44 protein-coding genes and 6 pseudogenes (1 of these 50 only partly in view) are annotated in these 49498 nt (G+C 70.5%); 33 read left to right on the top strand and 17 right to left on the bottom strand.

Going from position 1 to position 49498, the window contains the following annotated elements:
* Positions 1 to 169 precede the first annotated feature (169 nt).
* The 3 genes and pseudogenes from ACWD04_RS25520 to ACWD04_RS25510 all read right to left on the bottom strand — a co-directional run bounded on the left by ACWD04_RS25520 (position 170) and on the right by ACWD04_RS25510 (position 2102).
* Complete coding sequence (locus tag ACWD04_RS25520; RefSeq protein WP_451135645.1) at positions 170 to 1147, bottom strand: acyl-ACP desaturase; 978 nt, start codon at positions 1145 to 1147, stop codon at positions 170 to 172.
* Between the two features lie 139 nt (positions 1148 to 1286).
* A pseudogene (locus ACWD04_RS25515) lies at positions 1287 to 1585 on the bottom strand (ABC transporter ATP-binding protein); the annotation flags it as partial.
* 100 nt (positions 1586 to 1685) lie between these two features.
* A complete protein-coding gene (locus tag ACWD04_RS25510; protein ID WP_451135643.1) occupies positions 1686 to 2102 on the bottom strand; it encodes an SsgA family sporulation/cell division regulator in 417 nt (138 codons plus the stop codon).
* A gap of 190 nt (positions 2103 to 2292) precedes the next feature.
* Between ACWD04_RS25510 and ACWD04_RS25505 the strand changes: the two genes are divergently transcribed.
* Positions 2293 to 2442 carry a hypothetical protein gene (locus ACWD04_RS25505; RefSeq protein WP_451135641.1) on the top strand — a complete coding sequence of 50 codons (150 nt, stop codon included), beginning with the start codon at positions 2293 to 2295 and terminating at the stop codon, positions 2440 to 2442.
* A gap of 97 nt (positions 2443 to 2539) precedes the next feature.
* Here ACWD04_RS25505 and ACWD04_RS25500 read toward each other — a convergent pair.
* A pseudogene (locus tag ACWD04_RS25500) lies at positions 2540 to 2914 on the bottom strand (LysR family transcriptional regulator); the annotation flags it as partial.
* A 1-nt stretch (position 2915) separates the two neighbouring features.
* Between ACWD04_RS25500 and ACWD04_RS25495 the strand changes: the two are divergent.
* The 4 genes and pseudogenes from ACWD04_RS25495 to mmpA all read left to right on the top strand — a co-directional run.
* A pseudogene (locus ACWD04_RS25495) lies at positions 2916 to 3374 on the top strand (SDR family NAD(P)-dependent oxidoreductase); the annotation flags it as partial.
* A gap of 14 nt (positions 3375 to 3388) precedes the next feature.
* A pseudogene (locus ACWD04_RS25490) lies at positions 3389 to 3520 on the top strand (NAD-dependent epimerase/dehydratase family protein); the annotation flags it as partial.
* A 99-nt stretch (positions 3521 to 3619) separates the two neighbouring features.
* Positions 3620 to 4297: an endonuclease V gene (locus ACWD04_RS25485; RefSeq protein ID WP_451135639.1), complete on the top strand. Its 678-nt coding sequence runs from the start codon at positions 3620 to 3622 to the stop codon at positions 4295 to 4297.
* Positions 4298 to 4391: 94 nt separating this feature from the next.
* Positions 4392 to 4538, top strand: coding sequence for a morphogenic membrane protein MmpA (gene mmpA, locus ACWD04_RS25480; RefSeq protein WP_451135637.1), 147 nt, complete (start codon positions 4392 to 4394; stop codon positions 4536 to 4538).
* Between the two features lie 27 nt (positions 4539 to 4565).
* On the opposite strand, the gene ACWD04_RS25475 is transcribed toward mmpA, so the two are convergent.
* Positions 4566 to 5756, bottom strand: coding sequence for a saccharopine dehydrogenase family protein (locus ACWD04_RS25475; RefSeq protein WP_451135635.1), 1191 nt, complete (start codon positions 5754 to 5756; stop codon positions 4566 to 4568).
* Positions 5757 to 5959: 203 nt separating this feature from the next.
* Here ACWD04_RS25475 and ACWD04_RS25470 point away from each other — a divergent pair, with 203 nt between their 5' ends.
* From ACWD04_RS25470 to ACWD04_RS25450, 5 genes are read left to right on the top strand one after another with little or no spacing between them, the layout of a single operon-like run.
* A complete protein-coding gene (locus ACWD04_RS25470; RefSeq protein ID WP_451135633.1) occupies positions 5960 to 7111 on the top strand; it encodes a CaiB/BaiF CoA transferase family protein in 1152 nt (383 codons plus the stop codon).
* Positions 7111 to 7359 carry a hypothetical protein gene (locus ACWD04_RS25465; protein ID WP_451135631.1) on the top strand — a complete coding sequence of 83 codons (249 nt, stop codon included), beginning with the start codon at positions 7111 to 7113 and terminating at the stop codon, positions 7357 to 7359. The genes ACWD04_RS25470 and ACWD04_RS25465 overlap by 1 nt, the downstream gene beginning before the upstream one ends.
* Positions 7360 to 7363: 4 nt before the next feature.
* Entirely contained in the window at positions 7364 to 8506 is a 1143-nt protein-coding gene (locus ACWD04_RS25460; protein WP_451135655.1) for an acyl-CoA dehydrogenase family protein, read from the top strand.
* Positions 8507 to 8543: 37 nt separating this feature from the next.
* Positions 8544 to 9758, top strand: a complete 1215-nt coding sequence (locus ACWD04_RS25455) for an acetyl-CoA C-acetyltransferase (protein ID WP_451135629.1) — start codon at positions 8544 to 8546, stop codon at positions 9756 to 9758.
* 39 nt (positions 9759 to 9797) lie between these two features.
* Positions 9798 to 11969 (top strand): 3-hydroxyacyl-CoA dehydrogenase NAD-binding domain-containing protein, encoded by a 2172-nt coding sequence (locus ACWD04_RS25450; RefSeq protein ID WP_451135627.1) that lies wholly within the window; start codon positions 9798 to 9800, stop codon positions 11967 to 11969.
* Between the two features lie 25 nt (positions 11970 to 11994).
* On the opposite strand, the gene ACWD04_RS25445 is transcribed toward ACWD04_RS25450, so the two are convergent.
* Entirely contained in the window at positions 11995 to 12735 is a 741-nt protein-coding gene (locus ACWD04_RS25445) for a MerR family transcriptional regulator (protein WP_451135625.1), read from the bottom strand.
* A 297-nt stretch (positions 12736 to 13032) separates the two neighbouring features.
* On the opposite strand from ACWD04_RS25445, the gene ACWD04_RS25440 reads away from it, so the two are divergent.
* Entirely contained in the window at positions 13033 to 13509 is a 477-nt protein-coding gene (locus ACWD04_RS25440) for a macro domain-containing protein (protein WP_451135623.1), read from the top strand.
* 389 nt (positions 13510 to 13898) lie between these two features.
* Complete coding sequence (locus tag ACWD04_RS25435; RefSeq protein ID WP_451135621.1) at positions 13899 to 14531, top strand: TetR/AcrR family transcriptional regulator; 633 nt, start codon at positions 13899 to 13901, stop codon at positions 14529 to 14531.
* A 351-nt stretch (positions 14532 to 14882) separates the two neighbouring features.
* On the opposite strand, the gene ACWD04_RS25430 is transcribed toward ACWD04_RS25435, so the two are convergent.
* Entirely contained in the window at positions 14883 to 15755 is an 873-nt protein-coding gene (locus ACWD04_RS25430) for an oxygenase MpaB family protein (protein ID WP_451135619.1), read from the bottom strand.
* Between the two features lie 628 nt (positions 15756 to 16383).
* Here ACWD04_RS25430 and ACWD04_RS25425 point away from each other — a divergent pair.
* Positions 16384 to 17250: an oxygenase MpaB family protein gene (locus tag ACWD04_RS25425; protein WP_451135617.1), complete on the top strand. Its 867-nt coding sequence runs from the start codon at positions 16384 to 16386 to the stop codon at positions 17248 to 17250.
* Between the two features lie 59 nt (positions 17251 to 17309).
* Here ACWD04_RS25425 and ACWD04_RS25420 read toward each other — a convergent pair whose 3' ends face one another.
* Positions 17310 to 18359 (bottom strand): LacI family DNA-binding transcriptional regulator, encoded by a 1050-nt coding sequence (locus tag ACWD04_RS25420; protein WP_451135615.1) that lies wholly within the window; start codon positions 18357 to 18359, stop codon positions 17310 to 17312.
* 240 nt (positions 18360 to 18599) lie between these two features.
* On the opposite strand from ACWD04_RS25420, the gene ACWD04_RS25415 reads away from it, so the two are divergent.
* Positions 18600 to 20339, top strand: coding sequence for a BCCT family transporter (locus ACWD04_RS25415; RefSeq protein ID WP_451135613.1), 1740 nt, complete (start codon positions 18600 to 18602; stop codon positions 20337 to 20339).
* Between the two features lie 68 nt (positions 20340 to 20407).
* On the opposite strand, the pseudogene ACWD04_RS25410 reads toward ACWD04_RS25415, so the two are convergent.
* Positions 20408 to 20708, bottom strand: a pseudogene (locus ACWD04_RS25410) (amino acid oxidase); the annotation flags it as partial.
* Positions 20709 to 20927: 219 nt separating this feature from the next.
* Here ACWD04_RS25410 and ACWD04_RS25405 point away from each other — a divergent pair.
* A complete protein-coding gene (locus ACWD04_RS25405; RefSeq protein ID WP_451135611.1) occupies positions 20928 to 22568 on the top strand; it encodes an ABC-F family ATP-binding cassette domain-containing protein in 1641 nt (546 codons plus the stop codon).
* A gap of 153 nt (positions 22569 to 22721) precedes the next feature.
* Here the strand turns inward: ACWD04_RS25405 and ACWD04_RS25400 are convergent, their stop codons facing one another.
* From ACWD04_RS25400 to ACWD04_RS25390, 3 genes are all read right to left on the bottom strand, one after another.
* The gene (locus ACWD04_RS25400; RefSeq protein ID WP_451135609.1) at positions 22722 to 25184 is read right to left on the bottom strand and encodes a Tex family protein; all 2463 of its coding nucleotides are present in this window, start codon (positions 25182 to 25184) and stop codon (positions 22722 to 22724) included.
* Positions 25185 to 25343: 159 nt separating this feature from the next.
* Positions 25344 to 25475, bottom strand: coding sequence for an LPFR motif small protein (locus tag ACWD04_RS25395; RefSeq protein WP_274383015.1), 132 nt, complete (start codon positions 25473 to 25475; stop codon positions 25344 to 25346).
* A gap of 67 nt (positions 25476 to 25542) precedes the next feature.
* Positions 25543 to 26406 carry an SCO6745 family protein gene (locus ACWD04_RS25390; RefSeq protein ID WP_451135606.1) on the bottom strand — a complete coding sequence of 288 codons (864 nt, stop codon included), beginning with the start codon at positions 26404 to 26406 and terminating at the stop codon, positions 25543 to 25545.
* 133 nt (positions 26407 to 26539) lie between these two features.
* Between ACWD04_RS25390 and ACWD04_RS25385 the strand changes: the two genes are divergently transcribed.
* A complete protein-coding gene (locus ACWD04_RS25385) occupies positions 26540 to 27502 on the top strand; it encodes a GlxA family transcriptional regulator (protein ID WP_451135604.1) in 963 nt (320 codons plus the stop codon).
* Positions 27503 to 27525: 23 nt separating this feature from the next.
* Positions 27526 to 28161 carry a DJ-1/PfpI family protein gene (locus ACWD04_RS25380; protein ID WP_451135602.1) on the top strand — a complete coding sequence of 212 codons (636 nt, stop codon included), beginning with the start codon at positions 27526 to 27528 and terminating at the stop codon, positions 28159 to 28161.
* On the opposite strand, the gene ACWD04_RS25375 is transcribed toward ACWD04_RS25380, so the two are convergent.
* Entirely contained in the window at positions 28151 to 28948 is a 798-nt protein-coding gene (locus tag ACWD04_RS25375) for an enoyl-CoA hydratase/isomerase family protein (RefSeq protein WP_451135600.1), read from the bottom strand. The genes ACWD04_RS25380 and ACWD04_RS25375 overlap by 11 nt on opposite strands.
* A gap of 106 nt (positions 28949 to 29054) precedes the next feature.
* Here ACWD04_RS25375 and ACWD04_RS25370 point away from each other — a divergent pair.
* Together ACWD04_RS25370 and ACWD04_RS25365 are read left to right on the top strand one after the other, a co-directional pair.
* Positions 29055 to 29543, top strand: a pseudogene (locus ACWD04_RS25370) (HdeD family acid-resistance protein).
* 148 nt (positions 29544 to 29691) lie between these two features.
* Positions 29692 to 30147, top strand: a complete 456-nt coding sequence (locus ACWD04_RS25365) for an ATP-binding protein (protein WP_451135598.1) — start codon at positions 29692 to 29694, stop codon at positions 30145 to 30147.
* Positions 30148 to 30168: 21 nt separating this feature from the next.
* On the opposite strand, the gene idi is transcribed toward ACWD04_RS25365, so the two are convergent.
* The 4 genes from idi to galE all read right to left on the bottom strand — a co-directional run bounded on the left by idi (position 30169) and on the right by galE (position 34483).
* Entirely contained in the window at positions 30169 to 30762 is a 594-nt protein-coding gene (gene idi, locus ACWD04_RS25360; protein ID WP_451135596.1) for an isopentenyl-diphosphate Delta-isomerase, read from the bottom strand.
* 148 nt (positions 30763 to 30910) lie between these two features.
* Complete coding sequence (locus ACWD04_RS25355) at positions 30911 to 32164, bottom strand: GNAT family N-acetyltransferase (protein WP_451135594.1); 1254 nt, start codon at positions 32162 to 32164, stop codon at positions 30911 to 30913.
* A gap of 216 nt (positions 32165 to 32380) precedes the next feature.
* Positions 32381 to 33322, bottom strand: coding sequence for a cation diffusion facilitator family transporter (locus tag ACWD04_RS25350; RefSeq protein ID WP_451135592.1), 942 nt, complete (start codon positions 33320 to 33322; stop codon positions 32381 to 32383).
* 174 nt (positions 33323 to 33496) lie between these two features.
* Entirely contained in the window at positions 33497 to 34483 is a 987-nt protein-coding gene (gene galE, locus ACWD04_RS25345; RefSeq protein ID WP_451135590.1) for a UDP-glucose 4-epimerase GalE, read from the bottom strand.
* 305 nt (positions 34484 to 34788) lie between these two features.
* On the opposite strand from galE, the gene ACWD04_RS25340 reads away from it, so the two are divergent.
* The 14 genes from ACWD04_RS25340 to hpnH form a co-directional block, all read left to right on the top strand.
* Complete coding sequence (locus ACWD04_RS25340) at positions 34789 to 36543, top strand: DUF5941 domain-containing protein (protein WP_451135588.1); 1755 nt, start codon at positions 34789 to 34791, stop codon at positions 36541 to 36543.
* Positions 36540 to 37277, top strand: coding sequence for a phosphocholine cytidylyltransferase family protein (locus ACWD04_RS25335; RefSeq protein ID WP_451135586.1), 738 nt, complete (start codon positions 36540 to 36542; stop codon positions 37275 to 37277). Before ACWD04_RS25340 ends, ACWD04_RS25335 begins: the two co-directional genes overlap by 4 nt.
* Positions 37265 to 38326, top strand: coding sequence for an iron-containing alcohol dehydrogenase family protein (locus ACWD04_RS25330; protein ID WP_451135584.1), 1062 nt, complete (start codon positions 37265 to 37267; stop codon positions 38324 to 38326). Before ACWD04_RS25335 ends, ACWD04_RS25330 begins: the two co-directional genes overlap by 13 nt.
* On the top strand, positions 38304 to 39083 hold the full coding sequence (locus ACWD04_RS25325) for a CDP-alcohol phosphatidyltransferase family protein (RefSeq protein ID WP_451135582.1): 780 nt from the start codon (positions 38304 to 38306) through the stop codon (positions 39081 to 39083). The genes ACWD04_RS25330 and ACWD04_RS25325 overlap by 23 nt, the downstream gene beginning before the upstream one ends.
* 8 nt (positions 39084 to 39091) lie before the next feature.
* Entirely contained in the window at positions 39092 to 39964 is an 873-nt protein-coding gene (locus ACWD04_RS25320; RefSeq protein ID WP_451135580.1) for a glycosyltransferase family 2 protein, read from the top strand.
* Positions 39965 to 40074: 110 nt separating this feature from the next.
* Positions 40075 to 41004, top strand: coding sequence for an ABC transporter permease (locus ACWD04_RS25315; RefSeq protein ID WP_451135578.1), 930 nt, complete (start codon positions 40075 to 40077; stop codon positions 41002 to 41004).
* Positions 40997 to 41782, top strand: coding sequence for an ABC transporter ATP-binding protein (locus ACWD04_RS25310; protein ID WP_403999472.1), 786 nt, complete (start codon positions 40997 to 40999; stop codon positions 41780 to 41782). The genes ACWD04_RS25315 and ACWD04_RS25310 overlap by 8 nt, the downstream gene beginning before the upstream one ends.
* Before the next feature lie 427 nt (positions 41783 to 42209).
* Entirely contained in the window at positions 42210 to 43130 is a 921-nt protein-coding gene (gene hpnC, locus ACWD04_RS25305; RefSeq protein WP_451135575.1) for a squalene synthase HpnC, read from the top strand.
* Between the two features lie 29 nt (positions 43131 to 43159).
* Positions 43160 to 44080, top strand: coding sequence for a presqualene diphosphate synthase HpnD (gene hpnD, locus ACWD04_RS25300; protein WP_451135653.1), 921 nt, complete (start codon positions 43160 to 43162; stop codon positions 44078 to 44080).
* 115 nt (positions 44081 to 44195) lie between these two features.
* Positions 44196 to 45584, top strand: a complete 1389-nt coding sequence (gene hpnE, locus ACWD04_RS25295) for a hydroxysqualene dehydroxylase HpnE (protein ID WP_451135573.1) — start codon at positions 44196 to 44198, stop codon at positions 45582 to 45584.
* The gene (locus tag ACWD04_RS25290; RefSeq protein WP_451135571.1) at positions 45581 to 46684 is read left to right on the top strand and encodes a polyprenyl synthetase family protein; all 1104 of its coding nucleotides are present in this window, start codon (positions 45581 to 45583) and stop codon (positions 46682 to 46684) included. Before hpnE ends, ACWD04_RS25290 begins: the two co-directional genes overlap by 4 nt.
* Before the next feature lie 104 nt (positions 46685 to 46788).
* On the top strand, positions 46789 to 48789 hold the full coding sequence (gene shc, locus ACWD04_RS25285; protein ID WP_451135569.1) for a squalene--hopene cyclase: 2001 nt from the start codon (positions 46789 to 46791) through the stop codon (positions 48787 to 48789).
* Between the two features lie 4 nt (positions 48790 to 48793).
* Positions 48794 to 49456 carry a phosphorylase family protein gene (locus ACWD04_RS25280; protein WP_451135567.1) on the top strand — a complete coding sequence of 221 codons (663 nt, stop codon included), beginning with the start codon at positions 48794 to 48796 and terminating at the stop codon, positions 49454 to 49456.
* A gap of 6 nt (positions 49457 to 49462) precedes the next feature.
* On the top strand, positions 49463 to 49498 hold the start of the coding sequence (hpnH, locus tag ACWD04_RS25275) for an adenosyl-hopene transferase HpnH (protein ID WP_451135565.1). Its footprint extends 984 nt past the window's final position; the window shows 36 of its 1020 coding nt (coding positions 1-36); the start codon lies at positions 49463 to 49465; the stop codon falls past the right edge of the window.

The raw sequence follows: 49498 nt of genomic DNA, 5'->3' as shown, positions 1-49498 counted from the left end.
AAAACACCCGAGAATTTTTTACCGGCAATCATTTCTGTTTTTTTGTGGGGGGGGGGGCCCCGGTTGGGGGGTCCCCCGGGGGGGGGCGCCCCGGGGGCCCGCCCCCCCCGCCACTGACCGGAGTGCGGGGAGCGGATCCCGATCCGGGCCGAGCGGGATGACGGGCGGATCAGCCCTGGGCCGCGCGGGCGGCCATGCGCGCCTTGCGGGCCGCCAGCTTCTCGTCGAACTTCGAGGCCTCGCTGTCCAGGCCGTTCATGTACAGCCCGAGCTCGTCCTGTGCCTTGAGGCCCTCCGGACCGAGGCCGTCGATGTCGAGGACCTTCAGGTACCGCAGGACGGGCTGGATCACGTCGTCGTGATGGATGCGCATGTTGTAGATCTCGCCGATCGCCATCTGCGCGGCGGCCCGCTCGAATCCGGGCATGCCGTGTCCGGGCATCCGGAAGTCGACGACGACGTCGCGCACGGACTGCATCGTGAGGTCCGGGGCCAGGTCGAAGGCCGCGCCCAGCAGGTTGCGGTAGAACACCATGTGCAGGTTCTCGTCGGTCGCGATCCGGGACAGCATCCGGTCGCAGACGGGGTCGCCCGACTGATGGCCGGTGTTGCGGTGCGAGACGCGGGTCGCGAGCTCCTGGAACGCGACGTACGCCACGGAGTGCAGCATGGAGTGGCGGTTGTCGGACTCGAAGCCCTCCGCCATGTGCGCCATGCGGAACTGCTCCAGCTTGTCCGGGTCCACGGCGCGCGAGGTGAGCAGGTAGTCGCGCATCACGATGCCGTGCCGGCCCTCCTCCGCGGTCCAGCGGTGCACCCAGGTGCCCCAGGCGCCGTCGCGCCCGAAGAGCGAGGCGATCTCGTGGTGGTAGCTCGGGAGGTTGTCCTCGGTCAGCAGGTTCACGACGAGGGCGATGCGGCCGATGTCGGTGACCTTGGACTGGCTGGTCTCCCACGCCTCGCCGTCCTCGAAGAGGCCGGGGAAGTTGCGGCCGTCGGAGAACGGCACGTACTCGTGGGGCATCCAGTCCTTGGCGACCTTGAGATGGCGGTTGAGTTCCTTCTCCACCACCTCTTCCAGTGCGTACAGCAGTTGGGCGTCTGTCCACGCCTTCGAACTGCCGATGTGGGGAGAGGCGATCGTCACGGGGGCTCCTGGGGACGGGAGGTTTACCTACGGCTTCGTAGGTTACGTGACCGTAGGTTAAGGCGGCGGTAAGGCCACAGCCAAGCCCGAACCTCGCAGTGTGTGCTCACTCACTGTTATCCATGCAGGTCAAAAGCGTTTACGTGCGGACAAGTCGGGCATTGTCGTTCCCGGTTCCCGGCAGCTGACCGGGAGCGATGTCCCGGAGTCCGTCCGCGTCCAGCAGCAGCCACCGGGTGATGCCCAGGGACTTCAGGAACGGTACGTCGTGGCTCGCCACGATCAGCGCGCGCCCTCGTACGCCTACAGCGCCGATGTCAGGCGGCGTACGCCGGACAGGAAGTGCGCCAGTCTCGCCCGGATGTTGTCGGCCGTGGCGCCCGGCTCGACGCGTGCCACGTTGTCCACCCGGGACGGCGCGTCGTCGAGGACGTCGACGACGACACCATGGGACACCGGAGACGCTACGAGCGGGTACCTCCGACACGCGACCGAATGCGGCTCGTCCCGGGTTCAGGGCTTCACGCGCACGCGGCTCTCAGGACGGCCCGCCCAGCAGATCCGTCAGATCGCCGTCCAGATCCATGAAGCGGTACTCGTCACCCACCGGGACCAGTTCCTGCGCCCGCTGCAGGAAGCGGCGCAGCTCGGACGTCCGGACATGCACCATGGCGATGCCCTCGGCGGCGTGGAACTCCAGCACCGTACGGTCGTACCCGAACGGCCGGACCCGCACGTCGCCGACGCCGGCCGGTCCGTCCATGCCGGTGGCGAGCAACTCCCGGGAGAACTCCCAGAACACCTCGGTGCCTTTGAGTGTCGCCGGGCCCGGGAACGCCATGCGGACGGCGAAAGGGTCCTGGCGGTCGTAGTGCAGAGTGGCGGGCAGGGTCTCCATACGCGGCGCGGACGCGACCATACGGGCCTGCACGGACTGCTCGATAACGCTGGACAAGACCAGCTCCCTCTCGCCTCGGACGACGGTTCCCGGCATTGGAGTAGACGACGGAACGCACCCGTCCGTGCACCGGCGGACGGCGTGAGCTGCGTCACCGCCCCCGCCCCCTCTGATCAACTGCCCCGTTTCGCGCGGGGCACCCTGGACGCGCCCCCACCGGTGGGTTGGCCCCAGCGCCATGAGGGCCATGGGGAAGACGAGACGGCTTCTGGCACCGGTGCTGTGCGGCGCGGCGTCGACCGCCGCGCCGGCCGCACCGTCGGCGCAGGCCACGATGGACGGGCCCGAGGACCGGGAGCCGCGATGGTCGCTCACCACGACGGGAACGGACGCGTAGCGGCAACAGCCTCCCGCCGCACCTCTCAGAGACGCGCCGCGGTGCGGACGAGGCCCGCGACGGCCAGGGACCGGCTCTGCGGCGGCCAGGCGACGACGGTCGTGATCGACGGTGTGTCGAACCCGGCCGTCGCGTCGAACGGCCGATGCAGCAGGGCCACATCGGCCCGGCCGTCCCGCAGCAGCTGTACCTGCTCCCCGATCCCGCACAGCAGCAGATCCACGGTCACCGCATCGGGCTCCGCCGCGTAGGCATCCAGCAGCTTCGCCAGGAACTCGCTCGACGCGCCCGCCTTCGTCGCGAGCACCACACCCGCTCCGCCAGGCGTGGGCGCGGCACGCCGCGTACGGCGCTCCGCGGCTGCCACCGCGTCCAAGGCCGCCCGTGCCTCTCGCAGCAGCACCGTCCCGGCGCCCGTCAGTGTGACCGCGCGGCTGCTCCGATCCAGCAGTGCCGCCCCGAGACGACGCTCCGGGATCACGGGCGGCGGACCGCAGGAGCCGAGCACGGTCGACCTCGCGAGGGTGCGGGCGGCCGTGGACACCAACGTCTTCGGTGTCATCCGCGTGACCAACGCGATGCTGCCGATGCTGCGCCGCTCGGCGTCGCCGCGGATCGTGAACGTGTCCAGCAGCGTCGGCTCGCTCACCCTCCAGACCACGCCCGGCGCGGAGACGGGGCCGGTCGCCGTCGCCTACGCGCCGTCGAAGTCGTTCCTCAACGCCGTCATGATCCAGTACGCCCGGGAACTGAGCGACACGAACATCCTGATCAACGCCGCCTGCCCCGGCTTCGTGGCGACCGACCTCAACGGGTTCCGCGGCGTCGGCACCCCGAAGCAGGGCGCGGCGACCCCGATCCGGCTCGCGACCCTGCCCGACGACGGTCCGGATGGCAGGTTCTTCGACGACGCCGGAGAGGTGCCGTGGTGATGGGCCCGCGCCCGCTGCGCATCCTCGTGACCGGCGCGTCCGGCTGGGTCGGCTCCGCGGTGGTCCCCGAACTGTTGGCGGCGGGCCACGAGGTGGTCGGGCTCGCACGCTCCGATGCCTCGGCCGACGCGTTGAGGGCGGCCGGGGTTCCGTCATGAGGGTGTCGACGTGCTCGACCGGTGCGATGCAGGTCAACTCGAGGACGAACATGATCGCCAGGCTGAGGCCTGCCTAAACTGGGCGCCATGACAACGTTCCGGATGCCCGCCGACGAGGCCGAAGCCCGTGCCGTCCAGGACGCGTTGCGCTCGCGGGTCGTCCTGGACGAGCCGGGGCCGGCGCCGGGGACCGGCCGGGTCACCGGGGTCGATGTCGCCTACGACGACGCGCGGGATCTGGTCGTCGCGGCGGCCGTCGTCCTGGACTCGGCGACCCTTGAGGTGGTCGCGGAGTCCACCGCCGAGGGCCGTGTGACGTTTCCGTACGTCCCCGGGCTCCTCGCCTTCCGGGAGATCCCGGCCGTCCTGGCCGCGCTGGAGGGCCTGTCGGTGGATCCGGGGCTCGTCGTCTGTGACGGCTACGGGCGGGCCCACCCGCGCAGGTTCGGGCTCGCCAGCCATCTCGGTGTCCTCACCGGCCTGCCGGTCATCGGCGTCGCGAAGAACCCCTTCACCTTCCGCTACGAACACCCCGGGCCGCGACGCGGTGACTTCACCCCGCTCCTGGACGGGGACGAGGAAGTGGGCCGGGCCCTGCGCACACAGGAGGCCACGAAGCCCGTCTTCGTCTCCGTCGGGCACCGCACCGGCCTCGACAACGCCTGCGCCCATACGCTCGCGCTGGCCCGCGACTTCCGTCAGCCCGAGACGACACGCAGGGCCGACGCCCTGTGCCGGTCCGCTCTCCGGGCGGCGACCGGCTGACCGGGGCCACGGTTCGGGATCTGCTCGGGATCTGTTGCCGACTGAGTACATGTACGGATGTTCTTCGTCGAACATCAGGGGCAGGCTGGTACACATGATCGACCACCATGCACCCCAGATGAGCACCGGAACCGTACGTCTCTCCCAGCGCGGCGTGGCCGTGGGCATGACCCTGGGTGTTCTCGCAGGAGCCGCCTGGACCGTGTCCATGGTGGTCACGCTGGCGTCCTGGATGCTCTGACCGGGGCGGGGCCGGCCCGTTCCGGGGTCAGCGCACCGTCGCGACCCGGAAGCGCAGTCCGGCCGCCTGAAGCCGCTCCAGCAGCGCATCGCCCATCGCCGTGGCCGTCGTGACCTGACCCGACGTCGCCGGCAGGTCGTCGAGGGCGAGCGCGAGAGCCGCTTCGGCCAGCATCTTCGCCGTCTCGTCGTAGCCGGGGTCGCCGCCCGACACCTCCGTGTACACCCTCCGGCCGCCGCCCTCCCCGATGAAGCGCACCGTGAACCAGCTGCGCTTCCTGCGGTGTTCGCCGGGACCCGTACCCGCTTCGACCCGGGCCGACAGCCAGTGCCGCGCGGCCGGTATCCGGGCGGCCCCCGTCAGCAGGGCCACCGCCGCCGTACCGACGAGCGCCACCGGCAGATGCTTCACCGACGCGAAGTGCCGGTAGCGGAAGTCCGGGCCGTAGCGCTCCAGCCCGCGTGCGGACCTTTCCACGACGCGGGGGTCCAGGGTCGGCAGCGGCAGGGCCCAGGTGCCTGTCTCCGGGCTGAAGTGCGGCGCACCCTGCGGGGCGCGGGCCCGGCGGCCGACCAGGCGCGGCTCGTGCAGACGCCGTTCCCGCGCTGCCCGCACCGTCTGCGGTCCACGGCCCATCGCCGTGAGTGCCGAGGCGAACGTACCTCCCGAGAACGCCGCGTTGGTGCGGACGTAGCCGTCGATGGTCAGCGGAACGCCCTCGGGGAGCTGCTGGACGGTGAAGTAGGCGCCGAGGTCGTGTGGCACGGAGTCGAAGCCGCAGGCGTGCACGATGCGGGCACCGGTCTCACGGGCCCGGCCGTCGTGCTCCAGGTACATCCGGTCGACGAACTCCGCCTCCCCGGTCAGGTCGGTGTAGTCGGTCCCGGCCTCCGCGCAGGCGGCCACCAGCTTCTCGCCGTACCAGACGTACGGTCCGACGGCCGACGCCACCACGTGCGAGGACTCGGCGAGCTCGCGCAGGGCGTCGGCGTCGTCCGCGTCGGCCGTCAGCAGGGGAAGGTCCGTGCAGCGCGGGTGTCGGGCGGCGAGGTGCTCGCGGAGCTGCTCCAGCTTGCCTCGGCTGCGGCCGGCCAGGGCCCAGCGGCAGCCTTCCGGTGCGTGAGCGGCTAGATATGCGGCCGTGAGCGCCCCCACGAAGCCGGTGGCTCCGAAAAGGACGACGTCATAGGGGCGTTCTGCCCCGTTCTGCCTGTTCATGAGTGCCTCCGCAGGGCCGGCGCCGATGTAGCAGGCAGAGGCTAGCGGAGCGCTTCGTGGCGCTGCGCGGCTGGGAGGGTCCTGGTGCGAGAGGATCCAGGCAAGGAGCTAAGCGCTTGCTCGGCCAAAAGGGTTGTGCGAAGCGCGGTCCATTCTTAGCATCATCGATGTTACATCAGTTGTGTCATACCGCTGGGGGCTTGATGGCAAGGACAGGACACGGGCCCCAGGGCCCGCTGACCGGAGTGCGCGTCGTCGAACTGGCGGGCATCGGCCCCGGTCCGTTCGCCGCGATGCTCCTCGCCGACCTCGGCGCCGACGTGGTGCGCGTCGACCGGCCCGGAGGTTCGGTGATCGGCATCGAACCCGCCTTCGACCTCACCAACCGCAACAAGCGCTCGGTCCTTGTCGACCTGAAGACCGAGGACGGTCCTGGGCGGGTCCTCGACCTCGTCGAGCGCGCCGACATCCTGATCGAGGGCTACCGGCCGGGCGTCGCCGAACGCCTCGGCGTGGGCCCCGACGTCTGCCTGGAACGCAATCCGCAACTCGTCTACGGGCGGATGACCGGCTGGGGTCAGGACGGGCCGCTGGCCGATCGGGCGGGACATGACATCGGCTACATCGCGGTCACCGGCACCCTGTCCATGATCGGCAGATCCGGCGAACCGCCCACGGTTCCCGTCAATCTGGTCGGTGACTACGCGGGCGGCTCGCTCTACCTCGCCGTCGGTGTGCTCGCCGCCCTCCAGCACGCCCGGACGCCCGGCGGGAGCGGACAGGTCGTCGACGCTGCCATCGTGGACGGTGCGGCCCATCTCGCCACGATGATCCACGGCATGCTGGCGGCCGGCAGCTGGCAGGACCGGCGTGGCTCCAACCTCCTTGACGGCGGCTGCCCCTTCTACGGCTCCTACGAGACCTCCGACGGCCATTACATGGCGGTCGGGGCCCTGGAGCCGCGCTTCTACCAGGAGTTCACCGGGCTGCTCGGAATCGGGGTCGAGGCCCCCGACCGCGACGACTTCGGCCGCTGGGAGGAGCTGCGCGCTCTCGTCACCGACCGGTTCAGCACCCGTACGCGTGCCGAGTGGACCGAGGTCTTCGAGGGGACGGACGCCTGCGTGGCACCCGTCCTCTCGCTCCGTGAGGCGCCCCGACACCCCCACCTCGTCGCCCGCTCCACCTATGTGGAGCACAGCGGCCTCACTCAGCCCGCGCCCGCTCCCCGCTTCTCCGCGACGCCCGTCTCGGTACGCACCGGACCCGCGCTGCCTGGTGCGGACACCGAGGCCGTCGCTGCGGACTGGGGCCTGCCGGGCCTGTTGACCACCAGGAAGGGAACGACCGGCTGATGGAACTCTCCCTGCGGCTGGACTACACGGGCGACCCGCGCGCCGCCTGCGACGAGGTCGCGGAACTCGAGTCCGCCGCACTCGACGCCGTCCGGGTCGCCGAGGCGCACGGCTTCCGACTCGCCCACCCTCGCGACCGCGTGGAGGCCTTCCGCGAGGCCGGCGTCACCCTGCTCGATGTCACGCCCGTCGTCCCCGAGCCGGCGCGGCTGACCTCCACCGTCAAACACTGGCTCCAGGGGGCTTGAAGTGCTGCAGCGGCAGATCTTCACCGAAGAGCACGACGCGTTCCGCGAGACCGTCCGCACCTTCCTGGCCAAGGAGGTCCTCCCGCACTACGAGCAGTGGGAGAAGGACGGCATCGTCTCCCGCGAGGCCTGGCTCGCGGCAGGCCGGCAGGGGCTGCTCGGTCTCGCCGTCCCGGAGGAGTACGGGGGCGGAGGCAACGCCGACTTCCGCTACAGCGCCGTTCTCGCCGAGGAGTTCACCCGGGCCGGGGTCTCCGGGCTGGCGCTCGGCCTGCACAACGACATCATCGGCCCCTACCTCACCGGCCTCGGCACCGAGGAGCAGAAGAGGCGCTGGCTGCCCGGCTTCTGCAGCGGCGAGACCGTCACCGCCATCGCCATGACCGAACCCGGCGCGGGCTCCGACCTCCAGGGCATCCGCACCGGTGCGGAGGACAAGGGCGACCACTGGCTCCTCAACGGCTCGAAGACCTTCATCTCCAACGGAATCCTCGCCGACCTGGTGATCGTCGTGGCCAAGACCTCACCCGAGGGCGGTGCGAAAGGTCTCTCGCTGCTCGTCGTCGAGCGCGGGGCCGAAGGCTTCGAGCGGGGCCGCAACCTCGACAAGATCGGGCAGAGGGCCCAGGACACCGCCGAGCTGTTCTTCAGCGACGTACGCGTCCCCAAGGAGAACCTCCTCGGTGAGCTCGACGGCGCGTTCATCCACCTCATGAGCCATCTGGCTCAGGAGCGCATGGGCATAGCGGTCGCCGGAATCTCCGCCGCCGAATACCTCCTGGAGATCACCACCCAGTACGTCAAGGAGCGCGAGGCCTTCGGGCGACCGCTCTCCAAGCTCCAGCACATCCGCTTCGAGATCGCCGAGATGGCCACCGAGTGCGCCGTCACCCGGGCCTTCCTCGACCGCTGCATCGTCGACCACTCCGAGGGGACGCTCGACGCCGTCCACGCCTCGATGGCCAAGTGGTGGGCCACCGAGCTGCAGAAGCGGGTCGCCGACCGCTGCCTGCAACTCCACGGCGGATACGGCTACATGACGGAGTACCGCGTGGCCAAGGCCTTCACCGACGGCCGTATCCAGACCATCTACGGTGGCACGACCGAGATCATGAAGGAGATCATCGGCCGCTCGCTGCTCGCCTGACCTCCCCGCCCAGCACCGACCCCGAAAGGCAGCTGCCTTGAGTACCGAAGCATTCGTCTACGACGCGATCCGCACCCCCCGCGGCCGCGGCAAGGCCAACGGCGCCCTGCACGGCACCAAGCCGATCGACCTCGTCGTCGGCCTCATCCACGAGGTCCGCGACCGGTTCCCCGGCCTCGACCCGGCGGCCATCGACGACATCGTCCTCGGCGTCGTCAGCCCGCTCGGTGACCAGGGCTCCGACATCGCCCGGATCGCCGCGATCGCGGCCGGGCTCCCGGACTCCGTCGCCGGCGTACAGGAGAACCGCTTCTGCGCCTCTGGCCTGGAGGCGGTCAACCTGGCCGCGGCCAAGGTGCGTTCGGGCTGGGAGGACCTCGTCCTGGCCGGTGGCGTCGAGTCGATGTCCCGGGTGCCCATGGGCTCCGACGGCGGCGCCTGGGCCATGGACCCGATGACCAGCTTCGAGACCGGCTTCGCCCCGCAGGGCATCGGAGCCGACCTCATCGCCACCATCGAGGGCTTTTCGCGGCGCGACGTCGACGAGTACGCCGCCCTGTCCCAGGAGCGCGCCGCCATCGCCTGGAAGGAGGAGCGCTTCGCCCGCTCCGTCGTTCCGGTCAGGGACCGCAACGGGCTGCTCGTCCTCGACCACGACGAGCACATGCGCCCCGGCACCACCGCCGACTCGCTCGCCTCCCTGAAGCCCTCGTTCGCAGCGATCGGCGAGATGGGCGGCTTCGACGCCGTGGCCCTCCAGAAGTACCACTGGGTCGAGAAGATCGACCACGTCCACCACGCGGGCAACTCCTCCGGGATCGTCGACGGCGCCGCCCTCGTCGCGATCGGCTCCAAGGAGACCGGCGAGCGCTACGGACTCACGCCGCGTGCCCGGATCGTCTCCGCCGCGGTGTCCGGCTCCGAGCCGACCATCATGCTCACCGGGCCCGCCCCCGCCACCCGCAAGGCGCTGGCCAAGGCCGGGCTCACCATCGACGACATCGACCTCGTCGAGATCAACGAGGCCTTCGCCGGAGTCGTCCTGCGCTTCGCCCGGGACATGGGCCTCTCGCTCGAAAAGGTCAACGTCAACGGTGGCGCCATCGCACTCGGCCATCCGCTCGGCGCCACCGGCGCGATGATCCTCGGCACGCTCATCGACGAACTGGAGCGGCAGGACAAGCGCTACGGCCTCGCCACCCTCTGCGTCGGCGGCGGTATGGGAGTCGCCACCGTCGTCGAGCGTCTCTGACCGTCCCCCGGCCACCCCTGCCTACGGAGAAGACAAGCAATGACCGAGAGCACGACCATTCGCTGGGAACAGGACGAGACGGGCGTCGTCACCCTCGTACTCGACGACCCCAACCAGTCCGCCAACACCATGAACCAGGGCTTCAAGGAGTCGATCGCGGCCGTCGCCGAGCGTGCGGAGGCCGAGAAGGACTCCATCCGGGGCATCATCTACACCTCCGCCAAGAAGACCTTCTTCGCGGGCGGCGACCTCAAGGACATGATCAAGATCGGTCCGTCGAACGCCCAGGCCGCGTTCGACGCCGGAACCGCCATCAAGAACGCGCTGCGCCGCATCGAGACCCTCGGTAAGCCGGTCGTCGCCGCCATCAACGGCGCGGCACTCGGCGGCGGTTACGAGATCGCGCTCGCCGCCCACCACCGCGTCGCCCTGGACGCTCCCGGCTCCCGGATCGGCCTGCCCGAGGTCACCCTCGGCCTGCTGCCCGCCGGTGGCGGAGTCACCCGCACCGTACGGCTGATGGGCATCGCCGACGCCCTGCTGAAGGTGCTCCTCCAGGGCACCCAGTACACCCCGCAGCGGGCGTGGGAGAACGGCCTCGTCCACGAGGTCGCCGGCAGCCGTGAGGAGATGCTCGACAAGGCCCGGGCCTTCATCGACGCCCACCCCGACTCGCAGCAGCCCTGGGACGTCAAGGGCTACCGGATCCCCGGCGGTACCCCGTCGAACCCGAAGTTCGCGGCCAACCTGCCCGCCTTCCCGGCCAACCTGAAGAAACAGCTCGCGGGCGCGCCCATGCCCGCGCCCCGCAACATCATGGCCGCGGCGGTAGAAGGGGCACAGGTCGACTTCGAGACCGCGCAGACCATCGAAGCCCGCTACTTCACCGAGCTGGTCACCGGCCAGGTCGCGAAGAACATGATCCAGGCGTTCTTCTTCGACCTCCAAGCCGTCAACTCCGGCGCCAGCCGCCCGGACGGCGTCGAGGAGCGGCAGGTCCGCAAGGTGGCCGTCCTCGGCGCCGGGATGATGGGAGCCGGCATCGCCTACTCCTGCGCCCGCGCCGGCATCGATGTCGTCCTCAAGGACGTCTCCACCGAGGCGGCCGCCAAAGGCAAGGCGTACAGCGAGAAACTCCTTGCCAAGGCGCTTTCCCGGGGCCGTACGACCGAGGCGAAGCGGGACGAGCTGCTGGACCGCATCACCCCGACCGGAGACCCGGCCGACCTCGCGGGCTGCGACGTTGTGATCGAGGCGGTCTTCGAGGACACCACGCTCAAGCACAAGGTGTTCCAGGAGATCCAGGACATCGTCGACCCCGACGCGCTGCTCTGCTCCAACACCTCGACTTTGCCCATCACCGTGCTCGCCGGAGGCGTCAGCAGGCCCGTGGACTTCATCGGGCTGCACTTCTTCTCGCCGGTCGACAAGATGCCGCTCGTCGAGATCATCAAGGGCGAGAAGACCGGCGGCGAGGCCCTGGCGCGTGCCTTCGACCTGGTGCGCCGGATCAAGAAGACCCCGATCGTCGTGAACGACTCGCGCGGCTTCTTCACCTCGCGCGTCATCGGCCACTTCATCAACGAGGGCGTCGCGATGGTCGGTGAGGGTGTCGAGCCCGCGTCGGTCGAGCAGGCGGCGGCACAGGCCGGCTACCCGGCCAAGGTGCTCTCCCTCATGGACGAACTGACGCTCACCCTGCCCCGCAAGATCCGCGACGAGACCCGGCGCGCCGTCGAGGCGGCGGGCGGCACCTGGGCCACGCACCCCGCGGACGAGGTCATTGACCGGATGGTCGACGAGTTCGGCAGGCCCGGGCGGAGCGGGGGAGCGGGCTTCTACGAGTACGGCGAGGACGGCGGGCGGGGTGCGCTCTGGCCGGGCCTGCGCGAGCACTTCACGAAGCCCGGCACCGACGTGCCGTTCGAGGACATGAAGGAGCGGATGCTCTTCTCCGAGGCCCTGGACAGCGTCCGCTGCCTGGAGGAGAACGTCCTCATGACCGTCGCCGACGCCAACATCGGCTCCATCATGGGCATCGGTTTCCCTGCCTGGACGGGCGGCGTACTCCAGTACATCAACGGGTACGCGGGCGGCCTGCCCGGCTTCGTGGCGCGTGCCCGGCAGCTCGCGGAGCGCTACGGCGACCGCTTCCTGCCGTCGCCGCTGCTGGTGGAGAAGGCCGAGAAGGGCGAGACCTTCCACGACTGAGGGCGGCGCCCCTGGCGGGCCGTGTTCACGCTTCCTCGCTCGCGGTGAACGCGGCCCGCAGTTCCTCCTTCAACGACCGCTGGAAGGCGGTCAGCAGCGCCTGGAGCACCATCGGCTGCATATGGGCCGACAGCGACTTCATCGCCTCCACGTGTTCCGGGTCCGACTCCCGCTCCCGGTAGGGGTTCCACACCTCGTCCCGGAACAGCCGGGTCAGCTCGTGGGCGGCCGCGCGGGTGTGCTCCAACAGCACCGTGCGCGCGGCCAGGATGGTCTCGTGGGCGATGGGCACGTCCAGGAGCTCCACCCCGAGCCTCAGCAGACCCGGGTCCACCAGGAAGGGCCCCTCGGCCTCCCCGGGACGCTCCAGGACACCCATGGCCGCCAGCCGGTCCATGTCCTGCTCGCTGAGGGCCCTGCCCGCCCGTCGCTCCAGCTCGGTGCGCTGCACGTCCTCGGCCGAGTCCGGCGCCCAGGACGCCACCAGGGCGCGGTGGATCGCCAGATCCTGCGCGCTCAGGTCCGGCGGCAACTGCTGGAGGTAACGCTCGATCGCTGCCAGGGTCATGCCCTGGTGCTGGAGTTCCTCGATGAGGGCCAGGCGGGAGAGGTGGTCCGGCCCGTAATGCCCGACGCGACGGGGCCCGATCATCGGAGGCGGCAGCAGGCCTCTGGTGCTGTAGAAGCGCACGGTGCGCACGGTGACTCCGGCTCGCGCCGCCAGTTCGTCGACGGTCAGCGTCGGCTCGTATGTCCCGGTCGCCATGGCTGCTCCTTGTCACGGACGGGCCCGTCCTGACGGGCCTGGGTCGATCAGGTGCAACAGTATTGCTGTCGCACCACTGTTGTGAAAGTGCCGAGGTGGGACGACTCCGGCGCCGAGGGTTGTCGGGAGGAGTTTGCGCACGTGGGCACCCGTTCATGCCGCCGGTCTGCGGACAGTCTGACGGCCGACACCGGTACCGCGGGAAGGGGGCCACCTGTTGACGCTGCCCGGATTCGGCCGGACCGCCTGGACCGGCAGCACCGGCTACGTGTCAGTGGGCGCACGTACCGTGAGGGCATGCCGGGGATCACCTACGTACAAGGCGACGCCACCAGCCCCCAGGGCAAGGGCGTCAAGCTGATCGCGCACTGCTGCAACGACCTGGGTGGCTGGGGCAAGGGCTTCGTCCTGGCCCTGTCACGCCGCTGGCCCGGGCCGGAGACCGCGTACCGCCGCTGGTACCGCGAGCGCGCGGGCAACGACTTCGGGCTGGGAGCCGCGCAGTTCGTCCAGGTCGAACGGTACATGTGGGTGGCGAACGTGGTGGGCCAGCGGGGGATACGCACCGGCAGCAAGGGAGTGCCGGTGCGTTACGAGGCGATCGGCGCCGGTCTGGAGAAGGTGGCCGCCGAGGCCGCCGAGCTGGAGGCCTCCGTCCACATGCCGCGGATCGGCTGTGGGCTGGCGGGCGGCACCTGGTCCAGGGTCGAACCTCTCATCACCGACCGCTTGGTGAGCCGCGGCATCGAGGTGACGGTGTACGACTTCGGTTGAGTGCCGCCCCCGCGGGGGTGCTCCGCCGGCCGTAGCACGCACCGTCGCCACCGCAGCCTTCCGCCGCCTTCCGCCGCCTTCCGGCGTCTCCGGTTCGGCGTCGCAGGCTGCCGTCACGTCGAAGACCAGCAGCCGTGCGCACTCGAACGTGGCATGCATCCGTCATCCCGTCGCCCGAGCCCCCGTAAGACTCCGCCGGGCACGCACAGGGCCGGCCGAAGTCCGCCGGGAGGTGGTGAATGCCCGCTGCTCGGAGGGAGCGACCGCTTGGAGGGCGCGGGCGGCGGACATGGCTGGCCTCCGGACGGGGGAGTTACAAAGGGATGAATTAAGTCTCACTGTTGCGTTGTCGATATGGTTGAGTGATTGCGAAACGACGGGGAGGGTCCATGGCGGCACCGGGTGACAAAGAGACACTGTTGGCCAGGGCGCTCGTCGAGACGCCGCCGTCCGACGCGCTGACCGAACAGATCCTGGACGCGGCACGCGAGCAGTTCATGACTTTCGGGCTGCGCCGCTCGACGGTGGACGACGTGGCCAAGCGTGCCAAGGTCTCGCGGGTCACCGTGTACCGGCGGATCGGCAACAAGGACAGCTTGGTCTCCGCCTGCCTGCTGCGGGAATACCGCAGATTCGTGGTGGACGTGGACGAGGCTGTGGCCGCACTGCCCACCATGGAGGACCGGCTCGTCGCCGGCTTCGTCGCCGTCCTCAAGCACATCCGGGAACACCCGCTGGTGGGCGGACTGCTGCGGCTGGAGCCGGAGATCATGCTCCCCTTCCTCACGCTGGAGAGCGGCCCCGCCTTTCTCGCGATGCGCGAATATCTGGCCGGCCGGCTCCGCCACGCCCAGCGCGCCGAAGGGCGGCCGGAGACGGACCCGACACCGGTCGCCGAACTGATGGTGCGGATCACCGTCTCCTTCCTCCTCAACCCGTTGAGCTGCTTCGAGCTGGACGACGACGAGCAGGTGCGCGCCTTCGCCCGCCGCTATCTGGTGCCACTGCTCAACGCCGCGTGACCGCCCTCAGCACCGGGCGTGCGCTTCCTGCCCGGCTGGACCGTTCGGACGGCCATCTCCCGGGGCGTCGCGAACGACGTCAGGTCCGCCCCCGGTGCGAACCGCCGTACGGTGACCGAGCGCGGCGCCGCAGAGGCCCGCAGTCCTGCGACAGCAGGCCGGAGGACACTCGACGCCTGCCCGGCACCCGGCGGGCGCGAAGGGCAAGGTGGTGCTTTCGCCCCAGCCGTGCGGCGCGCCGTCCGCGCGCCCCGAGCGCGGCCCGGACCCGGCCGGCGCTTCCGGCCCGTGGCACCGCGGCGCGGATGTCCTCGATGCCGTGCGCCGTACGATCCGTTCCGGTCGTCATGGCTACTCCAGGGGCAGAGGTTCCAGCGGACGGTTCTGCGCCCAGTGCGGACCGAGGTCATCGAGCTGGTATCCGAAGGGGTAGCTGCGCGGCCGGGGGCGGGAGGGCAGCCACCGGGGCCGGGCGGGCAGCAGCCGTACGCCGCGCGACCGGGCGCGCACCAGGCGCACGGCCGCCGCCCGGACCCACCGTGGCTGGGCCGGGAAGCCCAGCGCCCGCAGCAGTGGCTCGTCCAGCAGAGCGAGCGAGAAACTGGCCACCAGGGGCCGCAGCGGGGCCGGGTACCAGGCGGCCATGACCCTGAAGGTGGCGTTGGCGACCCGGCGGTTCGCCGGGTCGTAGGCGAACATCCGGTCTTCGTAGGAGTCGAGCAGCTTCTCGAATCCCTCGTAGGTGTCGGGGACGCCTTCGATGCCCATCATGGAGGCCATCCGCCGCCCCGCCTCCGCCAGCGCCCCCGCCTCCTGAGCGCACAGGGGGCGCCATCCGAACCGGTCGATCCAGCGTTTGGGGCCGACGACCGTGGTGGCCAGCACATAGAGGTAGTCCTCGTTCGGGATGCGGTACTTGCCGTGTATCCGGTTGAGATGGCGGGCCGCGGCCCGGGCGCGTTCCGAGTCGAAGCCGTCGGCCGCCATCTCGTATCCGAACAGGACGGTGTCGTCATAGCGTTTCTGACCGTTGCGCTCGAACTCCTGGGTTCGATCGAGAAGTACGGAGATCCTCGGCACGCCGTAGTCGCGCAGGAAGGCGACACTGATGCCCTGCCGGTAGTCCCACGGGAACTCGTACTGGGACATCAACCGGAGTATCTCCGCGCAGTCCCGAGCCGGATCCATCCGGCGAATCTCGCGCAGTCTGCTGTAGCGGCCCATGGTGTGCAACCTCCTCTGTCTCTGTGAATACGGCCGTTCACGTGCGTGGCCGGCGGTGAGGCCGGTGTGGCGGACGTCCACTCACCGCGGCATAGGGAACGTGACGGCCCCTCCTGCACTGCGAGTCAAAGTTACAAATACTATTGACGTGTTTCACGAGGTGCGTCAACACTGCTGACACAGATTCGAAGAAGGGGCCCCATGGACAGGAACTCCGGCCTCCGTGCCGCCCGTGGCAGCGGCTGGGGCGTGTTGTTTGTGGGCGGCGCAGTCGGCCAGGACGCCCGGGGCCGTCGGGCTGAGCTCCAGCCTTTCGCTGACCGTCTCGTCGCCGTAGGCGGAAGGAGGTACCGATCCGTCGGCTCCCCGAAGCCCTCTGCCCGGAGCCAAGGCCGCGCACTACCCTCCGGTCACTGTCAGCACCCGACCGCAGTGCTGCGCGAGCGCCTCGGCCTGGACCGGGCCCTCACGAGGAACGCGCCCCGCGCCGCTTCGCCCGGCTGGTACGGGTGCTCGTGAAGCTGCTCCCGTCGCCCCTGCGGGTCGGGGGCGCGCTCGTGATCGCATACTGGAACACACACGGGCCCGGCACCGATCCGGCCGCCCGCCGACCCTTGGGAGCACCCGCATGACCAGCGCAGGAGAGCCCGCACCGCCCCCGCCGGGCGGCGTCCTGTGGAGCCTTACCGGCGACATCCGCGGACTGCTGATGCTGCCCGCCGCGCTGACCCTCCAGGTCGCCCATCCCGCCGTCGGCGCCGGAGTCGACGACCACTCGGTTTTCCGTACGGACCCCTGGGGGCGCGGCGAGCGCTCCCTGAGCTCGCTCCAGCTCTGGGTGTACGGAGGGGAGGCCGCCGTGGAGGAGGGACGCAGGCTCAGGAAGCTGCACCGCACGATCCAGGGGACCGACACCCGGGGCCGCCGCTACCACGCGCTCACACCCGCGAACTACGCGTGGGTGCACGCCACCGGGTTCCCCGTCTACCAGCACGCGTCGCGCTATCTGGTGCGGCCGCTCACCGAGGCGCAGGAACGCGCCCTGTACCGCGAGTGGCTCCAGGTCGGCCGGATCCTGGGCATCCACGACCGGGACATGCCGCAGACGATAGAGGAGTTCTGGCCGTACTACCGCAAGATGCTGGCCGACGAGGTGGAGGCCACCGCCGTCGTACGGGAACTGGTGGACACGGACATTCCCGTACCGCCGCCCGACCGGGGGCCGCTCGTTCTGCGGCTGCTCCTGAAGGCGCTGTGGCCCGTGCTGTTCCCGCCGCTGGCGCGGTTCCGGAGTTTCATCACCGTCGGGCTGATGCCGCCGGACGCCCGCGAGGCCATCGGGCTCGACTGGACCCCCGAGCAGGAACGGCGTCTACGGCGCTTCGGCGCCGTGGTCCGGCGGATCGTGCCGCTGCTCCCGGAGCGGCTGCGCTACCTGCCGCTCGCCAGGTCGGCACGAGCGGAGTGGCGGGCCGGTCGAAGGCGGCCGGGCTGATCCTCTGCGGGCCCGTGGCTCGCAGGCCAGGTGGCGGGCCCGCCCGGCCGGCAGGGGGATCAGGCCGAGGCACGGCGGACCAGTTCGGTCGGAGTGATCACGGACTCGGGCCAGGCCCCCCTGTCGCTGTTCAGCCGTTCCATCAGCAGCCGTACCATCAGCCGTCCCATTCCCTCGACATCCTGACGGACCGTCGTGAGCGGCGGTACGGCGGCCTCCGCCACCGACACCATGTCGTCGAACCCGACCACGGCCACGTCCTCCGGCACCCGGACGCCCCGCTCCCGCAGCACCCTCAGGGCACCCGACGCCATCAGGTCGTTGGACACGAAGACGGCGTCGAGACCGGGGTGGGCGTCCAGCAGATCCGCCATGGCCCGGGCCCCGCCCTCCGCGGTGAAGTCGCCGTCCGCGACGAGTTCCCCTCCTGCGTCCGGCAGCACGTCGTGATACCCGTCGATCCGGTCGAGTGCCGACGTCTGGTCGCGGGGCCCGGCGATGTGCGCGATGCGCCGTCGGCCGAGCGAGACCAAATGGCGTACGGCCTCGCGGGCCCCGCCCCGGTTGTCGCAGTCGACGTAGGGCACCTGCGGTGCGTCCCCGCCGGCCGCCGGGTGATCCGGGCGGCCCCCGTAGACCGTGGGGACCCGGAACCGCCGGAGGATCGCGGGCAGTTCGTCGTCCGTGTGCAGCGAGAAGGCCAGCACACCGTCCACATGCCCCCCTGCCAGATAGCGGGTGACCCGGTCGAAGTCCCCGCTGCCCTCCACCAGGAGCAGGACCAGCTGCGCGTCGTAGGCGTTGAGCTCGCGGCTGATCCCGCGGATCTGGCGGGAGAAGAACGGGTCGGAGAAGATCCGGAACTCGGGCTCGTCGATGATCACGGCCACCGCGCCGTTGCGCCGCGTGACCAGCGTCCGCGCCGCGTGGTTCGGGATGTAGCCGAGCTCGTCGACCGCCCTGCGTACCTGGTCCACGAGGGGCTGCCGCACCCCCGCACCGCCGTTGACGACACGGGACGCCGTCGCCCTTGACACACCGGCACGGGCGGCCACGGCCTCCAGGGTGGGCCGGGTGTCACATGTCGGATCGGAGTTCGGGTCGGGCAAGAGTCGCTCCTCGTACACGCGCGTCCCGGCTGGGAGCGGCTGGAACTGGCGGGTTCGGCACGAACGCCGTCAGCCTAACCGCCTGGTCCAGGCAGTCGGACGGATGATCGCACCACGATCACGCGACATATCGGCTCGCAAACGGTCAAGCCGGAACGGCTTGTTGATCCGCCGAGATGTACACCGCGTGTGGTACTGCCTACGAAGAGCGAATTTCGCACTGCGTGAAAGGTGCCACTTGTGTCACACGACGAGCAGGATCCGGGCGGGCGGGGAGACTATCTCCCGGTCACGGCCGATCTACCCGCCGAGCCGCATCACGGCCGGCGCCCAACGACCGACCGGGTGGTCTTCGGCGTCACGGCGGTGCTCACCGTCGCCTTCGTGGTCTGGGGTTCCACGGCCACCGACTCGTTGGAGGACTTCTCCAGCAAGCTGCTCAACGGGCTCATCCACAACGGTGGCTGGGCCTTCATGCTGGCGGCCTCCGGTTTCGTGGTCTTCGCCCTCTGGCTCGCGATCAGCCGTTACGGGAAGATTTCGCTCGGACAGGAGGGTGAAGAACCCGAGTTCCGTACGGTCTCCTGGGTCGCGATGATGTTCAGCGCCGGCATGGGAATCGGCCTGATGTTCTACGGCGTCAGTGAGCCGCTCGCCCACTTCGTCAATCCACCGCCCGGCACCCATCCCACGTCCGCCGCCGAGGCGCTGCAGGCGGCCATGGCCACCACCCTGTTCCACTGGACCCTGCACCCCTGGGCGATCTACGCCGTCGTCGGGCTCGCCATCGCGTACAGCGCCTACCGCCGGCACAGAAGGCAGACGATCAGCTCGGTCTTCGTCCCGCTCATCGGTGAGGAGCGTGCCCACGGACCCCTCGGCCGCGTCATCGACATCCTCGCCATCTTCGCGACCCTGTTCGGATCCGCTGCCTCGCTGGGGCTCGGCGCGCTCCAGATCGGCAGCGGTTTCCAGGAGCTCGACTGGATGGAGAAGACCGGCACCGGGCTCCTGGTCGCGATCATCGCCGTGCTGACGGTCGCCTTTGTCGCCTCCGCCGTGTCCGGAGTCGAGAAGGGCATCCAGTGGCTGTCCAACATCAATATGGTGCTGGCCCTGATCCTGGTGATCTTCGTCTTCATCGCGGGGCCCACCATCATCGTGCTGGATCTGCTGCCCACCTCCGTCGCCGCGTACTTCGGTGACCTCGCCCAGCTCGCCGGGCGCACCGAGGCCACCGGAAAGGGGAGAGTGGCCGAGTGGCTCGCCAGCTGGACGGTCTTCTACTGGGCGTGGTGGATCTCGTGGACGCCCTTCGTCGGCATGTTCATCGCCAGGATCAGCCGGGGCCGGACGATCCGTCAGTTCGTCGGCGGCGTGATCCTGGTGCCCAGCACTGTCAGTCTGGTCTGGTTCGCCGTCTTCGGCGGGTCGGCTATCCGGCTGGAAGAGGCGGGACAGCTCGCAGGCGTAGGCGACACCCCGGAGGCACAGCTCTTCGGCGTACTCCAGCAGTTCCCGGTCGCGACCCTCATGAGCATCCTGGTGATGGTCCTGGTCGGCATCTTCTTCGTCTCGGGCGCCGACGCCGCGTCAATCGTGATGGGCACGCTCTCCCAGAAGGGCGTCCTCGAACCCGCGAAGTGGGTCGTGATCTTCTGGGGCGTCGTCACCGGCGCCGTGGCGGCGGTGATGCTGCTCATCGGCAACGGCCAGGGCGACGCGCTGGCAGGTCTGCAGAATCTGACCATCCTGGTGGCCGCACCCTTCACCATCGTCATGATCGGCATGTGCGTCTCCCTCATGAGGGACCTGCGGCACGACCCGATGATCGTTCGCAGGGAGTTCGGCGTGGAGGCCGTCGAAACCGCGGTCATCCAGGGACACGCCAGGTACGACGGGGATTTCGAGATCCGGATCGGTCCCGGTCCGGCGGAGGTCACCAGCGACGACCGGCACAAGGAGAACCCGCAGGGCTGATCCGGTGCCCCGGTCCGGCTCCCTCCTGTTCCTCCGCGCAGGCCTCGTCCCGGTCAGGTCGCCGCGGCTCAGCCCACCAGCTGGGCCGTGGCCCGTGAGCAGCCCCGGGCCACCGCCAGTCGGACGCCGCCGTGCCCGTAGTCGCCCCCTCGGCAGTCCGCCGCCCGGCAACTCCTGCGCCTCGACGCGCACCCCCGGCCGTCCCGGGCCGGCCGCAGCCGTACCCGGTGGCCGATGACGCGCCCCCGCCGTCCCAGGCCGTATACGCGCACACCGCGCGACGATGTCCTCGGCCGTTCGCGGGCCGGGCTCGGTACGCGGTTCGTCCACCTCCGCCACCCCGCCCACCACCAGCCCGTGGCCGGGGCGCCGGACCGGACCCGCACCCGCCGGCCGCGCTCAGCCGGCAGCAGCGCCGTGGTCTGCCCGCTGACCCCGCCACCCACCACGATCACGTCCGCCGTCGCGCTCCCCCCTGCTGCTGTCGCCGTATCGTCTCGAGCCCGCCGGGAAGCGGAACGGGCCATGGCCCCACCCATGGTCCGGCGGAGAGACGGCCGCCGGAGGTTCGTTAGGATCGGGACCCTGATGACTGCCACTCTCGTCGCCAAGGAACTCGCCGCCGGGCACGGTGACCGAACCCTCTTCGCCGGACTCGACCTCGTCGTCGCGCCCGGCGACGTGATCGGTCTCGTCGGAGCCAACGGCGCCGGTAAATCCTCGCTGCTCCGGCTGCTCGCCGGGCTCGACCGGCCGGAGGAGGGCGAGCTCCGGCTCTCCCCGCCCACCGCCACCGTCGGACACCTCCCGCAGGAGCCCGAGCGCCGGGCGGGGGAGTCCGTACGGGAGTTCCTCGCCCGCCGCACCGGGGTCGCCGAGGCCCAGGCCGCGATGGACTCCGCGACCCAGGCACTGGTCGACGGGGCGCCCGGCGCCGATGACGCGTACTCCGACACCCTGGAGCGCTGGCTCGCCCTCGGTGGCGCCGACCTGGACGAGCGGGCGGAGGAGGTGGCCGCCGACCTCGGCCTCACCGTCGGCCTCGACCTGCCGATGACCGCGCTCTCCGGCGGCCAGGCGGCCCGCGCCGGCCTGGCCTCGCTCCTGCTCTCGCGTTACGACGTCTTCCTGCTCGACGAACCCACCAACGACCTGGACCTCGACGGTCTGGAGCGCCTGGAGCGCTTCGTGTCGGGCCTGCGGGCCGGCACCGTCGTCGTCAGCCACGACCGAGAATTCCTGATGCGCACCGTCACCAAGGTCCTGGAACTCGATCTCGTCCAGCAGGAGATCAATCTGTACGGCGGCGGCTACGCCTCCTACCTGGAGGAGCGTGAGCGCGCCCGCGCACACGCCCGCGAGGAGTTCGAGGAGTACGCCGACAAGCGCTCCTCACTCGAGGGACGCGCCCAGATGCAGCGGGGCTGGATGGAAAAGGGTGTCAAGAACGCCCGCCGCAAGGCCACCGACAACGACAAGATCGGTCGCAAGTTCCGCAGCGAGGCCAGCGAGAAGCAGGCCGCGAAGGCCAAGCAGACCCAGCGCATGATCGAGCGCCTCGACGTCGTCGAGGAACCCCGCAAGGAGTGGGAGCTGCGGATGGAGATCGCCTCCGCACCGCGCTCCGGATCGGTCGTCGCCACCCTCCGCGACGCCGCCGTCGTCCGCGGGGGCTTCTCCTTCGGCCCGGCCACCCTGCAGATCGACTGGGCAGACCGGGTCGCCGTCACCGGCCCCAACGGGGCAGGCAAGTCCACGCTGCTCGCCGCCCTGCTCGGCAGGCTTCCGCTCGACGCGGGCCACGCCACGCTCGGCGCGGGCGTCGTGGTGGGCGAAGTCGACCAGGCCCGCAAACTGTTCCACGGCACGGAGAGCCTGCTGGACGCCTTCTGCGCGGCCGTCCCCGACACCGAGCCGGCCGAGGTGCGCACTCTGCTCGCCAAATTCGGCCTGCGAGCGGCCCATGTCCTGCGCCCCGCGACCACGCTCTCACCCGGCGAACGCACTCGGGCCGGCCTCGCTCTTCTCCAGGGCAGGGGCGTCAATCTGCTCGTCCTGGACGAGCCGACGAACCACCTGGATCTGCTGGCGATCGAACAGCTGGAGTCGGCACTGGAGGCGTACACAGGGACGCTGCTGCTGGTCACGCACGACCGGCGGATGCTGGAGGGGGTCCGGACGACCCGCCGCGTCGAGGTGTCGGACGGCAAGGTCACCGAGTCCGGCTGACCGCGAGGGGCCCGTCCCTCCCCGAGGGAGGGACGGGCCCGGCCGGACGGTCCGAGCCACAGCCGACGTACCTGATGTCGGACGAGGAGTGGACGCAGTCGGTGCCGTCGGCACCCGAGCCGCCCCGCCCCGCCCGTCCGCCGCGGTCTCGGATCAGCGCTTGCGGCCGCCCGAATCGGAACCGCTCAGCCCGGCCCGCCGCAACGCGTCCGCCATCGCGCTGTTGGCCGGCGCGGCCGCCGGAAGCGGGGCACCGCCCTGGCCACCGCCCCCGCGCCGGTCACGGCCCTGGCCGCCGGCCTGACGGACCCCCTGGCCGGCGGCTTGCCCCTGGCGCTGTCCCTGGCCCTGGCGCTGGCGGGGCGGACGTTCTCCGCCGCCGCCCTGCCCCTGCCCGGACTTCTCGCGCCGGCGCCCCTGCCCGCCGCCCTGGGCCGCCCCGGCCTCGTCGTCCAGCCGCAGCGTCAGCGAGACGCGTTTGCGCGGGATGTCGACGTCCATGACCTTCACCTTCACGATGTCGCCGGGCTTCACCACATCCCTCGGGTCCTTGACGAACGTCCGCGACATCGACGACACATGGACGAGGCCGTCCTGGTGGACTCCGACGTCCACGAACGCGCCGAACGCCGCCACGTTCGTGACGACCCCCTCCAGCACCATCCCGGGGGCCAGGTCGCCGAGCTTCTCGACGCCTTCCTTGAACGTGGCCGTCCGGAAGGCCGGACGCGGGTCCCGGCCCGGCTTCTCCAGCTCCTTCAGGATGTCCGTCACCGTCGGCAGACCGAACTTCTCGTTCACGAATTCGTCGGGCCGCAGCGACCGCAGGACGTCCGAGTTGCCGACCAGCGAGGCGACATCGCCGCCCGTCCGCTTCACCATCGTCCGCACCACGGGGTAGGCCTCCGGGTGAACACTCGACGCGTCCAGGGGGTCGTCGCCACCCCGGATCCGGAGGAAGCCCGCGCACTGTTCGAACGCCTTCGGGCCCAGCCGAGCCACATCCTTGAGCGCGCGGCGGGAGCGGAACGGGCCGTTCGCGTCCCGGTGGGCCACGATGTTCTCGGCCAGCCCGGATCCGATTCCGGACACCCGCGAGAGCAGCGGCGCCGACGCGGTGTTGACGTCGACCCCGACGCCGTTCACGCAGTCCTCGACCACCGCGTCCAAGGAGCGCGACAGCTTCACCTCGGACAGATCGTGCTGGTACTGGCCGACGCCGATCGACTTCGGGTCGATCTTCACCAGTTCGGCCAGCGGGTCCTGCAGCCGGCGCGCGATCGATACCGCGCCGCGCAACGACACGTCCATGTCCGGGAGCTCGTGCGAGGCGAAGGCCGACGCCGAGTACACGGAGGCGCCGGCCTCCGAGACCATCACCTTGGTCAGCTTCAGCTCAGGGTGCTTGTCACACAGTTCACCTGCGAGCCTGTCGGTCTCGCGGGACGCCGTGCCGTTGCCGATCGCGATCAGATCGACGTGGTGCTCCTTGGCGAGACGCTCCAGCGTGGCGAGTGACTGGTCCCACTTGTTCGCCGGCACGTGCGGGTGGATGACATCCGTCGCGACGACCTTTCCCGTCGCGTCCACGACGGCGACTTTCACGCCCGTACGGAAACCGGGGTCGAGACCCAGAGTCGCCCGGGTGCCGGCCGGCGCGGCGAGCAGCAGATCGCGCAGGTTCGAGGCGAAGACGCGTACGGCCTCGTCCTCCGCCGCCGTGCGCAACCGGAGCCGCAGGTCGATCCCGAGGTGCACCAGGATTCGGGTACGCCATGCCCAGCGCACCGTGTCACCGAGCCATTTGTCCCCGGGCCGGCCGCGGTCCGCCACGCCGAAACGGCGGGCGATCATGTTCTCGTACGACGAAGGGCCCGGCTGCTCCGACGGTTCCTCCGGCTCCAGGACGAGGTCGAGCACGTCCTCCTTCTCACCCCGGAGCATCGCGAGGATCCGGTGCGAGGGCAGTGCGGTGAAGGGCTCGGCGAAGTCGAAGTAGTCGGCGAACTTCGCGCCCGCCTCCTCCTTGCCTTCCCGTACCTTCGCGACGGCCCTGCCGCGAGACCACATGCGTTCGCGCAGTTCGCCGGTCAGATCGGCGTCCTCCGAGAAGCGCTCGGTCAGGATCGCCCGGGCGCCGTCCAGCGCCGCCGCCGGGTCCGCCACACCCTTCTCGGTGTCGACGAAAGCCGCGGCCGCCGTGAGCGGGTCCATGGACGGGTCGCCGAGCAGCCCGAGGGCCAGGGGCTCCAGGCCCGCTTCGCGCGCCGTCTGCGCCTTCGTCCGGCGCTTCGGCTTGAAGGGAAGGTAGATGTCCTCCAGCCGCGCCTTGGTGTCGGCCGCCCGGATCTGCCCCTCCAGGGCGGCGTCGAGTTTGCCCTGTTCACGTACGGACTCGAGGACCGCCGTGCGGCGGTCCTCGAGTTCCCGCAGATACCGCAGCCTCTCCTCGAGCGTGCGCAGCTGCGCATCGTCGAGCATCTCGGTCGCTTCCTTGCGGTAGCGCGCGATGAACGGCACGGTCGACCCGCCGTCGAGCAAGTCGACGGCCGCCTTCACCTGACGCTCGCGTACGCCGAGCTCCTCGGCGATCCTGCCTTCGATGGACGTCGTCACGGTTTTCCCGACTCGCCTTCTCGTACTGGCTGTGCTGGCTGTGCCACTGGGGTGGTCCACACTCGGGTGGGCCCCTTCGCCTGCATTGTGCCGGGTGACCGGGGGCCGTGTCGCGTGACCTGGTCGATCACGGCCCCGACGTCCTGTCGGACGGGGCGGTCAGGCGCGCCGGGTCCTGCCGCTGCGCGATGCGCCACCGAAAAGGCCGGCCAGGAGCCGGAAGGGCAGAGTCACCACAGTGGCAACGGCTGATCCGACGGTACTCAGAGCGTTTGCGATCGCACGGAACACGGTGTGCCTCCTTCGTAGGGTGTGCCTACCGCCTGGCCGGTTCCGCCCCTCGTAAACGTGTGCGGGCTCAGCCCTTGCCGACCAGATCATCCGGGAACGCCCCGGCGGAGGCCGCCGCGAACAGGAATCCGCGGCCGAGTTCGGTGAGCCGGTCCACACGTGCGGCGCCCAGGTGCTCGTACGGTGCGGCGTCCATGCGGTCCGTCGCCTCCTCCAGCTCCGCCCTGAGTGCGGTGCCCGCGTCGGTCAGCTCGCCTTCCGCGTCCAGCACACCCCGGACACGCAGACGCTCCACCGCCGCGTCCCAGTCCGCGCGTCGCCAGCCGCGGGTGGCGAGGATCCAGTGCGGCGCCATGCCCTTGCCGGTGGCGGTATGGCTGACCAGAGCCTCTAGCGGGTCGAGACCGGCCGTGAGCAGCGCGGCCAGGTGCCCGTCCCCGCGGTGCTCGCGCAGCAGCGTCGCCGCGTGCCAGTAAGCCAGATGCGGCTGGTCCGGCACCTCCAGGTCCGCGTGCGCGGCGTACAGCGGGCGGGCGTGGCGGGTGCAGGCCTCGGCGGCACGCAGGGCCAGCCCGGCCGCCTCCGCCATCTCCGGGGAGGCGAGGACCTCCTCGCCGAGCACCCGCCGGAGCGTCGAGTCGGCGGCCCGCAGGCGGGCGCCGAGAGCCCCCTGGGGGGTGATGTCCGACCAGACGGCGGGCAGATGGCGGGCCACGAGCTCGTGGTTGAAGTTGTAGAAGGCCGCGGTGACCGTGCCCGCCCCGGCCGCGCCGAGAGCCGCACCGCGCGCGGCGAAGTAGACCCGGCTCGCGTCGTCGATGCCGAGCTCCCCGAACTCCTTGCCGAGGTCGGGGGAGAAGTAGACACAGGAGTGCAGCGGATTGAGCGCGTTGTGACAGCGGCGTCCGGCACGCGGGGGAAGAGTACTCATGCCTGCACGTTACCGACTGGTTGGTACGTGGGGTAGTCCAGGGGCAGGACCGACGGACCGTGGGGCCCGCATGGCAGGAAAGGTGGGGATCTCGTCATTGCGGTCATCGGGCCGTCCGCCCAGGATGGCGGGCATGAAGCAGCGATCAGTACTCGTCGTCCTCTTCGACGGCGTTCAGAGCCTCGACGTGAGCGGCCCGATGGAGGTCTTCGCCGGTGCCTCCCGCTCTCCCGGGGTCTCCTACGACCTGCGCACCGCCTCACTCGACGGAGCGCCGGTCCGCTGCTCCAGCGGCCTCACACTCGTCCCCGACTGCACCCTCGCGGACGCTCCGGGGCCCGATTTGCTCCTCGTGCCGGGAGGCGCCGGCACGAGGACGCCTGACCCGGAGCTGGTCGGCTGGCTCCGCACGCACGCCCCGCGGGCCCGGAACCTGGTGTCGGTGTGTACCGGCGCCCTTCTCCTTGCCGAGGCCGGCCAGCTCGACGGCCACCGGGTGACCACCCACTGGTCCGTGTGCGAGACGCTCGCCCGGATGTATCCGGCGGTACGCGTGGACCCCGACCCGATCTTCGTACGCGACGGACGCCTGGCGACGTCGGCCGGCGTCACCGCCGGAATCGACCTCGCGCTCGCCCTGGTCGAGGAGGAACACGGGCGGGACGTGGCGCTCACCGTCGCCCGCAATCTCGTCGTATTCCTGCGGCGCCCCGGCAACCAGGCCCAGTTCAGCGCCCATCTCGCCGCGCAGACCGCCGTCCGCGAGCCCCTCCGTGAGGTCCAGCACTGGATTACCGGGCATCCGGACGCCGACCTCTCGGTGGTGGCGCTCGCGGCCCGCGCCAGGCTCTCGCCCCGCCACTTCGCCCGCGCCTTCCAGGCCGAGACCGGCCTGACCCCCGGCCGGTACGTCGAGCGCGTACGCCTCGAACAGGCTCGCCGGCTACTGGAGGACACGGCCGACGGCGTCACCGGCATCTCTCGTGCCAGCGGCTACGGCACACCGGAAGCGATGCGCCGTGCCTTCGTCAAGGCCCTCGGGACGGCGCCCGCGGAATACCGGCGCCGCTTTCGCTCCCAGCCCGTCACCTCATGACACCACCCGCGGAAGGACCATCCATGCAGATTGCCATCGTGCTCTTCGACCGCTTCACCGCGCTCGACGCCGTAGGCCCGTACGAGATGCTCAGCAGGGCCCCCGGTGCCGAGACCGTCTTCGTCTCCGAGCGGCCCGGGGCCGTGCGCAACGACAGCGGAAGCCTCTCGCTCGTCGCCGACCGTACGCTCGCCGAGGTGCCCGCCCCGGACGTGGTGATCGTCCCCGGAGGCCCCGGGCAGAGCGACCAGATGGAGAACGAGGCGCTGCTCGGCTGGCTGCGGAGGGCGGATGCCGGCAGCACCTGGACGACCTCGGTATGTACCGGCTCCCTGCTGCTCGGAGCCGCCGGACTGCTCACCGGCCGGCGTGCCACCTCGCACTGGCTCGCCCTCGACGTCCTGAAGACCTTCGGGGCCGAGCCGACGGGCGAGCGGGTGGTCGTCGACGGCAAGTACGTCACCGCCGCCGGGGTCTCCTCCGGCATCGACATGGGCCTCACCCTGCTCGGCACGATCGCGGGTGACGAACACGCCCAGGCCGTCCAGCTGCTGACCGAGTACGACCCCCAGCCGCCCTACGACGCGGGGTCACCGGAGAAGGCCCCGGCGGCCATGGTCGAGGAGTGGCGGGCCAAGAGCCGGTTCATCACGACGTAGACGCTGTTCCTTCCGACCCCGTCGTACAGCTGAAGCGGGGAGCGCGGCGCTCCAGGAAGGCGGCGACCCCCTCGGCGGTGTCGCCGCTGCCGCGTGCCTGCTGAGACCAGTGCGCGTCCCGGTCCTCGCGGCCGTCGGCGAACTCCTTCGCCGCGGCCTGGGTCAGCTGCGAACGCGACGCCAGGACCCGCGCGAACGCTCGTACCCGGTCCTCCAGCCCGCCCTCCGGCAGGACCTCGTCCACCAGACCGGTGCGCAGTGCCCGTTCCGTCCCGATCAGCTCACCGGAGAACAGCAGGAACTTCGCGGCGGCCGGACCCACGAGCGCGACCAGCCGGCGCGTCGACGACGAGGGATAGACGATCCCGAGCTTGGCCGGGGTGACACCGAAGGAAGCGCCCTTCTCGGCGAAGCGCAGATCGCAGGCGGCTGCGAGCTGGCTGCCGCCTCCCACGCAGTAGCCGCGCACGGCGGCGAGCGTCGGCCGGGGGAACGCCGCCAGGGCCTCTTCGGCCCGGACGGCGAGAGCCTGCGGCCGCCCGCCAGGGTCCCGGAGCGAGGTGATGTCCGCACCGGCACAGAAGGTGTCCCCGGCGCCGGTGAGCACGAGAACGCGTACGCCGGGGCGGGCCTCCAGCCTCTTCAGCAGTACCGGCAGCGCCTGCCACATGTCCGCGGTCATGGCGTTGCGCTTGGCGGGGTTGCTGATGACAACCGTGGCGACGCCGTCCACAACCGTGTGCTCCAGCCGCGGCTCCGTCCGTGCCGCCTGCTCCCCTAGGTCCATGCGCAGGATGCTATCCGTACGGCTCGAACCTATGAGCAAGAAGGGTCGAAGCAGGCACGCACCGTGAGGAGCGTCGAAGGCAGGACCCACGACCGCGGGCAAGAAGCTGAACCGGAGCTTCGGCGGGCTCGCCCTGCTCGGCATCCTGCTGGTCGTCGCGGGGCTCGTCGGGGGACTCGTCGGCCTCATTGACGCGGTCCAGGCCCGCGGCACCGCCTACTTCTGGCTGGGCGTGGTGGTCGCCGCGCTGAACATCGCCGTGGGGGTCGTCGTCATCCGGCACCCGGAGGGCACGGCCGAGGCGCTGACCATGTTCGCCGCGCTGCTCTTCCTCACCGGAGGCGTGTTCCGGCTGGTCGGCAGCGTCGTCGTACGCGGCCCCAGTTCGGCTGGACGCTGCTGCAGGGAGTCTTCGGGCTGTTGCTGGGGCTGCTGGTTCTCTTCGACCGGCCGCACAGCAGCCTCTATGTGCTCGGCTGCTTCCTTTCGCTGGCCCTGCTGTTCGACGGGCTCGGGCTGATCGCGATCGGGGTGGGCGGGCGACGGGTCGTCAGTGGTGACGGACCAGATGGCGCCCGAAGAAGGCGAGAAGTAGTCCGATCACCTGACGCTGTCATACTCACCCGGTCAAATTGCCCCTGGAAGTGACCACTTGTAGTCAGCGCTGCGGCCCCGACCACACTCTTCCCGACACTCATTACTCGATGGTCAGCGACACGCGAATCGAGAGCGGGTGCCGGTCTATGGAGAGCCGTGGGAGAGTTCCGGCCCATCCCGTGTCGTACGAAGGGGTGTGGCGCTTCACCGCCCCCGCCGTCGACGTCTCGGTGCCGCAGGCCCGGCACGCCGTACGGGACCTGCTCGAGCGGCAGGGCGTACCCGTCGAGGACGACATCCTCGAGGCGCTGCTGCTGATCGTGTCGGAGCTGGTCACCAACGTGGTCCGGCACGCGGCGCTGCTCTCGCCCGAACTGGCGGTCGAGGTGGCCATCGGGGCGGAGTGGATCAGAGTCTCGGTGGAGGACAACCACCCCTACCGCCCGACGGCGCTGGTCACCGACTACGCGCAGACCGGCGGCCGGGGACTGCTCCTGGTGCGTGAGATCACCACCGAGGCGGGCGGTAGCTACGACGTCGAGCACACCGCCGGCGGCGGTAAAATCATCTGGGCGGCCCTGCCCCTGAAGGCGCAACTCTGACCGCCCCCTGTCCGGTGCGTTTCACCAGCCGGCGGACGGCCCCGTCAGCTCCCTGATCGCGGGCCGCGCGGCGTCCAGCACGGTCATGAACCACGCCGAGAACGGTGCGGCGGCATGCTGCTCCGCGAGTTCGCCGGAGGTCACGAAGGCCGTCTCGCCGACCTCCTCCTCGTCCGGTCGCAGGGGCTCCTGCACCATTCCGACGAACAGGTGGTTGAACTCCTGCTCCACCAGGCCCGACATGGGGTCGGGGTGGTTGTATCGGACCGTGCCTGCCGCGGCGAGCAGCGAGGGCGAGACCCCCAGCTCCTCGTACGTACGCCGGGCGGCCGCCGCGAACGGTGCCTCTCCCGGGTACGGGTGGCCGCAGCAGGTGTTCGACCACACGCCGGGGGAGTGGTACTTGCCGAGCGCACGACGCTGCAGCAGCAGCCGCCCCTGCTCGTCGAAGAGGAAGACGGAGAACGCCCGGTGCAGCTGGCCCGGGGCCTGATGCGCGGCAAGCTTCTCCGCGGTGCCGATGGTGGTGCCGTTCTCGTCGACCAGTTCGAGCATGATCGCGTCTGCTGTGCCGTTCGACGAGCTGTGCGCCGCGGTGGCTGGTGTGGTCGGCATACCCATCCTTCGCTTTGGTTCCCGGCCTCGTGCGCCGGACCCCTCGAGTGCGGTCAAGTCTGCCGTACAAAAGCCGCTTGTCCGCACTGCGGGTGCTGGCATGTCCGTCCCGCCCCGTCCCGGAGGACGGGGCGGGACGGACACCGTGTCAGCCCCCGAAGGCCGCCGGGTAGTGGATCGCGCCCCTCGGCACCGGCACGGAATCGTCGAGGACCAGTGCCATCATCGCCTCGTCGGGAACATCGAAGCCCGGCCTGATCCCGAACCGCGACGCCGGCACGAAACCGAAGGCCGGGTAGTACTCCGGGTGCCCGAGCACCAGGACGAGTGACTCCCCGCGCAGCCGTGCGGCGTCCAGCACCGCCCGGACGACCGCACGCCCGGCGCCCCCGCGCTGGTGAGCCGGCGCGGTCGCCACCGGGGCGAGTGCGAGTGCCGGGGCGTCCCCGACCCGGCACCGGGTCAGCAGGGCGTGGGCCGCGACGGAACCGTCAGGGGCCTCGGCCACGTACGAAAGTCCGGGCAGCCATGCCCCGGGGTCGGTGCGCAGGGTGTCGACCAGATCGGCCTCGTCCCGGGCCGGGAAGGCGGCCGCGACGACCCCGTGCACCGCGTCGCGGTCGGCGGCCGTCTCGGGGCGGGCCCGCCAGCGGGGATCGCGGGGGCGCAGCACATAGCCGGCGTAGCCGTAGTCCGCGCCGTGGAGGCGACGCACCTCGAGCTCCTCACGGGTGGCCGCGAGCGCCTCCGGCATTCCGGGAGCCGACGGATCCGCCGCGGCGGCCCGTGCGGCCAGCGGTACGTAGTACTCGTCCCAGTCGCTGTCGGGCTGCACCAGCACCCCGAGCACATTGCAGCCCGACTGCACCGCCGCGGCGGTGTTCGCCGCGACGGGGCGCAGCGAGGCATGCCGGTCCCAGAAGGCGCGTGCCCCTGCCGACGGGGAGCCGGTGGTCCAGACGCACTCGGTGATCACCATCGACCCGCCGGGGACGAGCAGCCGCTGCCAGTCCCGCAGCGCGATGTCGAACCCGATGAGGTACGCGGAACCCTCGGCCCAGACCAGGTCGTAGGACCCGTCGGCGAAGTCGGGGCCGGAGAGGTCGGCCATGTCCGCCCTGACGGTACGGATCCGGTCACCCAGCCCACGGGCCTCGGCAGCCCGGGTGAGCTCGTCGAGGAACGGCTGGTGCAGATCGACCGCTGTCACCTCGGCGCCCGCCTCGGCGGCGAGCAGCAGGGCTGCCCTGCCCGGGCCGCAGCCCAGGTCCAGGACGCGCGGGCGGTCCGGCTGCGGGCCGGCCATGGCGAGCAGCTGCCGCGTGGTGGCATCGGAACCGGGACTCTGCCGGGGCAACCGGTGGTGCAGTTCGAAGAAAGCGGTGTACGTGTGGTCGGTCAAGACGGGAACCCTTGGATGAGAGGGCCCCGGCCGACGCCGCGTGCGGAGTGCCGAGCGGTCAGCCGGTGACCCGGGAGATGAGGAAGGACCGATTGCCGCGCATGGCAGCCGACATCGTGGCAGTCATCAACCTCAGCTCCTTCCCTCTTCACGGGGCTCCGGGCTCGGAGACACGACGCACATCCTAGCACGGGGCCCCGGTGGCGCTCCTGCGGCTCAGTGGCAGAGCCGCGCCTCGTGCTCCGCGTGCCCGCTGGGCTCCAGCTGGAAGGTGCAGTGCTCGACGGCGAAGTGATGGCCGAGGCAGCCCTGCAGATCGTGCAGGATTTTCTCGTGTCCGATCGAGTCGAGCATCTCCTGGTGCACCACCACGTGGGCGGACAGAACGGGCATGCCCGAGGTGATCGTCCATGCATGCAGGTCATGGACGTCCAGCACTCCGGGCAGAGCCGTGATGTGGGCGCGCACCTCGTCCATGTCGACGCCCTTGGGTGCCGACTCCAGCAGCACGTCGAGCGTCTCCCGCAGGAGTTTCACCGTACGGGGGACGATCATCAGGCCGATCAGCAACGAGGCGATGGGGTCAGCGGCCTGCCAGCCGGTGGCCATGATGATGCCCGCCGCCACGAGCACCGTCACCGAACCGAGAGTGTCCGCGACGACCTCGAGGTAGGCCCCCCGCACATTGAGGCTGTCCCGCTGTCCGCGCATCAGCAGGGACAGGGAGACCACGTTGGCGACCAGGCCGACGGCCGCGAACGCGATGGCCAGGCCTCCCCTGGTCTCCGCCGGGGTGATGAAGCGGTCGACGGCCTCGAAGACCAGGTAGCCGCCGACGCCCAGGAGCAGCAGGCAGTTGGCCAGCGCGGCGAGGATCTCGGCGCGCGCATAACCGAAGGTGCGGTTGGGACCCGCGGGCCTGTTGGCGAAGTGGATGGCCAGTAGGGCCATGCCCAGCCCCAGTGCGTCGGTCGCCATATGGGCCGCGTCCGCGAGCAGGGCGAGCGAGTCGGCGAGGAGCCCGCCGACGATCTCCATGACCATGACGCAGAGCGTGATACCCAGCGCGACCCGGAGCCGGCCGCGGTACGCGGCGGCGGCCGTGCCCGTCGGTGGCGGCCCTCCGTGCGTGTGCCCGTGATCGTGGCCAGCCCCCATACGAACGCCTCCGTACACCCGTCGTGTCCCTCGGACAGCTCGGGCGCACCTCGCCCGATGCGGCCAGTGAACTACGGGGGAGGGGTACGGGGCAACACGGCACTGAACACCGTTGTCATATGCTCTGACCTGCGGAAACGATCGCAGGTCAGAGTGTCGCCGGAGTGCGTTCCCTCACTGTGCGGCGCGCGCCTCCGGGTGGCGCAGGCACCAGCCTTCCCAGGCCGACTCCACCATCTCGCGCATCCCGCGGCGTGCCGTCCAGCCCAGCTCTTCCGTCATCCGGGCGGCCGACGCGACCGCCCGGGCCGCGTCTCCGGGCCTGCGGGGCTCGATCACGGGTTCGGTGCGCAGGCCGGTGACCTCCCCCACCAGCTCCGCGAGCCGGCGCACCGATACGCCCTCGCCCCGGCCGATGTTCACCGTGAGGTCCCCGCCGTCCGAGCTCCTGTCCAGATGCCCGGCGACGGCGAGGTGCGCCTCCGCCAGGTCGGCGACATGGATGTAGTCGCGCACACAGGTGCCGTCCGGTGTCGGGTAGTCGTCACCGAAGATCCGCGGCGCCTCTCCCCGCGTCAGCCGGTCGAAGAACATCGGTACGACGTTGAAGACACCCGTGTCGGCCAGCTCGGGCGCGGCGGACCCCGCCACGTTGAAGTACCGCAGGCAGGCCGTCGACATGCCGTGCGCCCGCCCCGTCGCGCGCACCAGCCACTCCCCGGCGAGCTTGGTCTCGCCGTACGGGTTGATCGGCGCGCACGGCGTCGACTCCGTGATCAGCTCCACGTCCGGCACGCCGTAGACCGCCGCCGAGGAGGAGAAGAGGAAGCGCCGCACGCCGGCCGCGACCACGGCCTCCAGCAGTACGGAGAGCCCGGTCACGTTCTCCCGGTAGTAGAGCAGTGGTTTCTCGACGGACTCGCCGACCTGCTTCTTCGCCGCGAGGTGCACCACACCCGTGACGGCGTGCTCCGCCAGCACCCGGTCGAGCACCGTGCGGTCCGAGGCCGAACCTCGCACCAGCGTGACATCGGCGGGCAGCCGCTCCTCGATGCCTGTGGAGATGTCGTCGAGGACGACGACCCGTTCGCCGGCTCCCGTCATGGCCTTCGCCACATGTGCCCCGATGTAACCGGCCCCGCCTGTGATCAACCACGTCATGCAGGCCAGCTTATGCGCTGCGCGGACGCGGTTTGTGGGGTGAGGTGTTGATCGACGATGATGACCGCGAACGGCGCCGCATGATGGCCGATTCGCCCGAACGGAGCACAAACGGGCGGTGAACTCGGTCTTCCGTTCATCCGATAGCCTCAGCCGACGTGCCGCCGGCCCACCTCCGGGCCGTTATGCCGCGCGCCGTTCCCGTCAGCACCAAGGAGTGAGTTCGTCTGTCGACCGCCATCCTCACCGGTGCACCGGTACCCGGATCGTCGCTCGAGAACGATCTGCGGTCGCTCGGCTTCGACGTGACTGCCGCAGCCGGTGCCTCCGAGGCCGCCGAACTGCTCGCCGCGGTCCCCGCCAGCAAGCGCGTCGCGCTCGTGGATCCCCGCTTCGTCGGCCACGTCCACGCCCTCAGGCTAGGACTCACCGACCCCCGTTTCGCCGCCGCGTCGATCCCCGGAGCGCTCACCGCGCAGCCCGAGGCCCGTCCCGCGCTGCTCCGTGCCCTGCGCAGGGCTGTGGCCGCAGGTGATGCCGGGAGCCCCGTCGCGTCTCCCGGTGCCGGACCCGTCACCGAGGACCGCACGGTGCCCGGCCGGCTGGCCGTGGCCCTGGACACGGAGGGCACCGCCGTGCAGCGCCCCGAGCTGGGTTCACTCACGGCCGTGGTGCCCACCGGGGCCGAGGAGCGGACAGCCGCACGGACCGCCGTAGCAGCCGTCGACGACGAGGCCGTACGGCTGCGCAGTGCGGTGAAGGCCCACGACGGCTTCTTCACCACGTACTTCATCAGCCCCTACTCCCGCTACATCGCCCGCTGGTGCGCCCGCCGGGGCCTCACCCCGAACCAGGTCACCACCGCCTCGCTGATCACCGCGCTGATCGCGGCGGGCAGCGCGGCGACCGGCACCCGTGGCGGTTACGTCGCGGCCGGAGTGCTCCTGCTCCTCTCTTTCGTCCTGGACTGCACCGACGGACAGCTCGCCCGCTACTCGCTGCAGTACTCGACGATGGGCGCCTGGCTGGACGCCACCTTCGACCGGGCCAAGGAGTACGCGTACTACGCGGGCCTCGCCCTCGGCGCCGCCCGCGGCGGTGATGACGTCTGGGTCCTCGCGCTCGGCGCGATGGTCCTCCAGGCCTGTCGCCATGTCGTCGACTTCTCGTTCAACGAGGCCAACCACGACGCGGTGTCCAACACGAGCCCCACCGCCGCGCTCTCCGACAAGCTCGACAGCGTCGGCTGGACGGTCTGGCTGCGCCGGATGATAGTGCTGCCCATCGGTGAACGCTGGGCCATGATCGCCGTGCTCACCGCCGTGACCACGCCCCGGATCGTCTTCTACGCCCTGCTCGTCGGCTGCGCCCTGGCCGCCTGCTACACGACGGCCGGCCGGCTGCTCCGCTCGCTGACCCGCAAGGCGCAGCGCACCGACCGGGCAGCGGGAGCGCTGGCCGACCTCGCTGACTCGGGCCCGCTCGCCCAGGCAGCCGCCGCCGTACTCCGCCGCCCGGGCGGCGGCTTCAACGCCCCGCTTCTGGCGCTCGCCGGAGCGCTGGTGATGGTCGCCGCGGCTCTGTTCGCCCCCTACGGCGGCTGGCTGACCGCGGGCGCCGCAGTGGTGTACGCGCTCGTCTCCGGACTTGCCGTCTCGCGGCCGCTCAAGGGCGCGCTCGACTGGCTCGTCCCCCCGGTCTTCCGGGCCGCCGAGTACTGCACGATCCTCCTGCTGGCCGCCCGCAGTGACGTACCGCACGCCGTTCCCGCGGCGTTCGGCCTGGTTTCGGCCGTCGCCTACCATCACTACGACACGGTGTACCGCATCCGGGGCGGCACCGGAGCGCCGCCCCAGTGGCTGGTGCGCACCATCGGCGGGCACGAAGGCCGGACGCTGGTCGTGGCCGTCCTCGCCGCCGTACTGACCCGCAGTACAGATTTCACCACGGCTCTGACCGCAGTCGCGGTCGCCGTGGCTCTGGTGGTGCTCGTGGAGTCCATCCGCTTCTGGGTGTCCTCCTCAGCCCCCGCAGTACACGACGAAGGAGAACTCGCATGATCGGCCTCGTACTGGCTGCCGGTGCCGGACGCCGTCTGCGTCCTTACACGGACACGCTGCCCAAGGCCCTGGTGCCGGTGGACGGCGAGAAGACGGTCCTGGACCTGACGCTGGCCAACTTCGCGGAGGTCGGACTCACCGAGGTCGCGGTCGTCGTCGGCTACCGCAAGGAGGCGGTCTACGCCCGCAAGGCCGAGTTCGAGGCGAAGTACGGCGTGACTCTGACGCTCATCGACAACGACAAGGCCGAGGAGTGGAACAACGCCTACTCACTCTGGTGCGCGCGTGAAGTCCTGAAGAAGGGCGTCATCCTCGCCAACGGCGACACCGTGCACCCGGTCTCCGTCGAGAAGACCCTCCTGGACGCACGCGGCAAGGGCCAGAAGATCATCCTCGCCCTCGACACGGTGAAGAACCTCGCCGACGAGGAGATGAAGGTCATCACCGAGGGCGGCAAGGGCGTCCGGCGCATCACCAAGCTGATGGACCCGGCCACCGCGACCGGCGAGTACATCGGCGTCACGCTGATCGAGCCCGACGCCGCAGAGGAACTCGCCGACGCGCTGAAGGCCACCTTCGAGCGCGACCCCGACCTCTACTACGAGGACGGCTACCAGGAGCTCGTGAACCGCGGCTTCACGGTCGACGTCGCCCCTATCGGCGAGGTGACGTGGGTCGAGATCGACAACCACGACGATCTCGCCAGGGGCAGGGAGATCGCGTGCCTGTACTGACCCGCCTCATCCCGTCCCCGGTCGTCGTCGACATCCGGCGTGGCGCGATGGATGATCTGGCCGGTCTCCTTGCCGACCAGCGGATCTCCAATTCCGGCAGGCTCGCCGTCGCCATCAGTGGCGGCTCGGGACAGGCGCTGCGCGAGAAGCTCGCGCCGTTCCTGCCCGGCGCCGACTGGTACTGCGTGGCCGGCGGCAACATCGACTCCGCCGTGAAGCTCGCTGACGACATCAAGGGCAAGCGGTACGACGCCGTGGTCGGCCTCGGCGGCGGCAAGATCATCGACGTGGCGAAGTACGCCGCGGCCCGGGTCGGCCTGCCTCTGGTATCCGTCGCCACGAACCTTGCCCACGACGGTCTGTGCTCGCCGGTGGCGACGCTGGACAACGACAACGGGCGCGGCTCCTACGGCGTGCCGACGCCGATCGCGATGGTCATCGATCTTTCCGTCATTCGCGAGGCCCCGGTCCGCTTCGTGCGCTCCGGCATCGGTGACGCGATCTCCAACATCTCGGCGATCGCCGACTGGGAGCTCTCGCACCAGGTCAATGCCGAGCAGGTGGACGGACTGGCCGCCGCGATGGCCCGTACGGCCGGCGAAGCCGTTCTGCGTCACCCCGGAACCGTGGCCGACGACAAGTTCCTCACCGTCCTGGCCGAGTCGCTGGTGCTCTCCGGGATCGCGATCTCGATCAGCGGGGACACACGGCCGTCGTCCGGCGCCTGCCACGAGATCAGTCACGCCTTCGACCTGCTGTACCCGAAGCGCGCCGCCAGCCACGGCGAGCAGGTCGGCCTCGGCGCCTGCTTCGCCATGCACCTGCGAGGCGCGCACGAGGAGTCGCTGCACATGGCCTCCGTGCTGCGGCGTCACGGGCTCCCGGTGCTGCCCGACGAGATCGGCTTCACTGCCGACGAATTCGTGCGGGCCGTCGACTACGCGCCGCAGACGCGCCCGGGACGCTTCACGATCCTGGAACACCTCAACCTGTCCATCGACCAGATCAGGGACGCGTACGCCGACTATGCAAAAGCCATCCATAGCTGAACTCCGTCCGGTCGTGCACCCTCCGGGTGTGAAGGACCGGCGCAGTGGCGAGCACTGGGCGGGTCGGCTCTACATGCGCGAGATCTCGCTGCGCATCGACCGGCACCTGGTGAACACCAAGATCACGCCCAACCAGCTGACCTACGTGATGACCGTCGCCGGTGCGCTGGCGGCGCCCGCCCTGCTGGTCCCGGGCATCCCGGGTGCCCTGCTCGGCGTCCTCGCGGTCCAGCTCTACCTGCTGTTCGACTGCGTCGACGGCGAGGTGGCCCGCTGGAAGAAGCAGTACTCGCTGGGCGGGGTCTACCTGGACCGGGTGGCCGCGTATCTGTGCGACGCGGCGGTGCTGGTCGGCTTCGGCCTGCGTGCCGCCGACCTGTGGGGTCCGGGACGCATCGACTGGCTCTGGGCCTTCCTGGGGACGCTCGCCGCGCTCGGCGCCATCCTGATCAAGGCCGAGACCGACCTCGTCGGCGTCGCACGCCACCAGGGCGGGCTGCCGCCGGTCAAGGAGGCCGCGTCGGAGCCGCGCTCCTCCGGTATGGCGTTCGCCCGACGTGCCGCCGGAGCGCTGAAGTTCCACCGGCTGATCCTCGGTATCGAGGCGTCGCTGGTCATCCTCGTGGTGGCGGTCCTCGACGTGGTCCGGGACGACCTGTTCTTCAGCCGCCTCGCGGTCGCGGTCATGGCCGGCATCGCCCTGCTCCAGACCCTCCTGCACCTGGTGTCGATCCTGGCGTCCAGCAGGCTGAAGTGAGCTCACCCATGAAACTCGGCGCGGTCATCATCACCATGGGCAACCGACCCGAAGAACTGCGCGCCCTTCTCGATTCGGTCGCCAAGCAGGACGGCGACCGGATCGAGGTGGTCGTCGTCGGCAACGGTGCCCCGGTCCCCGACGTCCCCCCGGGCGTACGGACCGTCGAGCTGCCCGAGAACCTGGGTATTCCGGGCGGCCGCAACGTCGGCATCGAGGCGTTCGGTCCGTCCGGCGCCGATGTGGACGCCCTGCTCTTCCTCGACGACGACGGGCACCTGCCGAACACCGACACCGCCGAGCTCTGCCGGCAGGCGTTCGATGCGGACCCGAAGCTCGGCATCGTCACCTTCCGCATCGCGGACCCGGACACCGGCGTCACCCAGCGACGGCACGTGCCGCGGCTGCGGGCCTCCGACCCGATGCGCTCCTCCCGTGTCACGACGTTCCTCGGCGGCGCGAACGCCGTACGCAGCCGGGTGATCGCCGAGGCCGGCCCGCTTCCCGGCGAGTTCTTCTACGCGCACGAGGAGACCGACCTCGCATGGCGGGCCCTGGACGCCGGCTGGATGATCGAGTATCGCGCGGACATGGTGCTCAACCACCCCACCACCGCCCCCTCGCGACACGCGGTCTACCACCGGATGGTGGCCCGTAACCGCGTCTGGCTCGCCCGCCGGAACCTGCCCGCACCGCTGGTTCCCCTCTACGTCGGGGTCTGGCTGCTCCTCACCCTTGTCCGCCGGCCCTCCCTGCCCGCCCTCAAGGCATGGTTCGGAGGCTTCCGTGAAGGCTGGACCACGCCCTGCGGACCCCGGCGCCCGATGAGGTGGCGTACGGTGTGGCGGCTGACCAGACTGGGCCGGCCACCGGTGATCTGAGAGGCTTCTGTCTCTGAGACCATGAGCCGTATCCATTCCGTACGGGGTACCTGTCCGCCTTGGCCGCGCCTGCGACCGGCTGCGCATCGTGAAGACGAGAGTTCTTAACTGTGAGTGACACGACCCACGACGGCGGGATTGCGTTGAGCAGCCCGCCGTCCGCCGACGAGGGACTGAGCGCGTCCCAGCTGGCCGACAAGTACGGCTTGACGGTGAGCGGCGCCCGGCCCGGGCTGTACGTGTACATCCGGCAGCTCTGGGGCCGGCGGCATTTCATCCTGGCGTTCTCGAGGGCGAAACTGACCGCGCAGTACAGCCAGGCCAAGCTCGGCCAGCTGTGGCAGGTGGCCACACCGCTGCTGAACGCCCTGGTCTACTTCCTGATCTTCGGCCTGATCCTGGGCACCAGCAGGGGGATGAGCCAAGAGGTCTTCGTCCCGTTCCTGGTGACCGGAGTCTTCGTCTTCACGTTCACACAGAGCTCGGTCATGGCAGGGGTACGGTCCATCGCCGGCAACCTCGGCCTGGTCCGGGCCCTGCACTTTCCCCGGGCCTCGCTGCCCGTCTCGTTCTCGCTCCAGCAGCTCCAGCAGCTGCTCTACTCCATGCTCGTGCTGCTCGCCGTGGCGATGGGCTTCGGCAGCTATCCAAGGCTTTCCTGGCTGCTGATCATTCCGGCGCTGGCTCTGCAGTTCGTGTTCAACACCGGCCTGGCGCTGATCATGGCCCGGCTGGGCAGCAAGACCCCCGACCTCGCCCAGCTGATGCCGTTCGTCATGCGTACCTGGATGTACGCCTCGGGCGTCATGTTCTCGATTCCCGTGATGCTGGCGGACAAGCCGCAGTGGATCGCTGATGTGCTGCAGTACAACCCGGCCGCCATCTACATGGACCTGGTCCGTTTCGCACTGATCGACGGCTACGGCTCCGAGAACCTGCCGGAGCACGTCTGGGCCGTCGGGCTCGCCTGGGCGCTCGTGGTGGGCGTCGTGGGCTTCGTGTACTTCTGGAAGGCAGAGGAACGGTACGGCCGTGGCTGAGGAATCGTCCCAAGGACACATCCCCACCGTGATCGCGGACGACGTACACATCGTGTACCGGGTCAACGGCACGGGCGGCGGCAAGGGCAGCGCCACCGCGGCACTGAGCCGGATCATGCGCCGCGGCAAGGGCGAACCGCGTGGTGTGCGCAAGGTGCACGCGGTGCGGGGCGTGTCCTTCACCGCCTATCGCGGCCAGGCCATCGGGCTCATCGGCACCAACGGTTCGGGCAAGTCCACACTGTTGCGGGCCATCGCCGGCCTGCTGCCGACCGAGCACGGCAAGGTGTACACCGACGGCCAGCCGTCGCTGCTCGGTGTCAACGCCGCCCTGATGAGCGACCTGACCGGTGAGCGCAACGTCGTACTCGGTGGCCTCGCGATGGGCATGAGCCGCGAGGAGATACGCGCGCGGTACCAGGACATCGTGGACTTCTCCGGGATCAACGAGAAGGGTGACTTCATCACGCTGCCCATGCGGACGTACTCGTCCGGCATGGCGGCGCGCCTGCGGTTCTCGATCGCGGCAGCCAAAAACCACGACGTCCTCATGATCGACGAGGCGCTGGCCACCGGTGACCGTAAGTTCCGGGTCCGCTCCGAGGAACGGATCCGCGAGCTGCGCAAGGAGGCGGGCACCGTCTTCCTGGTCAGCCACAACAACAAGACCATCAGGGACACCTGTGACCGGGTGCTGTGGCTGGAAAAGGGCGAGCTCCTGATGGACGGTCCCACCGAAGAGGTACTGAAGGCCTACGAGCGGGAGACAGGCAAGTAACCGTCGCGTGCGTGTGGGCCCCGCCCGAGTGCAGCGGTGAGTGCCTCACGGTGTGCGGCTCCGTGGCGGGAAGGCACGCAGGCGCGGTAGAGGCCCCAGGGCGGATCTCCTCCCGGCGGATGACGTCAAGTGCCCTGCTTTTGGGGAAAGTTGACAGCGGTCGACGCGTTGCAGGAGGAGGTGCCGCACCCCGGCGCGGCCCTGGGAGCTGTGCAACGTAAGCTGTGACGGTGCTGATTCGCGGCCATGTGGGGTGATACGCCCCCGGCGCATCGCCCGTTGTGCGCATGTCGCACTCGGCCGGACGAGCGGCGTGTCCGAAAAGGGATGTTTTGGGTCGGCAGTGTAGAACGGGAGATATGACGGCAATGATGGAAAATCTCCAGCTCCGACGTGGTTTTGCCGTCCCCGCGTCGGGCGGTACGCGGTGACCCGTACCCAGCAGGCGCGCGCCGACGCCGCCGCAACCGCCACGCTCGACAAGGCCGCCGACGAGAACTTCCCCGTCGCCCCCTTCTTCCTGCCCCGTGCCTGGCGCGACGACCTGATGGCCGTCTACGGATTCGCTCGCCTCGTCGACGACATCGGTGACGGCGATCTGGCTCCGGGCGGCGCCGACGCCCGTCACCTCGGCCTCGATCCCGGGCAGAGCGAGGACCGGCTCGCCGCGCTGGATGCCCTCGAAGCCGATCTGCACCGTGTCTTCGCGTCCACCGGTGACGGCCCGCGCCACCCCCTGATGTGCGCCCTGCGCCCCACCGTGCGGCGCTGCGCGCTCACCCCCGAACCCTTCCTCGGGCTCGTCGAAGCCAACCGGCAGGACCAGAAGGTCCGCCGCTACGGGACCTACGGGGACCTGCTGGCCTACTGCGAGCTCTCCGCGAACCCCGTCGGCCGCCTCGTCCTGCAGATCACCGGCACGGCGAGCCCCGAACGGATCCGCCGCTCCGATGCCGTCTGTACCGCGCTGCAGATCGCCGAGCACCTCCAGGACATCGCCGAGGATCTCGGCCGTGACCGGATCTATCTGCCGGCCGAGGACATGGCCCGCTTCCATGTCGGCGAACCGGACCTGGCAGCACCGTCCGCAGGTGCGGCGGTACGCTCGCTGGTCGCGTTCGAGGCGGAGCGCGCCCGTGACCTGCTGGCCGAGGGTGTCCCCCTGGTGGGCAGCGTCCACGGCCGGCTCAAGCTGCTGCTCGCCGGATTCGTCGGCGGAGGACGGGCCGCCCTGGGCGCGATCTCGGCGGCGGGTTTCGACGTACTGCCCGGACCGCCCAGACCCACCGCGCCCAGACTGCTGCGCGAAGTGGGAGATGTTCTGCGAAGAGCGCACAGAGAGGGGTGAGCCGGACCGTGGAGGGACAGACGACGTACATGTCGGCACCGGTACAGGCCGCATACAGCTACTGCGAGGCCGTCACCGGACAGCAGGCCCGCAATTTCGCGTACGGCATCAGACTGCTGCCGCACGAGAAGCGGCAGGCCATGTCGGCGCTGTACGCCTTCTCCCGTCGGGTCGACGACATCGGCGACGGCGAGCTGGATCCGGAGACCAAGCACATCCGGCTGGAGGACACCCGGGGACTGCTCGGCCGGATCCGGGACAACGCCGTCGACGAGGACGACACCGACCCGGTCGCGGTCGCGCTGGCCGACGCCGCGCGCCGGTTCCCGCTGCCGCTCGGGGGCCTCGACGAGCTCATCGACGGCGTACTGATGGACGTACGTGGCGCGACCTACGAGACCTGGGGCGACCTGAAGACGTACTGCCGGTGTGTCGCGGGTGCCATCGGGCGCCTCAGCCTGGGCGTTTTCGGGACGGAAGCGGGTGCGCCCGGCGCCGAACGGGCCGCGGAGTACGCCGACACCCTCGGCCTGGCACTCCAGCTCACCAACATCCTGCGTGACGTCCGCGAGGACGCCGGCAACGGACGTACGTACCTGCCCGCCGACGACCTCGCCAAGTTCGGCTGTTCCGCCGGATTCCACCAGGCCACCCCGCCCCGGGGGTCCGACTTCGCGGGTCTGGTGCACTTCGAGGTCCGGCGCGCCCGGGCGCTCTTCGCCGAGGGCTACCGGCTGCTGCCCATGCTTGACCGCCGCAGCGGTGCCTGCGTAGCCGCCATGGCCGGCATCTACCGTCGGCTCCTCGACCGGATCGAACGCGATCCCGAGGCCGTTCTTCGCGGCAGGGTCTCGCTGCCCGGCCACGAGAAGGCGTACGTTGCGGTGCGAGGGCTGTCAGGTCTCGACGCGCGGTACATCTCACGGCGGACGGCCAGGGGGAGGGTCTGATGACGGGTCCGATCCGACGTGCGGGGCGGGCAACCCAGGACCGCCCCGACACGTCCCTGTCTGCGACGACGCGGAGTACGCCGCCGACCATGGCTGCACGGCGAAGGGAGCAGGCGTGACCGGCCGGAGCCCTTGGTCCTCCCGCGCGGTGGTCGTCGGCGGCGGCCTCGCCGGCGTCACCGCGGCGCTGCGCCTCGCCGACGCGGGGCTGGACGTGACCCTGCTCGAAGGCCGCCCCCGGATCGGCGGGCTCGCCTTCTCCTTCCGGCGCGGCGACCTGTCCGTCGACAACGGCCAGCACGTCTACCTGCGCTGCTGCACGGCCTACCGCTGGTTCCTGGACCGGATCGAGGGGGCTCACCTCGCCCCCCTGCAGGACCGCCTCGACGTGCCCGTGCTCGACGTGGGCCGGCCTGCTCGGCCGAGGCTCGGCCGACTGCGCCGCACCGGGCTGCCCGTCCCGCTGCACCTCGCCGGAGGGCTCGCCGCCTACCCGCACCTCTCGCTCGCGGAGAAGGCCGGTGTCGCCCGCGCCGCACTCGCGCTGGGCCGTCTCGACCCCGCCGACCCCGCGCTCGACGGCATCGACTTCGCCACCTGGCTCCGCCGCCATGGGCAGTCGCAGCGCACCATCGAGGCCCTCTGGGACCTGGTCGGCGTCGCCACGCTCAACGCGACCGCGCCTAACGCCTCCATGGCCCTGGCCGCGAAAGTCTTCAGGACGGGGCTCCTCACGGCACCGGGCGCCGCCGACATCGGCTGGGCCAGAGTGCCGCTCGGGGACCTACACGACACCCTCGCCCGCAAGGCACTCGAAACGGCGGGCGTGGCGATCCACCTGCGCACCCGGGCCGGTTCCCTCATCCGGGCCGAGGACGGCCGCTGGGCCGTCGAGACCGACGGCGGACGCTTCGACGCGGACACCGTCGTCCTCGCCGTGCCGCAGGGCGAGACCCACCGGCTGTTGCCCGAAGGGGCGCTCGAGGACCCCGGCCGGCTGCTCGACCTCACCGACGCACCGATCCTGAACGTGCACGTCGTCTACGACCGCAAGGTGCTGCGCAAATCGTTCTTCGCCGCGCTCGGCTCACCTGTGCAGTGGGTCTTCGACCGCACGGAGTCCTCCGGTCTCCAGGGCGGCGGGCAGTACCTCGCGGTGTCCCAGTCCGCGGCGCAGGACGAGATCGACCTGCCCGTCGCCGAACTGCGCAAGCGCTATGTGCCCGAGCTGGAGCGGCTCCTCCCGGCGGCGCGAGGGGCCGGGATCCGCGACTTCTTCGTCACCCGGGAACGCACCGCGACCTTCGCACCGACGCCGGGCGTGGGCCGCCTGCGGCCGGGTACGCACACCCGCGCCCCTGGGCTGTACCTGGCGGGAGCATGGACCGCCACCGGCTGGCCCGCCACGATGGAGGGCGCCGTCCGCAGCGGCCGCAGTGCCGCTGACGCCGCGCTCCAGGCCCTCGGCCGGCCACATGAACATCCGCTGCAGGAGGCGGCATGAGCAGTACCACCGGAACAAGAGGAGAGTCTGTGACCCCGGCGAATCCGGCTTACGACACCGTGGCGGACACCACGGACGTCACCGCGCTTCTGGAGCGCGGAAGGGCCCTGTCAGCGCCGGTGCTGCGAGCTGCCGTGGACCGGCTGGCGCCGCCCATGGACACCGTCGCGGCCTACCACTTCGGCTGGATCGATGCCCAGGGCCGACCGGCCGACGGGGACGGAGGCAAGGCCGTGCGTCCCGCGCTGGCCCTGCTGTCCGCGGAAGCTGCGGGCGCCCCGGCGGAGGCCGGGATCCCCGGAGCCGTGGCCGTCGAACTCGTGCACAACTTCTCGTTGCTGCACGACGACCTGATGGACGGCGACGAGCAGCGCCGTCACCGCGACACCGTATGGAAGGTGCACGGCCCCGCCCAGGCGATCCTCGTCGGCGACGCGCTCTTCGCACTGGCCAACGAGATCCTGCTGGAGCTCGGCACCGTCGAGGCCGGCCGGGCCGCCCGCCGGCTGACCACGGCCAGCCGCAAGCTGATCGACGGTCAGGCCCAGGACATCTCCTACGAGCACCGCGAGCGGGTCACCGTCGAGGAGTGCCTGGAGATGGAGGGCAACAAGACGGGTGCCCTGCTTGCCTGCGCCGTCTCCATCGGCGCCGTGCTCGGCGGAGCCGACGACCGTACCGCCGACATCCTGGAGGCGTACGGCTACCACCTCGGCCTCGCCTTCCAGGCGGTCGATGACCTGCTCGGGATCTGGGGCGACCCGGAGTCCACGGGCAAGCAGACCTGGAGCGATCTGCGCCAGCGCAAAAAGTCCCTGCCCGTCGTGGCCGCGCTCGCCGCGGGCGGCCCGGCCTCGGAGCGTCTGGGCGAGCTGCTCGCCGCAGACGCCAAGAGCAGCGACTTCGACAGCTTCTCCGAAGAGGAGTTCGCCGCCCGTGCGGCACTCATCGAGGAGGCGGGCGGCCGCGAGTGGACCGCCCAGGAAGCCCGCCGGCAGCACGCGGTAGCCATCGAGGCGCTGCACGGCGTCGACATGCCGGAACGAGTGCGGGCGCAGCTCACCGAGCTCGCCGACTTCGTCGTCGTACGAAAGAGATGATCACCATCCAGATATGACTCGCAGTCGCCGGCGGGCGCCCCACAGGGCGCCCGCCGACGGAGACCCCAGCACAGCAGAGGACCAAACTGCACGAAGGGGAAGCCATGACAGCGACGACCGACGGAAGCACCGGAGCCGCGAACCTCCGCGCAGCCTCGGCCAGCGATCCGACCGAATCAACCGACGCCGCGGACGACGCGTTCGCCGTCGCACGGCATGCCGCGGAACGCTCGGTGGAGCACCTCCTCGGCAGGCAGGACGCGCAGGGCTGGTGGAAGGGCGACCTCGCCACCAACGTCACCATGGACGCGGAGGACCTGCTGCTCCGTCAGTTCCTGGGAATCCAGGACCCTGACACCGTAAAGGCCGCGGCCCGCTTCATCCGGGGCGAGCAGCTCGGCGACGGCACCTGGAACACCTTCTACGAGGGGCCGCCCGACCTCTCCGCCACCATCGAGGCGTACGTCGCCCTGAGGCTGGCCGGAGACCGGCCGGACGACCCCCATATGATCCGCGCGGCCCGCTGGGTCAGGGAACAGGGCGGCATCGCCGAGTCCCGGGTGTTCACCCGGATCTGGCTCGCGCTCTTCGGCTGGTGGAAGTGGGACGACCTGCCGGAACTCCCACCCGAACTGATGTTCTTCCCGAAGTGGGTCCCGCTCAACATCTACGACTTCGGCTGCTGGGCCCGACAGACCATCGTGCCGCTCACCATCGTTTCCGCGAAGCGTCCCGTACGGCCCGCCCCGTTCACCCTGGACGAACTGCACACCGACCCGGCGTGCCCCAACCCGCCCAAGGCCACTGCTCCAGCGGCCAGTTGGGACGGCGTCTTCCAGCGGCTCGACAAGGCGCTGCATCTCTATCACACCGTCGCCCCGCGCAGACTGCGGCGCGTCGCCATGAACGCCGCCGCCCGCTGGATCATCGAACGCCAGGAGAACGACGGCTGCTGGGGCGGCATCCAGCCGCCCGCGGTGTACTCCGTCATCGCGCTGCACCTGCTCGGATACGACCTCGACCACCCGGTCATGCGGGCGGGACTCGACTCGCTCGACAGGTTCACCGTGTGGCGTGAGGACGGCGCCCGCATGGTCGAGGCCTGCCAGTCCCCGGTCTGGGACACTTGTCTCGCGACCATCGCGCTCGCCGACGCGGGGGTGAGACCCGACCATCCGGCGCTCGTGAAAGCGGCCGACTGGATGCTCGGCGAGGAGATCGTGCGGCCCGGCGACTGGTCCGTACGCAAGCCCGAACTGGCCCCGGGCGGCTGGGCGTTCGAGTTCCACAACAACAACTACCCGGACATCGACGACACCGCCGAAGTCGTCCTCGCGCTGCGCCGCGTCAACCACCCCGACCCCGCCCGGGTCGAGGCGGCCATCGAACGCGGAGTGCGCTGGAACCTCGGCATGCAGTCACGGAACGGCGCCTGGGGAGCCTTCGACGCGGACAACACCAGCCCGTTCCCCAACCGGCTTCCCTTCTGCGACTTCGGTGAGGTCATTGACCCGCCGTCGGCCGATGTCACCGGACATGTGGTGGAGATGCTGGCCGTCGAGGGGCGGGCGCACCATCCCCGTACCCGCCGGGGCGTCGAGTGGCTGCTCGCCGAACAGGAGTCGAACGGCGCGTGGTTCGGCCGGTGGGGTGTCAACTACATCTACGGGACAGGCTCCGTGGTGCCCGCGCTGATCGCGGCCGGGCTGCCGGCGGCGCACCCCTCGGTGCGGCGGGCCGTCGACTGGCTGAACTCCGTCCAGAACGACGACGGAGGCTGGGGCGAGGACCTGCGCTCCTACCGGGAGGAGAAATGGATCGGCCACGGCAGCTCCACCGCCTCCCAGACCGCGTGGGCGCTGCTCGCCCTCCTGGCCGCGGGGGAGCGGGAGAGCAGGTCCGTGGAGCGAGGAGTCGCCTGGCTCGCGGACACCCAGCAGGCCGACGGTTCCTGGGACGAACCGCATTTCACCGGGACCGGTTTTCCCTGGGACTTCTCCATCAACTACCACCTGTACCGGCAGGTCTTCCCTCTCACCGCGCTGGGCAGATACGTGTACGGCGACCCCTTCGCCCACGTTGCCGGAACCGGCAAGGGGGCCTGAGCAGATGGGTGGTGCGCAGGAGCCGCCCGGTCCCACCACGCCGCTGCTGATCGCCTGCGCCCTCGGCATCGAGCGCTTCGCCCTCCGTACGGGAAGGAGGGGCGGCGGCGTGCAGGGCCCCGGCCCGGTGAGCATCATCAGGTCGGGGATGGGCCCCCGGGCGGCGGAGGACGCCGTCCGGGTCGCCCTGGGACAGGAGGGGGCCGGAGGCGCGGCGGTCATCGCCTCCGGCTTCTGCGCCGGGCTGGAACCCGGTATGCACCCGGGTGATCTCGTGGTGGCCGAGGAGACCCGGGACACCGGCGGCACCACGGCCTGCACCGGCACCGGCCTGCTGGTCGAAGCACTGGTCAGGGCCGTACCCGGACGCACGGTCCACACCGGCCCGCTGAACGGCTCCGGACACGTCGTCCGGGGCGCGGAGCGGGCCGGCCTCCGGGCCACCGGTGCCATCGCGGTGGACATGGAGTCCGCCGCCACGCTCCGCACCGCCGTGCGGACAGGACCACGCCCTGTTGCCGCCGTACGGGTGGTCGTGGATGCTCCAGAGCATGAGCTCGTCCGTATCGGCACGGTCCACGGTGGAATATCGGCATTCCGCGTTCTTCGTGCCGTGCTCCCGGCATTTCATGAATGGCACCGATCTTTGCTGCTCCCCAGGAGGTGAGCCCAGATGGCCATGCCGCTCCGCCAGTCCATCAAGGTTGCG

This window comes from Streptomyces sp. NPDC002911 (assembly GCF_053591835.1).
Note: the sequence above shows the minus strand (reverse complement) of the source record. Positions and strands in the feature narration are given on the sequence as shown.

Excerpts from the sequence above, each read along its gene's own strand:
- idi (WP_451135596.1), bottom strand. The coding sequence starts at position 30,762 with ATGCCGACCACACCAGCCACCGCGGCGCACAGCTCGTCGAACGGCACA.
- ACWD04_RS25335 (WP_451135586.1), top strand. The coding sequence starts at position 36,540 with ATGATCGGCCTCGTACTGGCTGCCGGTGCCGGACGCCGTCTGCGTCCT.
- shc (WP_451135569.1), top strand. The coding sequence starts at position 46,789 with ATGACAGCGACGACCGACGGAAGCACCGGAGCCGCGAACCTCCGCGCA.
- ACWD04_RS25385 (WP_451135604.1), top strand. The coding sequence starts at position 26,540 with ATGAAGCAGCGATCAGTACTCGTCGTCCTCTTCGACGGCGTTCAGAGC.
- ACWD04_RS25320 (WP_451135580.1), top strand. The coding sequence starts at position 39,092 with ATGAAACTCGGCGCGGTCATCATCACCATGGGCAACCGACCCGAAGAA.
- ACWD04_RS25435 (WP_451135621.1), top strand. The coding sequence starts at position 13,899 with ATGGCGGCACCGGGTGACAAAGAGACACTGTTGGCCAGGGCGCTCGTC.
- ACWD04_RS25425 (WP_451135617.1), top strand. The coding sequence starts at position 16,384 with ATGACCAGCGCAGGAGAGCCCGCACCGCCCCCGCCGGGCGGCGTCCTG.
- mmpA (WP_451135637.1), top strand. The coding sequence starts at position 4,392 with ATGATCGACCACCATGCACCCCAGATGAGCACCGGAACCGTACGTCTC.
- hpnD (WP_451135653.1), top strand. The coding sequence starts at position 43,160 with ATGTCGGCACCGGTACAGGCCGCATACAGCTACTGCGAGGCCGTCACC.
- ACWD04_RS25375 (WP_451135600.1), bottom strand. The coding sequence starts at position 28,948 with ATGGACCTAGGGGAGCAGGCGGCACGGACGGAGCCGCGGCTGGAGCAC.
- ACWD04_RS25475 (WP_451135635.1), bottom strand. The coding sequence starts at position 5,756 with ATGAACAGGCAGAACGGGGCAGAACGCCCCTATGACGTCGTCCTTTTC.
- ACWD04_RS25325 (WP_451135582.1), top strand. The coding sequence starts at position 38,304 with ATGCAAAAGCCATCCATAGCTGAACTCCGTCCGGTCGTGCACCCTCCG.
- ACWD04_RS25350 (WP_451135592.1), bottom strand. The coding sequence starts at position 33,322 with ATGGGGGCTGGCCACGATCACGGGCACACGCACGGAGGGCCGCCACCG.
- ACWD04_RS25365 (WP_451135598.1), top strand. The coding sequence starts at position 29,692 with ATGGAGAGCCGTGGGAGAGTTCCGGCCCATCCCGTGTCGTACGAAGGG.
- ACWD04_RS25380 (WP_451135602.1), top strand. The coding sequence starts at position 27,526 with ATGCAGATTGCCATCGTGCTCTTCGACCGCTTCACCGCGCTCGACGCC.
- ACWD04_RS25485 (WP_451135639.1), top strand. The coding sequence starts at position 3,620 with ATGACAACGTTCCGGATGCCCGCCGACGAGGCCGAAGCCCGTGCCGTC.
- ACWD04_RS25430 (WP_451135619.1), bottom strand. The coding sequence starts at position 15,755 with ATGGGCCGCTACAGCAGACTGCGCGAGATTCGCCGGATGGATCCGGCT.
- ACWD04_RS25390 (WP_451135606.1), bottom strand. The coding sequence starts at position 26,406 with ATGAGTACTCTTCCCCCGCGTGCCGGACGCCGCTGTCACAACGCGCTC.
- galE (WP_451135590.1), bottom strand. The coding sequence starts at position 34,483 with ATGACGTGGTTGATCACAGGCGGGGCCGGTTACATCGGGGCACATGTG.
- ACWD04_RS25290 (WP_451135571.1), top strand. The coding sequence starts at position 45,581 with ATGAGCAGTACCACCGGAACAAGAGGAGAGTCTGTGACCCCGGCGAAT.
- ACWD04_RS25440 (WP_451135623.1), top strand. The coding sequence starts at position 13,033 with ATGCCGGGGATCACCTACGTACAAGGCGACGCCACCAGCCCCCAGGGC.
- ACWD04_RS25470 (WP_451135633.1), top strand. The coding sequence starts at position 5,960 with ATGGCAAGGACAGGACACGGGCCCCAGGGCCCGCTGACCGGAGTGCGC.
- ACWD04_RS25405 (WP_451135611.1), top strand. The coding sequence starts at position 20,928 with ATGACTGCCACTCTCGTCGCCAAGGAACTCGCCGCCGGGCACGGTGAC.
- ACWD04_RS25505 (WP_451135641.1), top strand. The coding sequence starts at position 2,293 with ATGGGGAAGACGAGACGGCTTCTGGCACCGGTGCTGTGCGGCGCGGCG.
- ACWD04_RS25465 (WP_451135631.1), top strand. The coding sequence starts at position 7,111 with ATGGAACTCTCCCTGCGGCTGGACTACACGGGCGACCCGCGCGCCGCC.
- ACWD04_RS25450 (WP_451135627.1), top strand. The coding sequence starts at position 9,798 with ATGACCGAGAGCACGACCATTCGCTGGGAACAGGACGAGACGGGCGTC.
- ACWD04_RS25280 (WP_451135567.1), top strand. The coding sequence starts at position 48,794 with ATGGGTGGTGCGCAGGAGCCGCCCGGTCCCACCACGCCGCTGCTGATC.
- ACWD04_RS25445 (WP_451135625.1), bottom strand. The coding sequence starts at position 12,735 with ATGGCGACCGGGACATACGAGCCGACGCTGACCGTCGACGAACTGGCG.